General features: G+C 58.3%; 47 protein-coding genes and 6 tRNA genes (1 of these 53 cut by a window edge). 10 read left to right on the forward strand and 43 right to left on the reverse strand.

Going from position 1 to position 52567, the window contains the following annotated elements:
• The 12 genes from aroQ to aspS form a co-directional block, all read right to left on the reverse strand.
• Nucleotides 1–287: the 5' portion of a type II 3-dehydroquinate dehydratase gene (gene aroQ, locus QP971_RS02310; RefSeq protein ID WP_049378236.1), read on the reverse strand. Its footprint begins 142 nt before the window's first position; only the first 287 of its 429 coding nucleotides appear in the window; it begins with the start codon at nt 285–287; its stop codon lies off the left edge, out of view.
• A gap of 2 nt (nt 288–289) precedes the next feature.
• Nucleotides 290–1360 carry a 3-dehydroquinate synthase gene (gene aroB / locus QP971_RS02315; RefSeq protein ID WP_284787040.1) on the reverse strand — a complete coding sequence of 357 codons (1071 nt, stop codon included), beginning with the start codon at nt 1358–1360 and terminating at the stop codon, nt 290–292.
• A 65-nt stretch (nt 1361–1425) separates the two neighbouring features.
• Nucleotides 1426–1962: a shikimate kinase gene (locus QP971_RS02320; RefSeq protein WP_284787039.1), complete on the reverse strand. Its 537-nt coding sequence runs from the start codon at nt 1960–1962 to the stop codon at nt 1426–1428.
• Nucleotides 1963–1965: 3 nt separating this feature from the next.
• The gene (gene aroC / locus QP971_RS02325) at nt 1966–3177 is read right to left on the reverse strand and encodes a chorismate synthase (protein WP_284787038.1); all 1212 of its coding nucleotides are present in this window, start codon (nt 3175–3177) and stop codon (nt 1966–1968) included.
• A 68-nt stretch (nt 3178–3245) separates the two neighbouring features.
• The gene (locus QP971_RS02330; protein WP_349010345.1) at nt 3246–3647 is read right to left on the reverse strand and encodes an A24 family peptidase; all 402 of its coding nucleotides are present in this window, start codon (nt 3645–3647) and stop codon (nt 3246–3248) included.
• 103 nt (nt 3648–3750) lie between these two features.
• Nucleotides 3751–4578, reverse strand: a complete 828-nt coding sequence (locus QP971_RS02335; RefSeq protein WP_284810763.1) for a shikimate dehydrogenase — start codon at nt 4576–4578, stop codon at nt 3751–3753.
• A 31-nt stretch (nt 4579–4609) separates the two neighbouring features.
• Nucleotides 4610–5803 carry an endolytic transglycosylase MltG gene (gene mltG / locus QP971_RS02340; protein WP_284810798.1) on the reverse strand — a complete coding sequence of 398 codons (1194 nt, stop codon included), beginning with the start codon at nt 5801–5803 and terminating at the stop codon, nt 4610–4612.
• A gap of 38 nt (nt 5804–5841) precedes the next feature.
• Nucleotides 5842–6393 carry a Holliday junction resolvase RuvX gene (ruvX, locus tag QP971_RS02345; protein ID WP_284810765.1) on the reverse strand — a complete coding sequence of 184 codons (552 nt, stop codon included), beginning with the start codon at nt 6391–6393 and terminating at the stop codon, nt 5842–5844.
• 10 nt (nt 6394–6403) lie between these two features.
• Nucleotides 6404–9088, reverse strand: coding sequence for an alanine--tRNA ligase (gene alaS / locus QP971_RS02350; protein WP_284810767.1), 2685 nt, complete (start codon nt 9086–9088; stop codon nt 6404–6406).
• 101 nt (nt 9089–9189) lie between these two features.
• Nucleotides 9190–10581 carry a replication-associated recombination protein A gene (locus tag QP971_RS02355; protein ID WP_284810769.1) on the reverse strand — a complete coding sequence of 464 codons (1392 nt, stop codon included), beginning with the start codon at nt 10579–10581 and terminating at the stop codon, nt 9190–9192.
• Between the two features lie 43 nt (nt 10582–10624).
• The gene (locus tag QP971_RS02360) at nt 10625–11839 is read right to left on the reverse strand and encodes a protein kinase family protein (RefSeq protein WP_225746889.1); all 1215 of its coding nucleotides are present in this window, start codon (nt 11837–11839) and stop codon (nt 10625–10627) included.
• A gap of 123 nt (nt 11840–11962) precedes the next feature.
• Nucleotides 11963–13795 carry an aspartate--tRNA ligase gene (aspS, locus tag QP971_RS02365; RefSeq protein ID WP_239273224.1) on the reverse strand — a complete coding sequence of 611 codons (1833 nt, stop codon included), beginning with the start codon at nt 13793–13795 and terminating at the stop codon, nt 11963–11965.
• A 263-nt stretch (nt 13796–14058) separates the two neighbouring features.
• Here aspS and ypfJ point away from each other — a divergent pair, with 263 nt between their 5' ends.
• The 7 genes from ypfJ (at nt 14059) to QP971_RS02400 (ending at nt 21647) form a co-directional block, all read left to right on the forward strand.
• Complete coding sequence (ypfJ, locus tag QP971_RS02370) at nt 14059–14937, forward strand: KPN_02809 family neutral zinc metallopeptidase (protein ID WP_239273226.1); 879 nt, start codon at nt 14059–14061, stop codon at nt 14935–14937.
• A gap of 240 nt (nt 14938–15177) precedes the next feature.
• On the forward strand, nt 15178–16764 hold the full coding sequence (locus QP971_RS02375; RefSeq protein WP_269953208.1) for an inorganic phosphate transporter: 1587 nt from the start codon (nt 15178–15180) through the stop codon (nt 16762–16764).
• A gap of 142 nt (nt 16765–16906) precedes the next feature.
• Nucleotides 16907–17629 (forward strand): CBS domain-containing protein, encoded by a 723-nt coding sequence (locus QP971_RS02380; protein ID WP_284787031.1) that lies wholly within the window; start codon nt 16907–16909, stop codon nt 17627–17629.
• 76 nt (nt 17630–17705) lie between these two features.
• Nucleotides 17706–18818 (forward strand): LLM class flavin-dependent oxidoreductase, encoded by a 1113-nt coding sequence (locus tag QP971_RS02385; protein ID WP_269953019.1) that lies wholly within the window; start codon nt 17706–17708, stop codon nt 18816–18818.
• 2 nt (nt 18819–18820) lie between these two features.
• The gene (locus tag QP971_RS02390; protein ID WP_049378250.1) at nt 18821–19480 is read left to right on the forward strand and encodes an FMN reductase; all 660 of its coding nucleotides are present in this window, start codon (nt 18821–18823) and stop codon (nt 19478–19480) included.
• Between the two features lie 171 nt (nt 19481–19651).
• A complete protein-coding gene (locus QP971_RS02395; protein ID WP_049378251.1) occupies nt 19652–21061 on the forward strand; it encodes an L-serine ammonia-lyase in 1410 nt (469 codons plus the stop codon).
• Between the two features lie 10 nt (nt 21062–21071).
• Nucleotides 21072–21647, forward strand: coding sequence for a TetR/AcrR family transcriptional regulator (locus QP971_RS02400; protein ID WP_284787026.1), 576 nt, complete (start codon nt 21072–21074; stop codon nt 21645–21647).
• 26 nt (nt 21648–21673) lie between these two features.
• On the opposite strand, the gene hisS is transcribed toward QP971_RS02400, so the two are convergent.
• The 3 genes from hisS to tpx all read right to left on the reverse strand — a co-directional run bounded on the left by hisS (nt 21674) and on the right by tpx (nt 24186).
• Nucleotides 21674–22963: a histidine--tRNA ligase gene (hisS, locus tag QP971_RS02405; protein WP_049378253.1), complete on the reverse strand. Its 1290-nt coding sequence runs from the start codon at nt 22961–22963 to the stop codon at nt 21674–21676.
• 5 nt (nt 22964–22968) lie between these two features.
• The gene (locus tag QP971_RS02410) at nt 22969–23604 is read right to left on the reverse strand and encodes an MBL fold metallo-hydrolase (RefSeq protein WP_284810772.1); all 636 of its coding nucleotides are present in this window, start codon (nt 23602–23604) and stop codon (nt 22969–22971) included.
• A gap of 84 nt (nt 23605–23688) precedes the next feature.
• Nucleotides 23689–24186 (reverse strand): thiol peroxidase, encoded by a 498-nt coding sequence (gene tpx, locus QP971_RS02415; protein WP_284810774.1) that lies wholly within the window; start codon nt 24184–24186, stop codon nt 23689–23691.
• Nucleotides 24187–24328: 142 nt separating this feature from the next.
• Here tpx and QP971_RS02420 point away from each other — a divergent pair, with 142 nt between their 5' ends.
• Both QP971_RS02420 and QP971_RS02425 read left to right on the forward strand, forming a co-directional pair.
• A complete protein-coding gene (locus tag QP971_RS02420; protein WP_284810776.1) occupies nt 24329–25189 on the forward strand; it encodes a peptidylprolyl isomerase in 861 nt (286 codons plus the stop codon).
• Nucleotides 25190–25541: 352 nt separating this feature from the next.
• On the forward strand, nt 25542–25892 hold the full coding sequence (locus tag QP971_RS02425) for a hypothetical protein (protein WP_269953022.1): 351 nt from the start codon (nt 25542–25544) through the stop codon (nt 25890–25892).
• A 125-nt stretch (nt 25893–26017) separates the two neighbouring features.
• Here the strand turns inward: QP971_RS02425 and QP971_RS02430 are convergent, their stop codons facing one another.
• From QP971_RS02430 to QP971_RS02490, 13 genes are all read right to left on the reverse strand, one after another.
• A complete protein-coding gene (locus QP971_RS02430) occupies nt 26018–26590 on the reverse strand; it encodes a DUF421 domain-containing protein (RefSeq protein ID WP_284787019.1) in 573 nt (190 codons plus the stop codon).
• A gap of 97 nt (nt 26591–26687) precedes the next feature.
• Complete coding sequence (locus QP971_RS02435) at nt 26688–28760, reverse strand: bifunctional metallophosphatase/5'-nucleotidase (RefSeq protein ID WP_284787018.1); 2073 nt, start codon at nt 28758–28760, stop codon at nt 26688–26690.
• A gap of 188 nt (nt 28761–28948) precedes the next feature.
• Entirely contained in the window at nt 28949–31237 is a 2289-nt protein-coding gene (locus QP971_RS02440) for a RelA/SpoT family protein (protein WP_198493150.1), read from the reverse strand.
• An 86-nt stretch (nt 31238–31323) separates the two neighbouring features.
• Entirely contained in the window at nt 31324–31869 is a 546-nt protein-coding gene (locus tag QP971_RS02445; RefSeq protein WP_239273241.1) for an adenine phosphoribosyltransferase, read from the reverse strand.
• A 53-nt stretch (nt 31870–31922) separates the two neighbouring features.
• Nucleotides 31923–33461, reverse strand: coding sequence for an ABC transporter substrate-binding protein (locus tag QP971_RS02450; protein WP_284787017.1), 1539 nt, complete (start codon nt 33459–33461; stop codon nt 31923–31925).
• A gap of 182 nt (nt 33462–33643) precedes the next feature.
• A complete protein-coding gene (gene secF, locus QP971_RS02455; RefSeq protein ID WP_284787015.1) occupies nt 33644–34804 on the reverse strand; it encodes a protein translocase subunit SecF in 1161 nt (386 codons plus the stop codon).
• Between the two features lie 2 nt (nt 34805–34806).
• A complete protein-coding gene (gene secD / locus QP971_RS02460) occupies nt 34807–36699 on the reverse strand; it encodes a protein translocase subunit SecD (RefSeq protein ID WP_049378261.1) in 1893 nt (630 codons plus the stop codon).
• Nucleotides 36700–36937: 238 nt separating this feature from the next.
• Complete coding sequence (gene yajC, locus QP971_RS02465; protein WP_269953027.1) at nt 36938–37297, reverse strand: preprotein translocase subunit YajC; 360 nt, start codon at nt 37295–37297, stop codon at nt 36938–36940.
• 75 nt (nt 37298–37372) lie between these two features.
• A complete protein-coding gene (gene ruvB / locus QP971_RS02470; protein WP_049378263.1) occupies nt 37373–38452 on the reverse strand; it encodes a Holliday junction branch migration DNA helicase RuvB in 1080 nt (359 codons plus the stop codon).
• Nucleotides 38453–38473: 21 nt separating this feature from the next.
• A complete protein-coding gene (gene ruvA / locus QP971_RS02475; protein ID WP_284787013.1) occupies nt 38474–39091 on the reverse strand; it encodes a Holliday junction branch migration protein RuvA in 618 nt (205 codons plus the stop codon).
• A gap of 35 nt (nt 39092–39126) precedes the next feature.
• A complete protein-coding gene (gene ruvC / locus QP971_RS02480) occupies nt 39127–39693 on the reverse strand; it encodes a crossover junction endodeoxyribonuclease RuvC (RefSeq protein ID WP_040425252.1) in 567 nt (188 codons plus the stop codon).
• A gap of 180 nt (nt 39694–39873) precedes the next feature.
• On the reverse strand, nt 39874–40629 hold the full coding sequence (locus tag QP971_RS02485; protein WP_005324988.1) for a YebC/PmpR family DNA-binding transcriptional regulator: 756 nt from the start codon (nt 40627–40629) through the stop codon (nt 39874–39876).
• A gap of 93 nt (nt 40630–40722) precedes the next feature.
• Complete coding sequence (locus QP971_RS02490; protein WP_284810778.1) at nt 40723–41595, reverse strand: acyl-CoA thioesterase; 873 nt, start codon at nt 41593–41595, stop codon at nt 40723–40725.
• A gap of 180 nt (nt 41596–41775) precedes the next feature.
• Here QP971_RS02490 and QP971_RS02495 point away from each other — a divergent pair, with 180 nt between their 5' ends.
• Nucleotides 41776–43116: a glycosyltransferase family protein gene (locus QP971_RS02495; RefSeq protein WP_284810780.1), complete on the forward strand. Its 1341-nt coding sequence runs from the start codon at nt 41776–41778 to the stop codon at nt 43114–43116.
• A gap of 21 nt (nt 43117–43137) precedes the next feature.
• On the opposite strand, the gene QP971_RS02500 is transcribed toward QP971_RS02495, so the two are convergent.
• The 15 genes from QP971_RS02500 to QP971_RS02570 all read right to left on the reverse strand — a co-directional run bounded on the left by QP971_RS02500 (nt 43138) and on the right by QP971_RS02570 (nt 52566).
• A complete protein-coding gene (locus tag QP971_RS02500; RefSeq protein ID WP_284810781.1) occupies nt 43138–43599 on the reverse strand; it encodes a hypothetical protein in 462 nt (153 codons plus the stop codon).
• Complete coding sequence (locus QP971_RS02505) at nt 43599–44702, reverse strand: glycosyltransferase family 4 protein (protein WP_284810783.1); 1104 nt, start codon at nt 44700–44702, stop codon at nt 43599–43601. The genes QP971_RS02500 and QP971_RS02505 overlap by 1 nt, the downstream gene beginning before the upstream one ends.
• The gene (locus QP971_RS02510; RefSeq protein WP_284810785.1) at nt 44702–45646 is read right to left on the reverse strand and encodes a phosphatidylinositol mannoside acyltransferase; all 945 of its coding nucleotides are present in this window, start codon (nt 45644–45646) and stop codon (nt 44702–44704) included. Before QP971_RS02510 ends, QP971_RS02505 begins: the two co-directional genes overlap by 1 nt.
• Before the next feature lie 39 nt (nt 45647–45685).
• Nucleotides 45686–46291, reverse strand: a complete 606-nt coding sequence (pgsA, locus tag QP971_RS02515) for a phosphatidylinositol phosphate synthase (protein ID WP_198493162.1) — start codon at nt 46289–46291, stop codon at nt 45686–45688.
• Nucleotides 46284–46883 (reverse strand): HIT family protein, encoded by a 600-nt coding sequence (locus QP971_RS02520; RefSeq protein WP_049378270.1) that lies wholly within the window; start codon nt 46881–46883, stop codon nt 46284–46286. The genes pgsA and QP971_RS02520 overlap by 8 nt, the downstream gene beginning before the upstream one ends.
• Complete coding sequence (gene thrS, locus QP971_RS02525) at nt 46870–48933, reverse strand: threonine--tRNA ligase (protein ID WP_049378271.1); 2064 nt, start codon at nt 48931–48933, stop codon at nt 46870–46872. The genes QP971_RS02520 and thrS overlap by 14 nt, the downstream gene beginning before the upstream one ends.
• A gap of 77 nt (nt 48934–49010) precedes the next feature.
• Complete coding sequence (locus tag QP971_RS02530) at nt 49011–50237, reverse strand: Dyp-type peroxidase (RefSeq protein ID WP_284810787.1); 1227 nt, start codon at nt 50235–50237, stop codon at nt 49011–49013.
• Between the two features lie 2 nt (nt 50238–50239).
• Nucleotides 50240–50842: a copper chaperone PCu(A)C gene (locus QP971_RS02535; RefSeq protein WP_284810789.1), complete on the reverse strand. Its 603-nt coding sequence runs from the start codon at nt 50840–50842 to the stop codon at nt 50240–50242.
• Nucleotides 50842–51405 carry a copper resistance CopC family protein gene (locus tag QP971_RS02540; RefSeq protein ID WP_049378274.1) on the reverse strand — a complete coding sequence of 188 codons (564 nt, stop codon included), beginning with the start codon at nt 51403–51405 and terminating at the stop codon, nt 50842–50844. The genes QP971_RS02535 and QP971_RS02540 overlap by 1 nt, the downstream gene beginning before the upstream one ends.
• A 533-nt stretch (nt 51406–51938) precedes the next feature.
• Nucleotides 51939–52014 (reverse strand) — tRNA-Gly (locus QP971_RS02545).
• Nucleotides 52015–52057: 43 nt separating this feature from the next.
• Nucleotides 52058–52129: transfer RNA gene (locus QP971_RS02550), tRNA-Val, on the reverse strand.
• Nucleotides 52130–52156: 27 nt separating this feature from the next.
• Nucleotides 52157–52227, reverse strand: a tRNA-Cys gene (locus QP971_RS02555).
• 30 nt (nt 52228–52257) lie between these two features.
• Nucleotides 52258–52333, reverse strand: a tRNA-Gly gene (locus tag QP971_RS02560).
• Between the two features lie 38 nt (nt 52334–52371).
• A tRNA-Val gene (locus tag QP971_RS02565) sits at nt 52372–52443 on the reverse strand.
• A 47-nt stretch (nt 52444–52490) separates the two neighbouring features.
• Nucleotides 52491–52566 (reverse strand) — tRNA-Gly (locus QP971_RS02570).
• Nucleotide 52567: the final 1 nt, after the last annotated feature.

Genomic DNA, 52567 nt, shown 5'->3' on the forward strand with positions numbered 1-52567 from the left:
CCGGCGCCATCGGCTACCTCTGCCAGGGCATCCCGCAGGGCCACTGAGGTATGGGTAAAACCGCCGGGGTTGATAATCACCGGGTGGCCCGCATCCGCGGCGGCATGCACCTTCTCAATGAGCTCACCCTCATGGTTGGACTGGAAGCACTCTACTTCTGCACCGTGCGCGGCGGCGCGCGAGGAGACTATCTTCTCTACATCCGCCAGGGTGGTGGAGCCGTAGACATCCGGTTGCCGTTTTCCCAAGCGGTTCAAGTTCGGGCCATTGAGGACAATAATCTTCATTTCTACTCCGAAATCGCGGCGTAGGCCGCTTCTAGCTCTTCCGTACTGGGGCCTTCGAGACGGGTGGTCTCGCCCACCCCGGTCAAGGCTACAAACCGGATCTGTCCGTCGCGGTTCTTCTTATCGTGGGTCATTGCCTCATACAGGTCCGCGAACTGCCCTGGCCTATACGTAGTCGGCAGCCCAATGCTGTGCAGGATCCGGCGGTGCTTTTCCACCAGTTCCGCGTCAATGAGGCTCCGCGCATGCGCTAGGTGGGCGATAAACATCATACCCACCGCCACCGCGTGGCCATGGCGCCATTCATAATGTTCATGGCGCTCCACCGCATGGCCAAAGGTATGGCCGTAGTTGAGCGTTTCACGCAGGCCCGATTCCTTGAGATCCTCGCCCACCACCGCGGCCTTTACCGCGATGGAGCGCTCAATCAATTCTGGAAGGTAGCCCTGTGGGTCCACACATGCGGCGGGGTCGCTGTCATAGCGTTCAAGGATCACCGGGTCATGGATGAATCCGGTTTTGATGATTTCCGCCGAACCAGCAACAATTTCCGCCGCAGGCAGGGTTTCGAGGCGCTCGAGATCCACGAACACAGAATCCGGCTCATGAAAGGCGCCAACGAGGTTCTTGCCGGCTGCGGTATTGATGCCGGTTTTGCCGCCGACGGCCGCGTCAACCATGGCCAATAGCGTGGTGGGTACCTGAATGACCTTGATGCCGCGCATCCACCCGGCCGCGGCAAACCCAGCCAAATCGGTGGTAGCGCCACCGCCGAGGCCGATGATGACGTCACGGCGATTAAAGCCCTTCTCCCCCAGCTGATCCCACACGCCGCCGATGACGTTGAGCTGCTTGGCGGCCTCGGCATCGGGGACGTCGATAAGCGTAGGCTCCACCCCTTCAGCGGCAACGAGTTCTGCTAAGCGCTCGGCCGCAGCACGCAGCGGCGGCTGGCAGATAATGCCCGCCTGGACTGCACCAATCTGTGCACAGCGCTGCGCGATGTCCCGGTTGAGATCGGTGCCAATGCGAACTTCATAGGGCTGTGGTCCATTAACGGCAATGCTGGGCATGGTGGTCCTTTCCGTTCGTCGCCGAGGCACTGGGGCGAGGAACTAGTGTTAGCGCGGCGGGGAATCTACAGGGTATCGAGGAAGCCGAGGATATCGCCCACCACCTGCTGTGGGGTCCGAGCATCGGTGCGTACCCGGTAATCTGCCACCTCCTGGTAATACGGGCGCCGCACCTCCACGAGGTTGCGGTAGTGCTCGAGTGGATTGTCGGATGCAAGCACCGGCCGATTGCTATCCCCGGATGTACGCCGTGCGCCTTCTTCGGGGGAGATATCCAAAAAGATGACGGTATGGCGCTCCAGCAGCTCACGGGTGGAATCCGTCAACACTGCCCCGCCGCCGAGGCTGACTACTCCACCAGTGCGCAGTGCCGCAGCAACGTGTTCAGCTTCGAGCGCGCGAAAGTCAGGTTCACCTAGCTCGCTAAAAATTTCCCCGCACGGCTTATTCTTAGCCTGTTCAATAAGATGATCCGAATCCACCAGTTCGCAGCTCAAGGCGTGGGAAAGGCGACGGCCAATGGTGGATTTACCCGCACCTGGCGGGCCAACCAAAACAACGCGTGGACGGGGCAGTCCCGTAACGGCGGTTGGGGTGGTCATAACTTACTCCTGGTCAAAAGCAAGGCGGTCCGAAACGTATTTATCATACGCGGCGATGGCCGCAGAGGTTTCTTCGAGGCTATCGCCACCGAATTTTTCTAGCACGGCCCGCGCAAGAACGAGGGCAACCATTGCTTCTGCAACGACGCCTGCCGCCGGAACCGCGCACACATCTGAGCGCTGGTGAATGGCAGTAGCTTCAGCGCCGGACTCCATATCAATAGTGCGCAAGGCACGCGGAACCGTAGAAATCGGCTTCATTGCCGCCCGCACGCGCAGCTGCTGTCCGTTCGTCATGCCGCCTTCGAGTCCCCCTGCACGGTTGCTGAGGCGGGATACGCCTTCTTCGGTTAGCACCATCTCATCGTGGGCAGCGGAACCGCGACGACGGGCCTCGGCAAAACCATCGCCAATTTCCACTCCCTTGATGGCCTGAATGCCCATCAAGGCGCTGGCCAATTGTGCGTCCAAGCGGTCATCGCCGGAAATGTGCGAGCCTAGCCCGATAGGCAGGCCATCGACCACAACTTCAACGATGCCGCCCAAGGTATCACCCTGCTTCTTTGCGGCCTCAATTTCCGCAATCATGGAGGATTCAGCCGCCTTATCGCAGGCGCGGACCGGCGAATCATCAATAGCCTCGATGTCCGCGAACGCTGGTGCAGGCCCCTGATAAGGCTCGGAAGCACCAATAGATATCACGTGGGAGAGAACCTCGACGCCCAAGGTTTCGCGCAGAAAATTGCGCGCAACGGTAGCTGCGGCCACACGGGCCGCCGTCTCACGCGCCGAGGAGCGCTCCAGGATGGGGCGCGCTTCCCTGTGGCGATACTTCACCATTCCGGCAAAGTCAGCGTGCCCGGGGCGCGGCCTAGTCAAGGCGGCACCGCGGCCGGAGTTCATCGCTTTAATAGTGCCCTCATCGTCCATATCCAGAGGATCGGCCGACATGATGGTTGTCCACTTGGGCCACTCCGTATTGCCAATCATGATGGCGATGGGACTACCCAAGGTGAGCCCATGGCGGACTCCACCCAGCACGGTGACCTCATCAGCTTCAAACTTCATACGGGCACCGCGGCCATAACCTAGGCGGCGCCGGGAAAGCTGATGGGAAATATCGGCGCGGGTAATGGGGACCCCAGCGGGCATGTGCTCCAACATCGAAATAAGAGCTTGGCCGTGGGATTCACCTGCAGTAGTCCAACGAAGCATGCGGGTATTATCGCACGGCCTGGCCAATCCAGTACCAACTTGGCCCCGCAATAAATTCTTTTACCCCCTCAAAGAGGGTGCGCACATGCGATAACGACCGTTGCCGCTAGCAGCATTGCAGGACCATGCGGGCTCTCCTTCTGCCCGCTGCACGCCGACCACAAAAGCGTCAGAAGGGACGCGCTGCCGCTTGCTGCTACCACACCCATAAACCCAGCCACATGCCCCACCAGCATTCCCAGGGGCCAGGCGAGTTTGATGTCGCCTCCACCCACGCCTGCATGGGCCAGCCCCAGCACGAGGTAGATCCCCGGCCACCACAGCCCACTCCAATTGGCCACGACAAGCGACAGCACCGCAGCTGGAAGCGTCAGCCAATCTGGCAATCGGCGCTGCCGAACATCCCACCAGCACAGGGCTGCTGCCCACAAACAATAGATAATTCCTCCGACTATTAGCACGGGGATCACACTAAGGCACGCTGTGAGCAAACGCTGGGCGCCTTTGTCTACATGGCGAATTCTGCAGCTTCTACTGCACAGGAGTTGCAGGCCGCGCTTGCCGACGCCCCTCCTACTTAGTTGTCTGCGACCGCTTCTGCAGCTCCTGGTTCAATGCCTTCAGCATCTCTTCCCGCGGGGCCGCCACCCCGGTAAATTGCTCGAACTGGCTAAATGCTTGGTGCGCGAGCATGACATGCCCGCCGACGGTCTTGTACCCATTGGCCGCCGCCCACATGGTCAGCGGCGTGGGCCAAGGATCATAAATGACGTCCAGCACCGGTGCGTGGGCAATGGCAAAGACATAGTCTTCCACCGCCGCGGCTGGAACGGTGGACACAATGACATCGACAGTGCGAGCCAGCGCGGATAAGTCCCCGTCGAAACTGACAAAGGAAAGTTCCAGCCCTAGGTTCTGGGCGAGCGGCAAAAGTTCGGAGCTGCGGTCGGAACGGTTGAGGACCGTAACCTTTTTCACCCCGCGCTCAGCTAGCGCCCACAACGCGGGACGAGCGGTGCCCCCAGCACCAATGAGCAGCGCATGAGCTGCTGGATTATCCCCCAGAAGTTCGCCAAGCGCACCGCGTACGCCCTCGGTATCGGTATTGTCCGCATACCAACCGTCGGCCCTGCGCACCAAGGTATTTGCCGAGCCAATCAGTTGGGCCCGGTCACTTACATTGTCCGCGAAGCGGAGGGCGGCAAACTTGCCGGGCATGGTCACGGAGAAACCAACAAACTCTGAGTCGCTTGCCGCCACTAATTCCGGAAGCCCCTCCGCCGATGTCTCACAGCGGGTGTAGTCCCAACCGGCCAGCCCGGCGGCCTCGTAGCCAGCATTGTGAAGCACCGGAGACAAGGAGTGCTCGATGGGGCTACCAAGGACGGCCGCACGTGGCATGGTGTTCTACCTCTTTGTGGTCGTCGTGGCTCTACGGGGCGGGCTGCTCGGCAGCGGCGTCACCGTTGCCGGAACCAGCGCCCTCGCCTTCGCGCTTGGAGTCAAGCACGCCGGAGCGGATGGCGTCATCGACGCGGCCCAAGTGCTCATCGTAAGTATCGGAGAATACGGTGGTGCCCTCCTGGTCCACGGTGACGAAGAACTTCCAGTTGCCCTCAGCCGGCTCTTCCATGGCCTTGATTGCATCGTCCGAAGGAGAAGCAATCGGGGTATCCGGCAGGCCCTCCTTCGCGTAGGTATTCCACGGGGTCTTCTCCCCACGGGCCTCATCGGTGGTGGCCAGTTCAACGTCTTCCAAGCCGTAGTTCACGGTGGAGTCAAACTCCAGGCGCATTGGCTCGTCCAAGCGGTTGAGGATAACGCGGGCAACCTTGTCGAACTCGCCCGCTGGCGCCTCGCGCTCCACCAAGGAAGCGGAGGTGAGCAGCTCATAAGGGCTCAAGCCGATAGCCTGGGCGCGTTCCTCAATATTGGTTTCGTTGTAACGCTTGGTGGAGCGGGTGATGAGATCCTTGAGGATATCCTTGGCCTCCATATTGGGGTCCAAGACGTACTGGCCTGGCGCGATAAGGCCCTCAATGCGCTTGGGGTCATTGCCGCGCTTATTAATAGCGTCCAAAGCCCACTCCGGTACGCCCAGCTCGGCTGGGTCGGTTTCGGCGGCAACCTTTTCCAAGTCCTCCTTCTTCAGGCAGTTGCCATCGTTGCAGCTGACCTCAGAAATCAGGGAGTAAATGCCGTAGCGGACGTCTCCGCCCACAACCTTGACGTCTTCCAAGGTGGCACCACCTTGCACCTCGAGCATGTCCACGCGGTTATTCTCATCCAGCAATGCCTCGACCGCTGCGTCTGCGCTCATTTCTTCCTGCAGACGGTAGAAACCCGGCTGGATTTGGCTCGCACTGTGGTTCATCGACGCAGCAGAATCGAAAGCGTCTTTCGTCTTCACCACATTCTTTTCTACCAATGCAGGTCCGAGCTCGGACATGGACGAGCCTTCCGGCACCTCCACCAGCTGGGTGGTACCGTTGCCGGTTCCTTCATAATCGGCGGAGGTATTGCCGAGGCGGAATCCGATGTAGATAAGGGCGCCAAGGATAACGATGATGGACGCAATGACAACGGCAATGCCGCGCTGGCGGCGCTTGACGTATTTCGGCTCCATCGATCGGCCGAGGCGTTCTTGGTTACGGCTCACGTGTTTTAGTCTCCTGAGTCTGAAGGCTGGTCTATTGCATCATGGGATCGTAGCGCGCTCGCGCGCCCATCTAACCAAGTCTGCAATATCTCCACCGCTGCTGCTTGGTCGATGACTTTACGGCCCTTCTTCTCGGACACGCCGGACGCGCGCAGCGCGGTGGTTGCTGCCACGGTAGTCAGACGCTCATCAGCCAAACGTACTGGTGGTGGAACTTTATCTATATTTGCATCTCGATTCAACCGACGGCGGATGCGAAACGCAATTTCTTTAGCATGTTTTACGCTTTTGGACCCATTTCCCTGCAAGTCCCGCGGCAACCCTACGATGACCTCAACTGCATCGTAGGAATCAATGAGTTCCAAGATGCGGTCAATATCGCCCTTATCGCGATCCTTGAACCCGGTTTCCCGGTGCACGGTCTCCACTGGAGTGGCAAGCGTGGCTTCCCTATTGGACACTGCCACGCCAATACGCACCGTACCGACATCGAGTGCGATCCGGCGGCCCTGCCCCGGGTCATCAACTCCCGGGGTATCTGGTTCCACTTTTGCCACGGTCGAACTCCTATAGGGACTCGAGCATGTCCTTGACGGCTGCAAAGCCGCGCTCAGCACCGGCTGCAGTAGAACCAGAGCCCTGAGCCATATCCGGCTTACCGCCGCCACGACCGTCGACGTACTGGCCAAACTGCTTCACGATGTCCCCGGACTTCACGCCGCGTCCAACGGCCTTGTCCGTAGCCGCCGCGATGAACGGAAACTTGCCCTTATCCTCGGCGCCCAAGACGATAACGGCTTCTTCCTCGCGCAGGCGGTTGCGCAGGTCCGTAGCAACGGTGCGCAGGTCCCCGCCGGTGGTGCCTTCCGGCAAGGTCAGCGCAATGACCTTGAATCCATTGATGTCCTTGGCTGCGCTGACGAACTCGGTGGCACGGGCAGCCAGCTGTTGCTTGCGCAGGGTTTCAATTTCCTTCTCCGCTGCCTTGAGCTTTTCAGACAGCTGCGCGATGCGATCCGGCAAATCCTCGGTCTGCACCTTGAGCTCGCGGGACACGCCTTCTACCAAGGCAGTTTCCTTGGAGTAGTAACGGAAGGCATCCAAACCGGAGTAGGCCTCGATGCGGCGAGCACCAGAGCCAACGGAGGACTCACCCAGCACGGATACCGGTCCGATTTCAGCGGAGGAACCAACGTGGGTACCGCCGCAGAGCTCGATGGAGAACGGTCCGCCGATTTCTACTACGCGGACTTCCTTGCCGTAGTTCTCACCGAATAGTGCCATAGCTCCCATGGCCTTGGCCTCCTCCAGGGAGGTCTCAATGGTGTTGACCGCAAAATTGGAGTCGATTGCCTGGTTGGTAATCAAAGCGATCTCCTCCAGCTGTGCCTGGCTGAGCTGCTCGGTGTAGTTGAAGTCAAAGCGCAGGTAGCCCGGGCGGTTCATGGAGCCGGCCTGGACGGCGGTGGGGCCAAGCACCTGGCGCAATGCGGCGTGAATGAGGTGCGTAGCAGAGTGTGCCTGGGTAGCACCGTGGCGCCACTGCTCGTCGACGGCCGCTTCAACGGACATACCCAAGTCAAGGCCGCCAGCGGTAACCGTGGCCTTGTGTACCCACAGCTTCTTGCCAATCTTTTGAACGTCGTTGACCTCCAGCAAAGACTCACCGGCCATAATGCGGCCGCGGTCTGCCATCTGGCCGCCAGCTTCGGCGTACAGCGGGGTGTGGTCCAAGATGACCTCAACCTGCTCGCCCTCGTGCACCTGGTCGACCTTTTCGCCGCCGCGGACGAGGCCGATCACGCGGGCGTCGGAAGCAAGCTCCTCAAAACCGGTGAAGACGGTGGGGTTATTGTCTACCCAGTCGCGGTAGAGAGAAAGGTCGGTGTGGCCGTGCTTCTTGGCCTGGTTATCGGCCTTGGCGCGGCGGCGCTGCTCGCCCATGGCGTCGTTAAAGCCATCCATGTCGACCTCAAGGCCGGCTTCCTGGGCCATCTCCAAGGTCAAGTCGATGGGGAAACCGTAGGTATCGTGCAGCTCAAAGGCCTTCTCACCCGGTAGCACCTTTGCGGTCTTCGCGCGGGAAGTGGACTTGAGTTCCTGGACGGCATCATCGAAGAGGCGGGTGCCGGACTCGAGGGTCTTCAGGAAGGCCTTTTCCTCATTCACGGCAACGCGCAGGATGCGCTCGCGGTTGTCCGCAATCTCCGGGTAAGACGGGGTCATGGTGTCCATGACCGTATTCATGAAGCGCTCCATAGTCGCGCCCTTAGCACCCAGCAGCTTGGCGGAACGGATAATGCGACGCAGCAGGCGGCGCAGGATATACCCGCGGCCCTCATTGCCAGGGGTCACGCCATCCAGGATGAGCATCATGCCGGTACGGGAGTGGTCAGCTACCACGCGGAAGCGGATGTTGTCTTCGTGGGAGGCCTTATCGCCATAAGTGGCACCGGTAAGCTCTTCGGCTACATCAATAACTGGGCGCAGCAGGTCCGTTTCATAGACATTGTCTACGTCCTGCAAAATGCAGGCCACGCGCTCGATGCCCAGGCCGGTATCGATGTTCTTCTTGGGCAGCTCGCCGACGATCTCAAAGTTGCCCTTGCCAATGCCCTCGCCGCGCTCATTTTGCATGAAGACCAGGTTCCAGATCTCCATGTAACGGTTGTCATCGGCAATCGGGCCGCCGTCCTTGCCGTACTCCGGACCGCGGTCATAATAAATCTCGGAGCAGGGGCCACAGGGCCCGGGGATACCCATGGACCAGTAGTTGTCCTCCATGCCGAGGCGCTGAATGCGCTCTTCTGGAACACCGATCTTGTCGCGCCAAATTTCGGCGGCTTCATCATCATCCAGGTAAACCGTGACCCACAAGCGCTCTGGGTCTAGGCCAAAGCCGCCCTCATCAACGGAGCCGGTAAGCAAGGTCCACGCATTGGTGATGGCGCCTTCCTTGAAGTACTGGCCAAAGGAGAAGTTGCCGGCCATCTGAAAGAAGGTGTTGTGGCGGGTGGTAATACCCACCTCATCAATGTCTAAGGTACGTACGCACTTTTGGATGGAAGTGGCAAGGCCCTTGGCAAAGGGCGGGTTCTGCTGGCCCAAGAAATAGGGCTTAAACGGAACCATGCCGGCATTAACGAAAAGCAGGTTAGGGTCATCCAGGATCAGCGAGGCGCTTGGCACTGCCTCGTGACCAGAATTGACGAAGTGCTGGGTAAACCGTTCCCGGATCTCATGAGTCTTCACGAGCAACAATCCTAACTGTCTGAGCTTTCATCTTCTATCAAGAAGTTTCTAACCCGCCCAACTCTACCCTTCGCTGCACAGCGATTTCCCATCGGTGGGGATCAGCGAGGCCGGCGAGCGTTTTTGCCTGGGCCGCGCTTGCCACGAATAATGCTGCGCAAGCGGCCAATATAGTCATAAACTCGCTTCTCAGCCCCGTGATCGGTGGGTTCATAGTAAACCGAACCCTCCAGCTCATCGGGCAGGTACTGCTGCTCCACTACGCCGCGGGGATCATCGTGGGGATAGACATAGCCCACGGCATTTCCCATCCGCTTAGCGCCCTCATAGTGCCCATCGCGCAGATGCGGTGGCACGTGGCCCACCTTGCCAGCGGCTACATCGGCTTGCGCTTGCGTGATAGCAGAAATGACCGAGGGCGATTTTGGCGCGGTGGCCAGGTGGATGGTGGCTTGCGCGAGCGGGATTCGGGCTTCTGGCATGCCGATAAGCTGAGCGGCTTCAGCCGCCGCCACGGCCACCTGGAGCGCGGTCGGATCAGCCATGCCGATGTCCTCGGAGGCGTGCACAATGAGCCGCCGGGCAATAAAGCGCGGGTCCTCCCCGGCCTCTACCATGCGGGCGAGATAATGCAGCGCAGCGTCGACATCGGAGCCTCGGATGGACTTAATAAACGCGGAAACCACGTCATAGTGTTGGTCGCCGTCGCGGTCATAGCGCACCACTGCCTTATTGACGTTATCCGTGACCGTCTGTGGGGTAATCTCCCCGCCATCGTCAACCGCCTCGGCCGCGGCCTCGAGATAGGTCAGCGTGCGCCGCGCATCGCCACCGGCGAGGAGTACCAACTGATCCAAGGCTTCATCGGTAATCCGAATCTTGCGCTCGCCCAAGCCACGGTCGCTTTCGAGCGCGCGCTTGGCGACGCCCCTTAAGTCATCGTCGCTTAGCGAATGCAACTGCAATAGCAGCGAGCGAGACAAAAGCGGCGCGACGACGGAGAAGGAAGGGTTTTCCGTAGTTGCCGCAACGAGCAGCACCGTGCGATTTTCCACGGCTGCGAGGAGTGCGTCCTGCTGGGTTTTGGAAAAGCGGTGCACCTCATCAATAAAGAGCACGGTCCGCCGGCCTTGAATGAGCTCTTGCCGGGCGTGGGTGATGACCTCGCGGACCTGCTTGACGCCCGAATCGAGGGCGGAGAGGCCCACGAAGTTCTGCCCCATTTGGCTGGCGATGAGCGAGGCAATGGTGGTCTTGCCGGTGCCCGGCGGCCCGTACAAGATGACGGAGGCCTCCCCTGAGCCTTCCACGAGGCGACGCAATGGCTTTCCGGGGGCCAAGAGATGGTCTTGCCCGACCACTTCATCCAGGTTTTGCGGGCGCATGCGCGCCGCCAGTGGGGAGCCGGCGTGGGTGGCGAAAAGGTTCTTCCCGGGCAGCGGCGACGCGCTGCGCTCCGAAGTGGGCCCGCCAAATAATGAGTCTTGAGACACTGGAAAGCTACCTCCTATAAGGGTGCGGGCACATCGTGATTGTCTATTCGTCATCCAAGCGGCGCGCAATGGCGCTGCCAAATTCTGCGATGGGCGCGCAGGCGGGGCCATCGCAGCGCGCGGCATATCGGGATAGCGCCTCAAAGGTTTCATAGAGGTCGCGGCGCACAAGCAATTCATCTTCCGTAAACGGGCCGTGGTCGGCCGGACGCAAAATGGAGCGCTGCGGATCATGGACGACCTCCGCTTCTCCCCTGGCTAGGGCAACCAGCCCTTCGATGCCGCCGGCGTGCATCGTGGTCACGCTCGATAGCGCCCAGCCAATGAGCGACGCCACGATAAGGCCGTGGATTTCTTCCGCATTAGAAAATAGCGGCCACACCTCAGATACGGCACGAGACCAAGCAGAAATGAAGATATCTGCCTCTTCGTCCGTGATCGGCTTGGAGAACAGGAACTGTGGGAAGCCGGCGATAACGCAGGCTACGTCGAAGCCAACATTGCGGAATCCTGCCCATTCATAGTCCAAGAAGTGCAGGCGATGAGACACAATAATGTTATCCGGCGAAAGGTCGAAGGGAGTAAATGCCCGGTCTTTGCCGGATGCCAGAGATCGAGCGGCTTGCCCCGCTAGCTCTCGGAAGCTGGCCGGTGCCTCAAGCCCCGCTTTATCCAGCAAGTCGAGGCCGATGCCAATGGAGCGCTCCAGCGCCTCATCGCGCACGGACTGGTGCGGAGCCAAGTCCGGATTCTTGCGCAGCATCCTATTGAGTAGGGTTTCATAATCTTGCTCGTGGCCCGCGGTTCCAGCGTGCATGTGCCCCAACGCACTGCCTAGCGAGCGCAATACCCGCACGCGGTCATCATCGGTGGACTGTACAAGGACGTCGGCAAGCGTTTCGCCCTCACCCAAGTCCGTCAACACAATAATGCGCTGCTCCAGATCGTGGGCAAGAAGCACGGGGCCGGGCCGCACGTCCTCAGATAACGCGGTGGTGAATTGATAAGCCACAACCTCGCGCAGCATCGCAGCATCATCGACAGCATAGCCGGTAACCGGGTTGTACTTAATAACTACCGAGCGGTGCGGCAGGAAGGCTCCAGGGGCAATCCTGGCGCGCAGAACCATTGCATTGCCGGAACCGTCCAAGCGCTCCACGCTCGACATCTCCGGGGTGCCACCAAAACGGCGCGACAACATCTCCGAGGCGGCTTTGATGACATCCTCGGGTGATAGCACAGCTTCGTTATCAACCATAGTTCTATCCAGTATGCCCCCTCACACCAAAGCGGGGTCACAAGTTCGCCCGCAGCGAAATTGCCGCGACCAACGATGCGCCCCGCACGGTGTGTCTTAAAGGCTGAGGATTAAGCTACCCGCTTACTTCTCCTCAGCGGTCTCTGCCGCAGTGGAACCGGCCTTGTCCTGTTCCTTCTTCTTTTCTGGCTTGTAGTCTACGCCGGTCTCCTTACGCTGTGCGGCTGGGATTGCCGCTGGGGCGTCGGTAAGCGGATCCACGCCACCTCCGGACTTCGGGAACGCAATAACGTCGCGGATGGAGTCGAAGCCGCCCAGCAGGGAGACGATGCGGTCCCAGCCGAAGGCGATGCCGCCGTGTGGTGGGGCGCCGTACTGGAAAGCATCGAGCAGGAAGCCGAACTTCTCCTGAGCCTCCTTGTCACCGATTCCCATGACGTCGAAGACGCGCTTCTGCACGTCCTCCTGGTGGATACGGATGGAGCCGCCGCCAATCTCGTTGCCGTTGCAGACAATGTCATAGGCGTACGCCAGCGCCTCGCCCGGGTTCTGGTCAAAGTTGTCCAGGTACTCCGGCTTCGGGGAGGTAAAGGCGTGGTGAACCGCGGTCCACTTGGAGTGGCCCAGTGCGACGTCACCAGAAGCGGTCGCATCAGCGGAAGGTTCAAAAAGCGGAGCGTCGACAACCCAGGTAAAGGCCCAGTCGCCTTCCTTGATAAGGTCCAGCTTCTTTGCAATCTCGCCACGGGCAGCGCCCAAGAGCGCGCGGGAAGACTTGGTGTCACCGGCGGCAAAGAAGATGGCGTCGCCCGGCTTAGCGCCGACGTGTTCTGCAATGCCCTCGCGCTCGGCGTCGGTAATGTTCTTAGCCACCGGACCGCCCAAGGTGCCGTCCTCGCCCACGGTGATGTAGGCCAGACCCTTGGCGCCACGCTGCTTTGCCCAATCCTGCCAAGCATCGAACTGGCGGCGCGGCTGGGAGGCGCCGCCTTCCATAACCACGGCGCCGACGTATTCGTTCTGGAAGACGCGGAAGGTGGTGTCCTTGAAGAACTCGGTGCACTCCACAATCTTGATGTCAAAGCGCAGGTCCGGTTTATCGGAACCGTAGTACTTCATCGCATCGGCGTAGGTCATGCGCGGGATCGGAGTCTTGATCTCGTAGCCGATGAGCTTCCACAGCTCGGTGACGATTTCTTCCGCCAAGGCGATGACATCGTCCTGGTCTACGAAGGACATCTCCACGTCCAGCTGGGTAAACTCCGGCTGGCGGTCAGCGCGGAAGTCCTCATCGCGGTAGCAACGCGCGATCTGGTAATAGCGCTCCATACCGGAGACCATGAGCAGCTGCTTGAAAAGCTGCGGGGACTGCGGCAGTGCATACCAGGTGCCTGGCTTCAAACGCGCTGGAACCAGAAAGTCGCGTGCGCCCTCCGGGGTGGAACGAGTCAGGGTTGGAGTCTCGATCTCTGCAAAATCATGCGAATCCAGTACCTTGCGGGCCGCGCGGTTGGCAGCAGAACGAAGCCGCAGCGCCTGTGCCTGGCGCTCGCGGCGCAGGTCCAAGTAGCGGTACTTCAGACGAGTCTCCTCGCCTACCTCACCTGAGGTGGAAGGATCATCAATCTGGAATGGCAGCGCTGCGGACTTATTCAGAACCTCAAGATCCGCGACGTTGACCTCAATCTCACCGGACGGCAGGTTAGGGTTTTCCGAGCCTTCTGGGCGAGGCTCCACGGTACCAGTGACCTTAACGCAATATTCAGAACGCAGGTCGTGGGCGCGCTCCGCCACGTCAGATTCACGGAAGACAACCTGAGCGATGCCGGAGCGATCGCGCAGGTCAATGAAGATCACACCACCGTGATCGCGGCGGCGGGAAACCCAACCGGTTAGGGTGACGGTCTCTCCTGCGAGTTCTTTGCGGAGCTCACCTGCTAAGTGGGTACGCAGCACTGATGTTCAATCCCTTCTAAAAATTGTGTCACTTGCGGGTCCCGCCACGCGTAAACAGCGCGCGCCAAACCAAGCACAAGACTAGGAACGCGCACAATTCTACATCCCTACCGGTACGCGGAGCGCAGTAAGGTAGGCGCCAGCTAGCCTCTAAGACCCAAGCTAACCTCTAAGACCGCACAAGAGCCACCGTTTCCCTGCTTCAGTCTCTTTCCAGCAAGCTTCATCCTGTGTATGAGGGGGCCATGTGGCACTATTTAGGCATGACTTTTAGATCAGGTGCCGATTTCGGCGGCAAAGAAGCGCGTTCGGGTGGCGGTGGCGGTGGCATCGCCATTGGCGGTGGCGTCGGCTCAATTGTTCTAGTAGGCCTTTTCCTCCTGTTGGGTGGCAATCCCTCAGACTTGGGATCGATTCTGGGCAGCGAGCAGCCCCAATCTGACCGTGCTGCACAGGGCGAAAGCCCCGAATGCGAAACTGCAGAAGATGGCAACACCAAAGATGAATGCCTCGTAGAGTTCACCGGGCGCAGCGTGGATAATGTCTGGTCCAAGGTCTTGCCGGAACAGGCAGATATCCAATACACCGAACCGGAGCGCGTGGTCTTCCACGGCAGCGTTAATACCGGCTGTGGCGCCGCGACTTCATCTACTGGCCCCTTCTACTGCCCGCGCGACGAGTCCGCCTATTTCGACACCGCGTTCTTTGATTCCCTGCGCAACTTCGGCGCGGATAATGCTCCTTTGGCCCGCATGTACATCGTGGCGCACGAGTTCGGCCACCACATTCAAAACCTTGAGGGCACCCTCGGCCTGTCGGACTATAACGACCCAGGCGCCGATTCCAACGCGGTAAAGATCGAGTTGCAGGCTGACTGCTACGCAGGCCTGTGGGCTTCCTATGCCGATAAGGGTGATAACCCCTTGCTTGAGCCAATCACCAAAGAACAGGTCTCGGACGCCGTAGCGGCCGCCCAGGCGGTGGGCGATGACAATATCCAGCGCCGCTCCGGCGGCCAGGTCGAGCCTGATTCCTGGACGCATGGTTCTTCCGAACAGCGTGAGAAGGCATTCCTTGCTGGATATAACTCTGGCAAGATGTCCCAGTGCGACACCCTTGAGCGCGGCGCCTACCGCGGCTAATACTCACAACGTGGCCGTCACCAAGAGCGGCGACCACTATGTTCGCGAATAGCCACATTGCTTTCACGAACTCCACATCTTGAGTTCACTTTCCCGAAACCTAGGGCCTTTAGTCTGAGCGTGCATTCTCTACATAAGAATTTCTTTTGAGAATCCTATACGCCTCGCTGAGAAGCGCGGTCATACCTCTTGTGCACGCTTTCCCGAAAGGTTCCTCCTGTGTCTACCCCTACCACCCACATGACGGACATTGAGGCTGTCAACGGCAAGGGCAGCGACTGGATTTGGCACGCCATCTTTGGCGGCCTTACCGCCGTTACCCTCATCGGCTTTATGGTCTGGGGCCACGACTACGTCGACGGCTCCAAGCCCATTCTCCTTGGCACCGCCATTCTCTTCGCCCTTTTCATGGCCTTCAATATTGGCGGCAATGACGTCGCCAATTCCTTCGGTACCTCCGTAGGCGCCGGAACGCTGTCTATGAAGCAGGCCCTCGTTGTCGCCGCCATCTTTGAGGTCTCCGGCGCCATCCTCGCCGGCGGCGAAGTTACCGATACCGTGCGCTCTGGCATCGTCGACCTTGACGCCATCGATGGGCTAGACCCCATGGAATTCGTCTACATCATGATGGCGTCCCTCTTGGGTGCGGCCATCTGGCTCCTTGTTGCCACCCGTATGGGTTGGCCAGTATCTACCACCCACTCCATCGTCGGCGGCATCGTCGGCGCTGCGCTCACGGTCGGCTTTGTCACCGGCAAGGGCAGCTGGAACATGGTGCAGTGGGGCGAGATTGGCACCATTGCCATCTCGTGGGTGCTCTCCCCTGTCCTCGGCGGTCTCGCCGCGTTTATCCTGTTCAAATGGATTAAGACCTCAATCTTGGTTTACAACGAGGAAGCAGACCGAAAACTGCGCGAAATCAAGACCCGTCGCGCGGAGCTGCGCCAAGAGCACAAGTCTCGCTTTGCTCGCCTCAATGAGATCCAGCAGATTAGCTACACCAACGCCATGGCCCGGGACGCCGCCTTGGTGGCAGAAGAAGACTTCGATCCGGATCAGCTGGAATCTGAGTACTACCGCGATCTGTATAACCTCAACAAGGACATGGATGATGTCAAGGCTCACCGCGCCCTAGAGAGCTGGGTACCGGTACTAGCCGCCATTGGTGCCATCATCATTTCCGCCATGGTGATGTTCAAGGGTCTCAAGCACACCGGACTCGATTTCAGTGTTCTTCAGAACCTCTTGGTCATGGGCATGGTCGGCGCCGTGGTGTGGATGGCCGTCTTCATTTTCGCCCGCTCCCTGAAAAAGAAGTCGCTAGCTAAATCCACCTTCCTTCTCTTTTCTTGGATGCAGGTCTTTACCGCCTCCGCTTTCGCCTTCTCCCACGGTTCCAACGACATTGCCAATGCCATTGGCCCCTTCGCTGCGGTTATTGACGTCCTCAAGACCGGCCAAGTAAACGATGAGGCTGCCGTGCCGGTTGCCGTCATGATTGCCATGGGCGTTGCCCTGATTTCTGGCTTGTGGTTCATCGGCCGCTTCGTCATTCAGACCGTGGGCTCGGGCCTAACCCAAATGCACCCCTCCTCCGGCTTCGCTGCTGAGCTTGCCGCCGCCGCTGTGGTGATGGGTTCATCGATCTTGGGCCTTCCGGTATCTTCCACCCACATCCTCATCGGCGCCGTGTTGGGCGTGGGCATTGTCAACAAGGCAGCAAATTGGAACCTGATGAAGCCTATCGCCTTGGCGTGGGTTATTACGCTCCCAGCCGCCGCAGTCATCGCCGCCATTACCGTGTCTGTACTGCGCGTAGTCTTCTAACGGCAGTCCCTCTCGGTTCAGCCTCGGCAAGCTCACCACATCCGCTAGTCTCACCGACCATTGCGCCAGGCTAGCGGATTGCTCTTCGGTGGCCCAGGCAAACCCTCTGCTTGGCGACGCCCTCTTCTCTACACTGGCCCATATGACCGCGCACCGAGCTACTGCATTCCTGGCTGCATTCAACGACATAGAACAACACTTGCGCTCAGCTCTCAACGCTGAGAACTCAGATTCTTTCTGGTGGATAGTAGACAAGGCACGAGACAAGCACGTGCTTTCCAGTAAGCAAGCCGAGGCGCTCAAAGATTTTTCTAACCTACGCAATGCCATTGCCCACGGTCGCTACTACAAATCAGAGCCCATTGCAGAACCGAACGAGGCCGTGGTTAAGCAGATTTCCGCTCTCCGAAACATAGTGGTTTCCCCTCCCGACGCCCTCCACGTCTTGCAGCCACAAAAGGTATTCACCTTGACGTCTGCCACATCAATCATGGAGGCATTTAACGTCATAAAGGATAAGGACTTTTCCCAAATCCCTATCTACGATGAAGGCCGCTTCACCGCTTTGTTAACCACCAACACTATTGCGCGATGGGTAGCAAGAGACCTCAGCGATAACCACATGCTCGATGCCGCGGACATCGCAGACATTGTGGAATACAAAGAACCCAGTGATCGCGCTATCTTTCTTGCCCGCGCAGTAAGCGTGCAAGAGACGGTGGATGCTCTTTCAGAAACCGATAGCCAAGGGCACCGCCCTTGCGCAGCGGTCATCACAGAACACGTAAAAGTCAATGAGAGACCCCTGCGCCTCGTTGCACCGGCCGATCTACCAGCTCTTTTTGATGCCTTAGAATGGGAATAATTCTCCCGCAGCCGGCTTCTCTTGCAGCCGGCACTGCGTCTATCTTCACTCCTGTGCACCGCATAGAAAGGCAACCATGCAATTCGGCATCTTCACTATCGGGGATCTCACTACTGACCCTATCTCAGGAAAGACACCCACTGAGGCTGAGCGCATCCGCAATCTAACGGAAATTGCACTCAAAGCCGAAGAGGTTGGCCTTGACGTCTTTGCCACCGGTGAGCACCACAACCCACCCTTCGTACCGTCCTCTCCTACAACGCACCTAGCTTATATCGCCGCGCAGACGGAGCGCTTGCATCTATCTACTGCCACCACGCTGATTACTACCAATGACCCGGTAAAGATCGCGGAGGACTACGCCTTTCTGCAGCACCTTGCTAACGGCCGCGTAGACCTCATGCTCGGCCGCGGAAATACCGGCCCAGTCTATCCCTGGTTTGGCAAAGACATCCAGCAGGGCATTCCTTTGGCTATTGAGAACTATCACCTGCTGCGCAGGCTCTGGCGTGAGCCGGTTGTTAACTGGCAAGGAAAGTTCCGCGCGGGACTAGAAGGGTTTACCGCTACTCCGGCACCGCTGGATGGAATTCCGCCATTTGTCTGGCACGGCTCTATTCGTTCGCCGCAAATCGCTGAACAAGCCGCGTACTACGGCGATGGCTTCTTCCACAACAATATCTTCTGGAATAAGGAGCACACCGCTCAGTTGGTGGATCTCTACCGCCGTCGCTTTGCAAGCTATGGACATGGCCAAGCGGACCAAGCAATCGTCGGACTTGGTGGTCAAGTCTTCATTGGCGAAACCGAACAAGAAGCTAAAGACTTCTTCCGCCCCTACTTCGACAACGCCCCAGTCTATGGCCACGGGCCAAGCCTCGAGGACTACACGGCGCAGACTCCACTGACCGTTGGCACCGTGGAGCAGGTAATTGAAAAGACCCTCAGCTTTGCGGACTGGGCCGGTGACTACCAGCGTCAGCTATTCCTCATCGATCACGCGGGACTTCCACAAGAAGTAGTTCTCAAACAAATAGAAATCCTCGGCACGCAGGTTGTCCCCGAGCTGCGACGCCGCTTTGAGCAGCGCCGTCCGAGCCACGTGCCTTCTGACCCACCGACGCACGCAAGCTTGCTCTCTGCGCCTAATCCTTCGCACCTTCAGGTCAGCCCAGGAAAGGAGAACTAAATATGCGCTCCCTACTCGTTATCTCAGCTGGCCTTTCGCAGCCGTCTTCTTCTCGCAGGCTGGCTGACATGCTCGCAGAAGCCACGCGCGCCAAAATCTCTGCGCGCGGTGAAGGAGCCCAAATCGATGTCATTGAGGTTCGCGATCTCGCTTTCGAATTAGCCACCGCCATGACCGATCAGACTGCGCAAACGCCCCTTTTGGCTCGAGCCAAGCAGCAAGTTGCCGATGCCGATGGCCTGATCGCCGTCACCCCTGTATTCCAAGGCAGCTATTCGGGCCTTTTCAAGACGTTCTTTGACACCTTGGAGCCCCATGGCCTCGACAACCTACCCACCATCATCGCAGCTACGGCTGGTTCTTCACGCCATGCCCTCATTTTGGACTACGCACTGCGCCCGCTATTTAACCAGCTCCACGCAAACGTCGTGCCGACGGGCGTGTTTCAGGCCACAGAAGATCTAGGCACTCCGGAAGGTGAGCGCATTGCTGCCCGCATTGAGCGCTCTGCCATCCAGCTGGCTGACCAGATAGTTGCCCCGCAGGACAGGGTGTCCGGAATTGCCGGCGATCTCACCGGGCTGGGAGGCCGCTCCACCGTCCGGCTAGCAAAGGAGAACTTCATCCCCCTTGACAAGCTCCTGAATGGGTACGGCGAATAAGCGACAACGCTAGCAGTGCTACGCATAGACGGCGATTGATAGAAGGTGTGACTTTCGCTACCCTGGTCACATAAAATCTGCCTCTACCCTTTAGGTCCAGCTTTGACCGCAATAGCGGTACAGCAAGCACCCGATAGCTATCCTTTCAGAAAGGTTCGGCACAGCTTAACTATGACAATTAGCGTCACGGACATCTTCTCCATCGGCATTGGCCCTTCCTCTTCGCACACCGTTGGACCCATGCGCGCGGCTAGGCAATTCCTCGATTCCTTAGAGAAGCACCCAGCTAAGGTCTATACGGAGTTGCGCGGCTCACTTTCCGCCACTGGCCGTGGCCACGCTTCCGATCGCGCCGTCATCCTTGGGCTCGCCGGCTGGGATCCGCTGAGCGTGCCTATCGACGCCGAACCTCACGCGGGCGGCTTTATCCCGAGTGAGGGAACCATTTCTGGCCCCCGGGGCACGGTGGACTATGAAATCGTCTTTGATAACGAACCGCTGCCCCAGCACCCGAATGGCATGATTTTTAGCGCCTGGGATGACAGCGGCAACCTCCTCGCAGAGAAGGAGGAGTACTTCTCTGTCGGCGGCGGCTTTATTCTCTCCCGCGCCGAGCTCGATGCGGAAGTCGCCGAAAGCAATGAGGTTCCTGCCGGCGTAGCCGCCGCCCATGTAGATGACTCCATTCCCTATAAGTTCACCACGGGCGAAGAATTGCTCAACCTCTGCGAGGCTCATGACAAAGCAATTTGGGAGCTCGTCCTCGCCAACGAGGAGGCCTTGCACCGCGATGAAGGCGGAGCGGAATACGTTCTGCGCCACCTTGATTTGGTCTGGGACATCATGCGTGAGTGTGTGACCGAGGGTATTTCCACCAAGGGCCTTCTTCCAGGTGGCCTGCGTGTGGCACGCCGTGCCCCGAAGATGTATGCCCAGTTGCTAGAAAACCAAGACAATACCAGCTGCGGTTTCTCCGCCATGGAGTGGGTTAACCTGTACGCCTTGGCGGTTAATGAGCAAAACGCTGCCGGTGGCCGCGTCATTACCGCACCTACCAACGGCGCGTGCGGCATCATTCCAGCGGTACTGCATTATGCGCGCGATTTCCGCGCAGACTTCACCCGTTCCACTGCCCGTCGGTACCTATTGACCGCCGGTGCCATTGGCATGATTATCAAGGAAAATGCGTCCATCTCCGGAGCCGAGGTTGGCTGCCAAGGCGAGGTGGGGTCTGCCTCCGCTATGGCCGCCGCAGGCATGGCTGAGCTGCTGGGGGCAGCCCCAGCCCAGGTGGAAAACGCCGCGGAGATTGCTTTGGAGCATAATTTGGGCCTTACCTGCGACCCAGTGGGCGGATTGGTGCAAATTCCGTGTATTGAGCGCAATGCCATCGGCGCGGTAAAGTCCATCAACGCCGCGCGCATGGCCAAAATGGGCGAAGGCACTCACCACGTGACCTTGGATAATGCGGTGCAAACCATGGCTGAAACCGGCCGCGATATGCTCTCTAAGTACAAGGAGACCTCCCTGGGCGGATTGGCCAAGACCATGGGCTTTAGCGTTTCGCAGGTGGAGTGCTAAAAAAGACTCCATGCGCGCAGATGCCCTTCACCGCCGCACCGCCATTATCGCTGCGGCCTGCCAGCTCTTTCGTACCCACGGCGATGATGTCGCTTTGGAAAAAGTGGCTACACAGGCTGGCGTAAGTGTGGCTACGGTCTATCGCAACTTCCCCAACCGCGCGAGCCTTATCCGCGCGTGCGCGGAATATATGGGTGATGCCTTTGCCAAGTTTCAACAGCGCCTCATCGCGGACTTTGAAAACTCCACGCATTCTGGAGAAGACTACGTCCGGACCTACGCCACCCATATCCTGACCATGGGACTAAACACACTCATTCCTGCGTTCGTCCCTCAGGATTTGGACGCTCTTAGCCCTGAATTAACCGCCCAGCGCGACCTCCTAGAGCGCAACGGCCGACGGTTTATTGAGCTAGGCCAAGAGCAAGGCGATATTGGCCCCGGCGTCACCCACCTCGAATTCATTGTGGGACTGCTTAGCCTGGCGCGACCCCGCGAGGTTGATATTGAGACCTACCAGCCGGATATTCAGGAAAAGATAATTGACCTCTTTTTGGCGGGCATAAAAAGTGGGCACCGCGCCTAAGCGCGATGCCCACCGGCCAAAGAAATCTATGCCTCGACGTGCATTTCCCGAGCAAGTACGGATACTAGGTCAGAAACCTTTACGTCGTGCTGCTCATGGGCGGCAAGGTCCTTGAGCGCAACCGTGCCATTTTCTAGCTCCTGCTCACCCAAGACCAGCGCGAAGCGTGCACCGGCGCGGTCGGCGCCCTTCATCGCGCCCTTCAGGCCGCGGTCTCCAAAGGACATATCCGCAGAGATTCCGGCCTTGCGGAGGTCATTGATCAGAGTGGTCATGGTGCGCTTGGCGGCAGCACCCAGTGCAACGCCAAAGACGTCCACGCGGGACTCCACGCCATCCAGGGTAATGCCCTCAGCCTCCAGCGCCAGCAGGGCGCGGTCGACACCCAGACCGTAGCCGATACCAGACAGGTCTTGGCCTCCTAGCTGGGCCATCAGCCCGTCGTAGCGGCCACCGCCGCCGATGCCGGACTGCGCTCCAAGTCCGTCATGGACGAACTCGAAGCAGGTCTTGGTGTAGTAGTCCAAGCCACGGACCATGCGTGGATTAATCTCGTAAGCTACGCCCATATCGTCCAGCATGCCGGTAACGGTTTCAAAATGCTCACGGCATTCGTCATTGAGGTGGTCGAGCATCAAGGGGGCGTCGGCAAGCTGCTCCTGGACTTCCGGGCGCTTGTCATCCAGTACGCGCAAAGGATTGATCTCTGCGCGGTGGCGGGTTTCTTCATCCAAGTTGAGCTTAAAGAGGAATTCCTGCAGCTTCTCACGGTAAGCCGGGCGGCAATTGCGATCGCCCAAGCTGGTGAGCTCAAGGCGGAAGCCGCTAAGCCCCAGCGCGCGGAAGGAGCGATCCGCCAAAGCGATGACCTCGGCGTCTAGCGCAGGATCGTCCACGCCAATAGCTTCTACACCGACTTGCTGTAGCTGGCGGTAGCGGCCAGCCTGGGGACGCTCATAGCGGAAGAACGGACCAAAATAGTTGAGCTTCACGGGCAGCTGGCCGCGGTCCAGATTGTGCTCGATCACCGAGCGCATTACGCCGGCGGTACCTTCCGGACGCAAAGTTACGGAGCGGTCGCCGCGATCAGCAAAGGTGTACATCTCTTTTGACACCACGTCGGTGGACTCGCCCACGCCACGGGCAAAGAGCGCGGTGTCTTCGAAAATCGGCAGCTCGATGTGCTGGAAGCCGGAGAGATGTGCCTGCTCCACCATGGTCTGACGCACCTTATAAAATGCGGACGACTGCGGCGGGAAATAGTCTGGGACACCTTTGGGGGCGGACAGGGCTTGGAACTGCTTCTTATTACTCACGGGTATTACAGTACCTCCCTCAATGTTGCGAAGAAGGGATTGGTCGCCCTCTCCTTGCGCATGGTGGTGGTGGGACCGTGGCCGGGCAGAATGTCTAGGTTGTCTGCCAAACTCCACACCGGGCCGGCAAGAGATTTTTGCATGGCATTAGGGTCCGAGTGAGGTAAGTCGGTGCGTCCAATGGCCCCTGCAAAAAGCACGTCACCGGTGAGGGCAAAGTCCTCGGAGACGATCATCACGCATCCCGGCGAGTGCCCGGGCGCGTGTTTGAGCTCAAAGGTATGGCCGATAAGCTCCACGGTTTCGCCGTCATGGAGCTCGCGGAGGTCGGAGATGGGGGTCATATGGGCGGCGTCGAAAAGCTCTTGCGCCTGGGGTGAGACTCCTTCGCCGCTGTCGAGCATAAACTTGTCAGCGGGATGAATATAGACAGGGATGTCGAGCTCTGCCGCCAGGGTGCCGGCATCCCGGGTGTGGTCAATGTGGCCGTGGGTGAGCACGATGGCCTCATAGTCCAAGTCATGCTCAAGGACTTTTCCCGCTGCATCCATGCCGGGATCGACTATGAAGGCGCGGCGGCCTTCCGCAATTACATAGGTATTCGTCTGAAACGGACCACCAGTAAAACCGTAAGTTTCCATACCCACTACCCTAGCTGCCCACATGAAAAAGAGCCGGTCTCCCCCATCTTCTGGATGAGTAGAGGCCGGCAACCGCCTGAAGGCTTAGCGCATAATATCCCAAACCTTGTCGTAATCAAGCTGGGTTACCACGCCTGGAACCATTTGGGTGTGGATCACCTTGTGGTTTTCATCAGCCACCACCACGGAGCGGGCAAGCAGGCCTTCCAGGACGGAATCGCGCACAGTCACGCCGAACTTCTCACCAAAGTCAGAGCGAAATGCGGAGGCAGCGATGACATCATCAATACCGTCAGCCGCACAAAAGCGCTTGAGGGTAAAGGGCAAATCGAGAGAAACGGAAAGAAGCTTAGTGTTATCTAGCTGCGAAACCTGCTCATGAAAACGGCGCAGCTGATCTTGACAGGCAGGGGTTTCGATAGAGGGCAAGATGGAAATAATAAGGCGCGTGCCCGCAAAAGTCTCATTGGTAATCTGACGCAGGTCGGTACCGATAAGTTCAAATTCGGGCAGCGGGTCTCCCACTGCGGGAAGTTCACCAACGGTGGGCGTTGGCGGATCGGAGAAATCTGGTTCAACCATAGAAACCAGAGTACTTATGATTGGGCTTAAAAACTATTAACTTGTCCTATTTTCATGCCGACGCCCTCACGAGAGTATCCAACCGCTAGAATCGGTCAGGTTGAATCATGCCACCGATAATCGCTAGAAAGGTTGACTCCCGGTGCCAAATAATCAAAAGCGCGGCGAAGAGGCGCTGAGCAAGCTCGAGCGCGAGCTGAAATCCCGCGAACGCAAGCAAAAGGCACGCCCGCTCGGCGTTGTTGCCGCCTCCCTCGTAGTAATTCTCGCCCTCGTCGGCGGCATCTACTTCTTGTCCACCCGCGAAGGCGACGATGAAAACGTACAGGCTGAGGAGTCTTCCGCAGCTGAGACCTCGCAGGAAACCCCACAGGCGCAGCCCATCGCTGACAAGCGCGCTAAGGCCCTGCCGGATACTGTGACCTGTAAGTATGAGGACAACGGGCAAGAATCCAACGGCGCAAAGAAGCCCAACGGCAAGGATATTTCCACCAAGGGCACCGTCACCGTTTCCTTTGAAACCAACCAGGGCACCATTGAGATGGAAATGGACCGCGCCAAGGCGCCGTGTACCACCAACGCTATTTCTGAGCTGGCCAAGTCGGGCTACTACGATGACACCGTCTGCCACCGTATGACCTCAGGCGGACTCAACGTACTGCAGTGTGGCGACCCAACCGGTTCCGGTTCCGGCGGTCCTGGTTTCAGCTTCCCCGATGAGTACCCCACCGACGAGGTGGACGAGAAGGACGCACAGAACCCTGTTGTCTACCCGCGCGGCTCCGTCGCCATGGCCAACAGCGGCCCAGACACCAATGGTTCCCAGTTCTTCCTCAACTACGACGATTCTGAGCTGGCCCCGAGCTACACCTACTTCGCCACCATCACCGACAAAGGCATGAAGACGATGGATAAGATTGCCAAGAACGGCGTCGAAGGCGGCCAGCCAGATGGCAAGCCAGCAAAGGAAGTCAAGATTAAGAAGGCAACCGTCAAGGCTTAAGCGGCGGAAAAGCCCTGCTTGGCGACGCCTCCCCCTAGCCACCTCCCCACCCCCTAACGGGGGCGGGGATTAAGCCCCGCGCATTTGTCCCTTTCACAGCGAGCAAACGCGCCGGGGCTTTTAGTTTCCTTAATTTAACCTGAGCCTGGATATGAGCCTTCAGCTGCAGAAACACTAAGCCCCTAGAATTCCCCAATTTCACACTAGACCCATGAGTAAACATGCAGCACGCAGCAGACTTTCAAATATTTCAGCAAGTAAACAAAAACCTGCCAATACTGTTGCGGAAGCCTGTCAGCCTGTCTAGTATTTGAAACGTCTTTGAACACACCAAGCTTGTTAGGAATCAAAAATGAAGCTTTTCTCCCGCAAGGCACTCGTTGCCGGCGCAACCGCTCTGTCCGTCGCTTTCGCAGGCACGACCGTTGCTAACGCTGAGGACACCACCAACGGTTCCTCTTCCGAGGTCGCCGGCGTAGCTAAGGAACTGTTCAACTCCTCCTCCGCCGACAACAACTACGCTGGCGACAAGGAAGGCGAGTCCAAGGCTGACGACTCCAAGAAGGAAGACACCCGCACTTCCAAGGAGAAGGCAGACGACATCAAGGCTTGGATCGGCGTCTTCACCGCTGTCATCGGCGCGCTGGGCACCCTGTTCGCATTCGCAAACAAGTACTTCGACCTGCCTTTCGGCAACAAATAAGGTCACCGCTTCATAGCGACTCTTAAGCCGCTGCATTCCGATAGGGAGTGCAGCGGCTTTTTCATAGGCTTTTGAGCAATCGGAGGTATTGCCCGACGCTTGTTTTTCCAGGTCTAGAGATTCATCTAGGACTCTTTGGCGTCCTCAATGTACTCGGCCCCTACGAGATCCTTGAAAAGCTCTGGGTCGATTATTTGACCGACCCTGATGACAGAGATATGGCCCGTGGGCTCAAGGATCATAATCTGGACGTCCTGCATGCGGCTAATGCCTGCCTTGCGGGCAGCAGAATAAATATCTGACTTAGTAATATGTGCCAGGGTTAAGTTATCCTCAACCATCTTCCCGCGAAAGACTAGGAGAATTGGGCGCCGGTCAAGAAAGCGAGTCCACTTCACCACTTTGCGGATAGTACCAAACGCGGCCTCTAGAGCCATCAGGGTAGTCAAGCCGATGACGCCGGCGGCCAGGGTCGGTGGATTACCCACAATGACACGGCCTGCAACCGCGCCAAACATAATGATGATGATGGCATCTGAGGCCGTCATGGACGTAAGTACGCGAGAGCCAAATACCTTCACCAAAACCATGAAGGATAGGTAGATACCCAAAGTCGCCAGCACGACAACGGGAATACGGTGCCATTCAATACCCAGCTGATAAGTAATCTCGCGGAGGAAGAGTTCTAGAGTATCCACGACTGCTTAGGTTACCCGGCAGCCGCGAGACATACAGAAAAGGCGGAGCGTCACTCCCCCGTTCAGGAAGAGCCGCTCCGCCTTGCGTTGTGGTGTCCTAGATGTGGAACTGCTTGCGCAGGTCCTCAATCATCTTGCGAGCTGGGGCAGGAAGAATCTGCGGGTTCATGCCCACTACCGCAACGCCAGCTACCAGCGCTGCAACGATGGCAAATACTGCGCCGCCCACGGAAGAGCCGTTGGAGGACAAGGAAGAGCCCTTCGGCTCAGGCTTAGCTCCCAGCTCTTCGGAGCCCTCGCCGCTTACCTCGAGTGGCAAAGTTGCCTTAGTTCCAGCGTCGGTGGTGATTTCTAGGTTCTGGGTACCGCTCAGGTTCTCTGGAACGGTGAGCTTTACCGTTGCGCGACCGCGCTCACCAAATTGCGCATCGCCCTCTTGCGCAGCATTGTCGATGTCGACGGTCTCCTCAGCGTCGCCCAACTTCACGGTTGCCTTCTTGGCCATCGGTTCGCCCTCGGTGGAGTAATTAAGGCTAGATAGATTGACGGTGATTTCTTCACCCGGCTTCACGTCCCCCTCAATGTGTGCACCGATCTGGCCCTGGCCGGTGCGAACCTCAGACTCACCCGACTTGATGTAATCGATCATAGCCTGAGTGTCCATGTAGCCCACATCGTTCTTGTCCTTGATGGAACCAGCGTTGAAGTAACCGTCACCGCCTGCTTCTTCATCACTGGAAGCAAGGAAGGAAGACAGGGCAATGGAGTAATCCTTCTTCGGATCAATTGGCTCGCCGTTGATGGTCACGGACTTTACGCGCTCGCCCTGGTCGGCCTTCTGGTCGTAGACAACCTGAACATTATTAGAAAGGCCCATGGCCAGGCGTGGACGGCTGCCTTCCTGCCACTGGTTGTCCAAAGCATTGATGAACTCCTCGCCGGAAATCTTTGCGGTAATCACGGAGTTGCCAAACGGCTGCACCTCAAAGATGTCCTTGTAGGTAACGTCACCACCCTTCAAGTCGGCCCGCACACCACCGGCGTTCATCACACCGATCTCGATATCCTTGCCTACCTGCTTGCTCATGGCATAGCGTTGGCCTTCTGCGATGAAGTTATTGAGGGTGGATTCTACGCCACGGTTGGAGCCTGCCTCTGCGCCTTCGTCAGAGCCACGGAACAGGTCTTGCTTCACATTGCCGGCAGTCTTAGAACCTTCAACCTCGGCTTCCTTCTGTGCCTTCTCAACGACGGCCGCAATCTCGGCGTCCGGCTCAACAGCGGCAGCAGCCGTAGCATCGTACTGGCTGAGTTTGATGTCGGTTACCTTCTTGGCGGACTTGTCAAAGGTAATGTCGACGTCATTAAGCAGCTTGCCATACTCATGACCCTGCGCCCATTGCAATGGGAGTGCGCCTTCGCGCGGGACTTCGCCCTTGGTGCGCTGGTGAGTATCGCCGCCGAAGAGCACGTCTACGTCTTTATTGAAGCCCTCGGCATATTCTTGGGCATCCTCGTGGAAAAGGGCGACAACAACGTCTGCTTCGCCGGATTCCTTTAGCCGGGTGGCCTCTTCATTCGTTGCCTTTACTGGGTCCGTGAAGGTAACGCCCGGGATCTTCGCCGCGGATACCTTGTACTTGGTATTTTCCGTCACGGTTCCGACATAGCCCACCTTGACGCCGTCCACCTCTTCAACGTGAGAAGGCTTGAGCAAGGGTTGGCCATCCTTAAGCACGTTTGCACCCAGGATGGGGTACGTGGAGCTCGGCTGAATGCGCTCGGTGAGATCCTCGGTGCCCTTATCGAACTCGTGGTTGCCCACTGCTGACACCTTCATGCCCATCTGATTGAGAGCCTCAAGGGTGTACTTGTCATCAGAAATTGCAGAGACGAAGGCGGAGCCACCCACATTATCGCCCGAGGAGGTCAGGTTGAATTCCTGCCCCTCATTTACCTGTTTAATGAGGGTCTGCAGACGAGCTACGCCGATCTCATCGCCGGCCTTGGCTGGGTCACCAATCTTGTCTTCCAAGTGACCGTGAATATCGGTGATATTGGTGACGGAGATGGTGGTCTTAGTTTCCTGTGCTACCGCCTGCGCGCCGGAGAGAGCAACAGCGGAAACAGTAGTGGCGGCCACGAGCTGGCCGATGCGACGGAACTGCATTGAAGTACTCCTAGATAGTAGAAAGCGACAGGATAATTTATATCGCTTTGCTAACTACTTGGCAGGAGAAATTAAGCTTGCTTGCTGGAGTTTTACCTTGCAGCAGTCAAGAATTCACACACAGGTAACCTCCCCGATGCCTTCGCGTTGCTTGCCCCGCCCCTCCTTGAGGGTGGGGGCACAGCGCCTTAGGCGGTTACTCGGTAAACGTCAAAGACGCCTTCGGTATTGCGCAGTGTGGTCATCAAGGTTCCCAATTGCTTGGTATCCGAGACGGAGAATGTGAACCTTACCGTCGCGATATGGTCATCGCCACGATTAGAGTTCATGGTCAAAACGTTGATGTTCTCATCGCTCATTACCCGAGTGAGCTCCGAAAGGAGGCCCTGACGGTCGAGGGCTTCCAATTGCAGCGTCGCCGAGAAAGCGCCCGTTGCGGAGGTCCCAGAAGACCAGGCCACCTCTAGCATGCGCTCTGGTTCTGCCTTGAGCTTTTCCGCATTAGTGCAGTCGGCTCGGTGCACGGAGACTCCCCCGCCGCGGGTAACGAAACCGAAAATGGCATCGCCCGGCACGGGCTGGCAACACTTGGCAAGCTTTGCCATCACATCGGGGCTGCCTTCCACCAAGATGCCAGTGCCCGATGCCGAGTCTTCAGTGTGTTGGGCGCGGGAGTGCTCAATCTCAGACAGTGGCGTGCGCGAGGCCAGGGTGTCAATGGCATCGTCTTGGTCGCCGAACATGGCAACCAATTGGTTGGCCACGTGTTGAGCAGAAACGTGGCCCGCGCCGATGGCGGTATACAGCGAATCGACGTCGGCGTAGTGCAGCTGCTCGGCTACCTGCTTCATGGAGCTGGCGGTAAACAGGCGGTGCATAGGCAGGCCGCCGCGCTGGACTTCGGTCGCCAAGGCATCGCGGCCGGCTTCCAAGTGTTCTTCACGGCGTTCCTTGGCAAACCACTGCCGCACCTTGGTCTTGGCGCGAGCGGACACGAGGAAATCCTGCCAATCGCGGGACGGACCAGCATTGGGATCCTTGGAGGTAAAGATTTCCACCTTGTCGCCGGACTTTAGCTTCGATTCAAGCGCGACGAGCTTGCCATTGACCTTGGCGCCGATACACCTGTGCCCCACCTCAGTATGTACTGCGTAGGCAAAGTCCACCGGAGTTGAACCGGCAGGCAGGTTCACCACATCGCCTTTCGGGGTAAAGGCGAAGATTTGCTTGGCGGTCAGGTCGTAGCGCAGCGAGTCGAGGAACTCGTTCGGATCGGCAGCTTCCTTCTGCCAGTCCAGAAGTTGGCGCATCCAAGCCATCTGGTCCACTTCTTCTTGGTGGCCCGAGTTCTTGCCCTTGGTTTCTTTATAGCGCCAATGAGCGGCCACGCCGAATTCGGCGTTGTAGTGCATCTCGTGGGTGCGTACCTGGACCTCTAGCGTCGCGCCACCATTGCCCAGCACGGTGGTGTGCAGCGACTGATAGACGCCAAATCGCGGCGAAGAAATATAGTCCTTAAAGCGCCCGGGCAGAGCTTGGTAGATCGAGTGAACCACGCCAATTGCGGCATAACAGCTATTGACGTCTTCGACTAGGATGCGGATGCCCACTAGATCAAAAATCTCTGCAAAGTCGCGGCCGCGTACGATCATCTTTTGATAGATGGACCAGTAGTGCTTTGGGCGGCCCATAACTTCGGCTTCAATGCCGTTTTCCTTCAGCGCCCCACTGACCTGGCTAATGATCTCCTTGAGCGCGCGATCGCGCGAGGGGGCGCGATCTGCCACCATGCGCACGATCTCGTCGTACTTCTTTGGATACAAGATGGCAAAGGACAGATCTTCCAGCTCCCACTTCACGCTGGCCATGCCGAGTCGGTGAGCTAGCGGCGCGATAACCTCGAGGGTTTGCCGCGCCTTCTTAGCCTGTTTTTCGGGTGGAAGGAACCGCATCGTACGCATATTGTGCAGGCGGTCGCTGACCTTAATGACCAGGACTCGGGGGTCGGTGGCCATGGCGACAATCATCTTACGAATGGTCTCGGCCTCTGCGGCCGACCCCAGTGCCACCTTGTCCAGCTTGGTCACGCCATCGACCAAGCGAGCCACCTCCGGACCGAAGTCTCGGGTGAGGTCCTCTAGCGAATAGTCCGTATCCTCCACGGTGTCGTGCAGCAGTGCTGCCACGATGGTGGTGGTGTCCATACCGATCTCCGCCGCGATCGTCGCCACGGCGAGCGGGTGGGTGATATACGGCTCTCCGGATTTGCGAAAGACACCCTCATGGAGCCGCTCCGCGGTGTCATAGGCGCGATTGAGCAAATCAGCATCGGCCTTGGGATGAAACTTGCGGTGAATGGACATCAACGGGTCCAGCACCGGATTCACCTTCACTCGACCGCCGGTAAGCGAACGAGCGAGGCGAGCCGACATGCTGCGCATTCCGCCGCCGGACTGGCGCTTTACGGGTTTGTCCATGGCCAAATCTACCGCCCTTCACAGTGCCACGGGCCTTGTGGCCTCATGTCCATCTAGATCGTGGAATCTAGCTTAGGCATCCCATCTTAGTCTGTGGCATTCAACACAATGAGCGGCGGGCCGGATAAGCGCTCACGACCGTTGAGACCCTTGACTTCCAACACCACCACATTGCCAGCGACTTCGGCACCTGCGGACTCAAGCAAAAGCTTGGCACCGTGGAGGGTGCCACCGGTGGCCAAGACGTCGTCGACAAGCACTACGCGCTTGCCCTTGATGTCGACGCCGCTGGCTGGAATCTCCAGCGCCGCAGAGCCATACTCCAGCTCATATTCCTCGGTATATACCGGAGGGGGAAGCTTGCCCTTCTTGCGGATGGCCAGGATACCCAGGCCCATCTTGTAGGCAACGGCCGAGCCGAGGAGGAATCCACGGGCGTCTAGGCCGCCAATCATATCTGCGCCCAATTCCTCGCAGGCGGCCGCCAAGCCGTCCACTACGGTGCGAAATGCATCTGGGTCCGCCAAGACTGGGGTGAGGTCCTCAAAGAGGATGCCCTCCTCTGGGAAGTCTTGAACGAGGCGAACCTTGTCCTTGAGTGCCTGTGCTGCTGATTCGTAGTGCGAACTCATAATCTTCCTTGAGAAATAATTGCGAGAGGTCGTAAACGCCCGATATTCGGGGCCTATTCCTTGTCCGTTGGGACGGTGCTGTGCCAGCGGTCCATATTCCAACCCATACCCGAGACGCCAGTGTACGGCAGGACCCCCTCCACGTCGCGGCGGACGAGAAAGACGCGCGGCTGCGCGGAGAGCGGAATGGATGGCACATCCTTCCACAGAGCCTCTTCTGTTTTCTTCAGCTCCGCAGAGTTCTTCATGCTCGACTCCACCGTGGAATACTCCGTCTGGGGATCGACCGGGCCGAGGAAGACATCGACGGTAGGCGCCCAGGTTTCCGGATCCATTTCCAAGTAGTGCTGGGACATGAACTCCGCAGACGCGTCCTCGATGGTGATACCAGCCGGCTCACAGGATGCACGAAGTTGTTCCACCATGGCGGCGTAGCGTTTGTCTGGCCCTAAATAGCCGACCTTGATGGTCGTACCGTTGAGGTCGCCGGCCTTGGCTAAATCGGTGCCTTGGTGTTGCTTGCCCACCTTGTCTAGACCGCCGGCGACTGGGTTGGTCGCGGAAACGGTACGCAGGTAGGCCGGTGGCACCTCCACGCCTGAGGCCGCTGAGCTTGCTTGCGCAACGGCCTGCTGATCGACGCAAGCGGCAAAGCTCTCGCGTGCCCACGGCTCCGCGAATACTCCAGCTTCAGATAGCGTAAGCGTGTCCGTAAGCTCGCCAACCATTGGAGTGACCTCGTAGGGGGACTCCCCTGACTCATCCTTCGTGCTGTCCAGCCAGTCAGGGTTTTCACTTGCGGCGTCCACTACGCGCAACGCGCCTTTATCTGCGAGCTTTTGTGCATCAGCATCCGAAGGCCAGACCACAACATGTTCCTCGGCGGGGGCGTCTCCGAAGTACTTTTCGTTTGCTTTGAGAATGATCTCCCCTTCGTCGCCCACCTTGTCAATGACATAGGGTCCGAAGGAGACCTGCAGCTCGGGATCTAGTTGATCCTTAGCCACGGAGAAGCCATAGCGCCATTCCTTAGCAACCGGCGCAAGCGCCTGCATGTCTTCTACTGTTAGCGCCGCGTTAAGTTCCTTAACGCTCAACCCGGCCTTTTTGGCTAGGGCATGGGCCGGCATGATCGTGCCGGCGCCAAACATGTGGCGCCAGCGCTGCCCCTGATCCTTGTTAAAAGTCAAGGTGAACGTTTTACCTTGGGGCTCACAGCTAAAATCCGCGATGTCATTCATCAACGGCATATGTGAGGCAAATTCAGCTGGATGAGTACCGGCCACATACGCCAAAAAGTAGTCATCACAGGTAACGGGAGTGCCATCGGAAAAGACGGCATCCTCCTCCAAAGTGAGCTGGACGCTGCGCTGGTCACTGCCGGCTACAGGCGGAAGCTCTTCCGTCTCCACTAGATCCGCATTGGGGATCAGCTCGCCGGAGGGCCCGGGCACGAAAAGTCCTGGATAAAGCCGCGTAGACAACAGACCGGCGGAGGTGGCATCACCAAAAGACGTGCCGGCATTGGTCGTGGCCAAGCGGGAATTTACCTGGTAGCCAAAATATCCGTAGGATTCTGGCTCCTGCGGCACGCTAGCTGTGTCCTCCTCACTGCTCTGCCCGCTACAGGCAGAAGCAGCTAGGGCTATGGCCGAAACGCACGAGGTAATTACTTTCTTTCCCCAGTGACGTTCACTAGGACCGCTCTTTATTTTAAGCACCGTATTTTGCCCTCACTTCAGCTACCACTCCGCGAATATTTTACTACCGGAGGCTACCGGCCCGGGCGCCAAGTTGCGCCGGGTTGTCCAGTGGATTCGGCCGGATCATCATCGATCTCAGCCGGAGTGGCGGTTGCGCTCGCTGGTGAGACCACGGTGCGGGCGGGGGATGCTGCGCCAGATTCTGCCGCGGCATTCTCGTCCTTGCCGGCACGATAGTCCGTGACCCGCTTGTTGTGACGCTTGATCCTCTTGGACATGTTGGCAAAGGTCACAACCAAAGGCGTAGCAAAGAAAATGGAGGAGAAAATACCCTCGACCACACCGATGAGCTGGATGAGCGCCAAATCGCGGAGGGTACCGATACCCATAAGCCACACAGCTACCACGAAGAGCGCGATGATAGGCAGCGCAGAAATAACCGAGGTAGAAATCGAGCGCATAACGGTCTGGTTAATAGCCAAGTTTGTCAGCTCAGCATAGGTCTTCTTGCGTTGGCCCTCGAGGCCTTCCGTATTCTCGTTGATCTTGTCAAAGACGATGACCGAGTCATACATGGAGAAGGTCAGGACGGTGAGCAGACCAATGATGACAGCCGGGGAAACTTCGAAGCCAAAGAGGGCATAAATGCCGGCGATGATTACGCCGTCTGCAATCAGTGCGATGATCGCGGCGAAAGCCATGTTCTTCTGCAAGCGAATGGCCACGTAGACGGTCGCAGCTACCAGGAAGACCAGCATGGCAATGAGCATGCGCTGGGTAATAGAAGAACCCCAGGATTCGGATACCGTGGACGAGCCAATGGCGTCCGGGGTGGCCTTGCCGTTTTCATCCTTCGGCTGGAAGTTGTCATAGATAGCCGCGCGAGCCGCATTCACGTCCTCTTGGCTCAAGCGCTCAGAAACAATTTCCAAGGTCTCGGAATCGCCAGCGCCCACGATGTGAACCTGCTCGGGTTCTACACCGGTGGAGTCTTCAAAGACCTGGCTTACCTCATCTTCCTTGAGGTCGCCTGCCGGCATCGACAACGTGGTGCCGCCTTCGAAGTCAATAGAGAGCGAGAAACCACGAATGAGGATCGCAGCCACTGCGGCCACGATAAGTGCTGCAGTGATGCCATACCACAGCTTGGTGCGACCGATGAAGTCATAACCGCGCTCGTCCTCGTAGAGGCGGTCCATCCGGGAAATCTTATGCTTAGTCGAAACAGCCATGCTTATTTCTCCTCATCTTCCGCAGCATCTACGGGACGTGCGGTACTTGCGGCAGAATCTCCTGCCGTTGCTTTGGTGGCTGACTCCTTCGCGCTCGCGGACTCAGCAGCGTGTGCTTGACGACGTCCCGAGCCGAAGTAGCCGCGCTCACGGCGCTCTTCCACCAGTGCGTAGATACCACCGAGGCCGTTCATCGAAGGTTTAGCAGCAGCCGGACGGCGGCCGACCAGCTGCATCAGCGGCGCCATGACCAGGAAGGATACGACCAGGTCAAATACCGTGGTAAGGCCCAAGGTAAAGGCGAAGCCCTTCACCTCGCCGATGGCGAGGAAGTAGACCACAACAGAGCCAATCAAGGTCACCGCGTTACCGGTCACAATGGTGGCACGAGCGCGCTCCCACGCCTTTTGCGTAGCGGAGCGGAACGTGCGTCCCTCGAGGAGCTCATCCTTGATGCGCTCGTAGTAGACCACGAAGGAATCAGCAGTTGCGCCCACACCAATGACTAGGCCCGCGATGCCGGAAAGGTCCAGCGAGTAACCGATCCAGCGGCCCAGCAGAACCAGGGAGCCATAGGTCAGGAGGCCAGAGGCAATGAGGAAGATGAGGGATACGCCGGCAAGCGCGCGGAAGTAGTACAGCGAGTACGCCATCACTAGTACTAGGCCAACGAGGCCTGCAATGAGGCCGGCCTGCAGTGCGGCCTTGCCCAGTGTGGGCGGAATGGACTCGACGGTGCCGCCTGGTTCGCCATTTTCACCTGCGAAGGACAACGGCAGTGCGCCATACTTCAGGTTATTTGCCAGACTCTGTGCCTCTTCCTGGCTAAAGTCACCAGTAATGGAGGTGGCAGAGCCTACCGGGGTTGCACTCTGGATAACCGGTGCGGAAATAACCGCAGAGTCAAGCGTGATGGCAACTTGGTCCTTAAGGTGTTCCTGCGTCAGGTCTGCCCAAGTCTGAGAACCGTTCGGACCATCACCGGTCTTGAAGGAGAAGTTGATCTCCATCTGGCCAGACTGGCCATTGAGACCGCCTTCGATCGGAGAATTGGTATCGATCTCGTTACCGGTGAGGCGGGTACCGTCTTCATCCTTGACGCCATTGAGAAGCGGTGCTGGCTCCAGTACGTACGGGTTGCCGTTGGAATAGTCACAGGTAACAAATGGCTTGGCAGGATCGTCGGCTCCGGCCAAGGGATCGGTACTGCCCTGGCAGGTCATCAGCGCGGAAGCTGCAGCCTGGGTGGTCGGATCCTCGGACTGACGGTCCTTCAGCAGCATTTCCGTTACTTCATCGCGACGCTTAGTCTGCTCAATAGAGTTGCTTGGCTCCTCAAGCGGCTTGGCGCTGACCTTGGGAGCTTTCTGTTTCTTCGGCTCCTTACCAGTCATCTGCGCTTCTTGCTGGGCGATGGCCTGGGTCATCTGCTCCATCTGCTTGTTGGCCTCGTCTGCGCTGAGTACGTCGTACTTCACCCAGCGGTTGGCCATATCTTCAAGCTCCTTATTGAGCTTTTCCATATCCGGCATGGATGGCTTAGCCACCGGACGGAAGAACAGCTGCGAGGTTTGGCCGACGGCCTGCGCTTGGGAGGCATCTTCTCCCGGAACGGTAATGACCAGGGTGTTGCCGTTGATGACAACCTCAGAACCAGAAACACCCATGCCGTTGACACGCTGTTCCAAAATGTTGCGTGCTTGCTTGAGTTGGTCTTGGGTGGGTTCCTCGCCTTGCGGCGCCAGCGTTACGCGGGTGCCACCCTGCAAGTCGATGCCGAGCTTCGGGGTGCCTTGACGGTTACCAGTTAAAAAGATAAGCGCGTAGATAACAACCACAATGAGAACGAAGAGCGCGATCGCGCGCTTCGGCCATTGGCGTTTGCTATTTTTCATAGCGCCACGGGTTTTTGCGGACAACGATAATCTCCTGTGCTGCTTATAACAGGGTGTTTAAACATTAAATACGGCCCAGCCACATGGCGCAGGCACGTTAACAACGCACAATCGTACGTCATCAAGCGGAATTTTCCTTAACGAGGTCCGGAAAAGACTCAAAGTGTGATGGGGTCTACGCTCCCCGAAGGCCCCACCCGCCTAGCAAACGTTAAGGCAACTCTTAGGAAATAGCGAGCTATTTCTTCTCCTGGCCGTCAAACGGAGGATATTCCTCATCTGGCAGGTTATCTGCCGCATCATTCTTGGCGTCCCCAGCAGCAGGGTGCTCAAGGCTATTGGCTTCCTCCTCCGTGCGAATGACGGCCATCTTGTCAAAAGTAACCACCACCCCAGGGGCGATTTCTAGATCCACATCCTTGTCGCCAGTGCTGCGCACCACGCCGTGCACGCCGCCCGCCGTAACGATGGCGTCGCCCGGCTGCAGGGAATTCTGGAGGGCCTGCATCTCATTTTGGCGCTGGCGCTGCTTTCGCATGGCCATAAACGAGGGAACAACGAAGAGGATGCCAATAATGATGAGAATGATGATTTCCATAGCACCCTAGTGTGCCAGACGGCGGTGCGCACAGAAACCCCAAGGGGGGCATCGCCAAGCAGGCTAGCCCTTAAATTAAAACAGCCCGGCCGCGCCCTCCGGCGGGGTAAGCCCTAGGTGTCGCCATGCTGCAGCGGTAGCTACACGGCCGCGTCCCGTGCGCGCAACCATCCCAGCACGCACCAGGTAAGGCTCACACACTTCCTCTACCGTCGAGGGCTCCTCGCCCACTGCGATGGCCAGTGTGCTCACGCCAACCGGTCCGCCGCCGTGCCCCTTAATCAAGGCATTGAGCACCGCTCGGTCGAGGCGGTCAAGTCCCATGTCATCTACGTCAAAGACTTCGAGCGCTCCCTGGGCCGCGCTGAGATCAATCAGCCCGGTGCCATTGACCTCGGCATAGTCACGAACGCGGCGCAGCAAACGGTTAGCAATACGCGGGGTTCCGCGCGACCGAGAGCCAATTTCTACCGCCGCATCGTGGTCTATTTCCACATCCAAGATGTGGGCGGCGCGCTTGATCACCTGGGTGAGATCAGCCGTGTCGTAGTACTCCATCTGCGCGGTGAAACCGAAGCGGTCGCGCAATGGGCCCGTGAGCATGCCGGCGCGCGTAGTCGCGCCGACCAGGGTAAAAGGCGGGATCTCTAGCGGAATAGAAGTAGCACCGGGCCCCTTGCCCACGATGACGTCAATGCGGAAGTCCTCCATTGCCATGTACAGCATTTCTTCTGCTGGCCGGGCAATGCGGTGGATCTCATCGATGAACAGGACATCGCCTTCCATAAGGTTGGAAAGCATTGCGGCCAAATCACCGGCGCGCTCCAAAGCGGGTCCAGAAGTCATACGCAGCGAGGTGCCCAGCTCCTGGGAAATAATCATCGCCATTGTGGTCTTGCCTAAACCGGGCGGCCCCGAAAGCAAAACGTGGTCGGGCGTCACCCCACGGTTCTTTGCCCCCTTAAGCACAAGGGAGAGCTGCTCGCGTACCTTGGGTTGGCCGATAAACTCCTCGAGCGACTTTGGACGCAAGGAGCGTTCAATATCATGCTCCTCGGAGTGCGCGGTGGCATCCACATCGCTATTGCGCTGGGTGGCGTGTGCCGCGTCGACGCTCTCAGGGAGATTGAACTCGGTGCGCTCAATATCGGACATGATTGTCAGCCTTCCTGCCGGTTATTTCTTCTTGCCCAGCTGCGCCAGCGCCGCACGCAAGAGAGAGGACGTATCGGCATCGGGATTTTCCGCGTAGGCGGATTCCACCACGGGGCGCGCTGCCTTATCGCTAAACCCAAGGCCAACAAGTGCCTCAGTCACGCTTTCAACCACGGCACCACCGGCCGGCGCGATGGCGGTATCAACGGAGCCTGCGGCGGCGGGCTCGCTTGGCGCAAAGGCCGCTACCTTATCTTTCAGCTCCAGAGCCAAGCGTTGGGCCATACGCTTGCCGACGCCCGGGATAGACTGCAGCGCCTTCACATCTTCCGCGCCAATTGCCGCAGCAAGTTCCCCTGCCCCCATGACCGACAGCGCCGCCAGGGCCAGCTTAGGCCCTAGGCCAGACACGGATTGCAGCACTTGGAACATCTCGCGGTCCTCATCAGCGCTGAAGCCATAAAGAGTCAGAGAATCTTCCTTGACCACCAGGTTGGTAAGAACCGTAGCCTGTTCTCCGCGACGCAAGGTGCCCAGTGTTTTTGGGGTAGCCAGAAACTTGTACCCCACGCCTGCACAGTCGATAACCCCATGGTCGAGTCCAATATGGGTTACCTCTCCACGCAGTGCAGCAATCATTGGCTTCTTATTCCTTCCACTCTCAGTAAAAATCCCTAGCGCTTCTTGCCCTGGCCGCGCACGCCGCTGGTCTTAGCACCAAGCCCGAGCCCGGTATGGTCCATCCGCACAATGGCCGGGGCACGCCAGCAGTGGCACACTGCCAACGCAAGAGCGTCGGCGGCGTCGGCAGGCTTGGGCGGTTCAGTCAACCCCAGAATACGGGTAATCATGGTGGTCATCTGCTTCTTATCTGCGCGTCCGTTCCCTGAGATGGCCTTTTTCACCTCGGACGGGGTGTACATGTACACCGGAATATCGCGTTCAGCCGCAGCCAGCACCAGCACCCCTACGACGTGGGCCGTTTGCATGACTGTGGATACCTGGCCGCGTTCGAAGACGCGCTCGATCGCAACCACATCTGGCGAATAGTCATCCATCCACTCTTTCGCCGCCACCGAAAGGCGCAGGAGGCGCTCCGTCAAGTCCTTATCGCTCGGGGTGCGCACCACGCCGACAGAAACGGGAAGGATTGCTCGGCCACGACCAGCCTGAACCACCGAAAGCCCGCAGCGCGTCAAGCCTGGGTCAATTCCCATCACGCGCATTCCTTCTAGGTTCATCTCTCCCCCATTGTCATGTCGGCACCACCGTGCACTGCCTACCACCCCATTATGGACTACACACAAGTGTTCTACAAGCGTAGCATCCAGTCAACCCATGGAAAAGCGCCGGCAACGTCTCCTGCGGGCTATCCCCACGGAGCGCTACCGGCGCTAAGGTCCGTTCCTGCTACAAGAGGACTAGTCCTCGTTCAGCTCGGCTAGAACCTCATCGGAGAGATCCATATTGGTGTAGACGTTTTGCACATCGTCAGAGTCTTCCAAGGCATCAATGAGGCGGAAAATCTTCTTGGCGTCATTGGCCTCCAGCGGCACCTCGACAGACGCACGGAAGTCATTGTCGGAGTCATCGACCTCAATATCGGCGTCCTTGAGCGCGTCCTTGACTGCCTGCACATCTGTCGGTGCGCAAACAATCTCAAACTTCTCGCCCTGGTCCTTAACCTCTTCCGCGCCTGCTTCCAGCACGGCCATCAAGACGTCATCCTCCGTCAGCTCGCCTTTTTCTACCAAGACGTAGCCGGTACGGGTGAACATGTAGGCCACAGAGCCGGACTCACCCAGGTTGCCGCCGTTCTTGGACATCGCGGTACGCACGTCGGTCGCCGCACGGTTGCGGTTATCCGTCAGGCACTCGATAAGCATTGCTACGCCGTTCGGGCCATAGCCTTCGTACATGATGGTTTCCCAGTCGGCGCCGCCGGCTTCTTCACCGGAACCGCGCTTGCGAGCACGCTCAATATTGTCATTGGGGACGGAGGCCTTCTTGGCCTTCTTGATCATGTCATCAAGGGTTGGGTTAGCCGCTGGGTCACCACCGCCGGTACGAGCCGCCACTTCGATGTTCTTGATCAGCTTGGCAAATTCCTTGCCACGCTTGGCATCGTTGGCAGCCTTCTTATGCTTGGTAGTTGCCCATTTCGAGTGGCCTGACATGTAGTCCCTTTCTAATCGGGTGCTGAAACTGGTGGCAATTATACGTGTGCTGCACGAACGCGTGAAAGCGACCCCCTTATAAGCGGGACATTCTTATACATTGTGCCAATTGCCATGGGCAGAGCCGCTGCCCAAATTTTCATCTAAGTAACGTGTAAGGCCTTCTTGATTTACCAACGCCACCAATTCACCCTGCTCTGTAAAAATTTTGCCACGCGCAACCGCCGTTGCGTTCGACGCCGCGGGTGATACCTGCTCATACAACAACCACTCATCCACCCGGAATGGGCGCAGGAACCATATCGCATGGTCAAGGCTGGCCAATTGCACTTTTTCTCCCTGATGCGGAATAAGGGCCGAGCGAATCAGCGTCATATCTGACATATAAGTCAGCGCAGCGCAGTGAAAGGCAGAATCCACTGGGAGATGACCTGTGTTGCGGAACCAGATATACCGATAGCCTGCACCGGTGCGCTCTGCAGCCACCGGATCGCGGTCCTCCTCTGGCACGAGGCGAATATCCCATTCCTCCCACTCTTTGAGGATAATCCGGGTGGAGTACGGGGCCCCACCGCCCATCCGAGCTGCCTCCTCGGGCCCTAGTACCTTCGGCGCGGCGTCCTGATGCTGCGGACCGTAGTCGCCGTCGCGGTGGAAACTAGCCATGAGAGTAAAAAGGAGCACGTCACCTTGGTAGACACGCACCTGCCGATTAGCAAAGGATCTCCCCTCCCGAATGCGTTCGACCCGGATCTCAATTGGCTGGCTCGCATCGCCAGGGCCTACAAAGTAGCCATGCAGGGAGTGGATGTCTTTGCCGGACACAGTGCGCTGGGCTGCGGCCACTGCTTGAGCAGCAATCTGCCCGCCGAAGGTACGTTCAATCCGCGACTCCACAGCAGGGCCTTTAAAGACATCGGCCACTTTCGTTTCCTCGACGGCCAGAACCTCGCGAATAGATGCCATCTGCACACTCCCTATGTCCTACATCACTTTCTAGGCAATTACCGTCCACACTACTCACTGGACGAGCCGTCAGTTTGTTTTTCAATCCGTCCCCCACTTCTGGGAGCAAAAGTGGAGGAATTTTCTAGAAGAAACTATGTCCGCTACCGAAGTAGGCGCGCATTGAATAAAGTCTTTTGAGTGAAACGCATCGCTTCTGTTCCAGCAGTATGGATTGGGTGGGGCATCGCCCGCCTCGTCCTTATTTACCTACTCAAGATTAACCACAATCCCAGGGGCGATGTCGCATATTATTTTGCCGGGCTCTTTGGCGATGACCCGACACAGATGACCGAATACCCCCACTCGGGCACGTGGCCCACGGTGCTTTTGGGATGGCTCACCGGCGAGAATATCACCGCATTCTATATCGGCTTCACCATCATGACCCTGCTTGTTGACGCCGCCTTTTTAGCCCTCCTCCTGCGCCACCACCCGACTCAACCGCGCAGTTTCCAGGCCGCCTGGTTCTGGGTCCTCTTCGGCACCGCAGCTGGCCACACCTTTGTGTGGCGTCTCGATATTTTCCCCGCCTTAGCCGTGGCCGGGGCAGCTGCACTTCTAGCTACCCGTCCGCTCATCGCCTCAGCGGTACTGGGATTTGCCACCACGATGAAGCTATGGCCAGGAGTCCTCGCTGCCGGCTTGGTGGGCCGCTTCAACAGCTCCGCAACCTGGCAGCGCCTACTCGCGTTTTTCTGCACCATCGTCGCGGTCTGCACCGTCACGATTACTGGCTCTGGCACCGAGCGCCTGCTTTCACCGCTGAATTATCAGGGCGTGCGCGGTCTCCAGTTGGAGTCCATCCCAGCGACGTTCCTGCTGCTGCAGGCACATCGCTCTCCGGGGCGGTGGCACCTGGGCTACGCGCCGTCCAAGAGCTTTGAAATTTCCGGGCCTGGCGTAGATACCGCAATGACGTGGAGCACTATTGCCACCATTGCCATGCTCCTCTTCGCAGTGGGCTGGGCGCTGTACCGACTGTGCGCCGGCGGATGGACCACCCGCACGACCATGGCGTTTTTTACCGTTATGGTCCTGCTTCTTATCGCGACGAATAAGGTTTTCTCCCCGCAATACATCGTCTGGCTGGGCCCCTTGCTTGCCGTGGTGATCCGCCAGCGCCTGCCGCAAGGATTCGCCTCCCTGCGGAAATTTCAAGCCTTGTTAGCGTCCTGCACCATCATGGCCGCCGTGCTGGGCACCTTGGTCTACCCATTCAACTATGACTACATCTGGAACCACGTGGGCGAGAACATGTTCGCCGTCTACCTATTGGTAGCCCGCAATATCCTCATCGTTGTCATGGCCATCATCGGACTTATCTGGTTTGCAGTCGAGGTGGCCCTGGCTTCGAAGATCGAGCGGGCAGATGTGCAGCAGCGACAGCCTCCTTCCTCCCCGGCAGATGGCGCGGCTGCTAGCACCGAGGCACAGCCGGTATTCCGTCGCCGACGCGGCCGGCACGCACTTGCCTCCTGAAACTTGAGGTAGATCTGCTGGCTACTCGGCCAGCATATAGTCAAAATATTCCGGCAATTTTGCGGTGCCGCCCAGATGAAAGAGCCGTACCGCAGGGCGCAAGCGCAGCGCGCGAGTGTCGCTGACCGCCTCATTGTAGAAGCGATGGGCAAGTTGGATGCGGCCCTCGGCGTCGGCAAGCGCGGCAGGGCGACGGTCCGCTGGAAACTCCCTCACTATGGCGGCAGATAGTTCCCGCTCGGCCATTGTGCGTGGTTCGAAATGACCCTGATAGAGCTCGGTAGATTCCGCTCGCTGAGCTAGCGCCGCAAGCTTTGGTGCTACGGCCGCTGTCACCGCTGCCCTGCGGTCTAGAGCCGCCTGCAGCTGGGCCAGCGAGGCATCAGTGCGGATGTGCAGTGAGTTAAGCCGCTGGGCGGTAAAAAGCGCCCACAAACCGACGATGATAAGTAGGAAGAGGACTAGAGCAATTTCAATGGCCATCAACGCTTTACCCTCACCTTGGTACCGTCTTGGACAGTCTCATAGACCTGCATCACGGCCGCCGCTACATGGTCCCAGTCATAGGTGCTGGCACGTTGGACGCCATTGCGCACCAACTGGGCCCGATACTCGGCATCATCAAGTACCTCGTTGAGGACGCGAGCCAAATCCTCGCTGTCTTCATTGCGAAAAAGTACGCCGGCAACCTCGTCGGAATCGGCATTGCACACCGCACGGAAGGCTTCAAGATCGGAAGCAACGACAGCTGCGCCGGCGGCCATGGCCTCTACCAGCACGATGCCGAAGCTTTCGCCACCGGTATTTGGGGCCACGTAGACATCGGCACGGCCCAGGATTTCTGCCTTTTCGGCGTCGCTGACCCGGCCTACAAAATCCACACTCTCGACCTCGCGGGCGCGGCCACCGCCCATGATGGTCACGCGGATATCGTGGTGTACTTGGCGGAGCGCGCTCAGCAGGATATCGAGGCCCTTGCGCGGTTCATCCAAACGTCCCAAGAAGACAACTTCCAGGGGATCGCCAGAGGCTTTGGCCGGGCTGCGGCGCCGAGCCTGGGCGTAGACCGACGTATCCACGCCGTTGGGAATGAGGACCGGGTCTCCGCCCAATTGCTCCACCTGCCACCGCCGCGCCATGTCGGATACCGCGATGCCACCCCGGATCTTTTCCAAGAAGGGAACGAGGAAAGGTTTGGCCAGGGTCAGCACCAGGGAGCTAGACGCAGAAGCGTGATACGTCGCCACCAGTGGGCCTTGGGCCACAGCCAACGCGGTCATGGAAAAGCTCGGGGAGTTCGGCTCATGGATGTGCAAGACATCGAAGTCGCCCTCCTTGATGAATTGCTTTACCTTGCGTGTTACATGGGGCCCCACGGACAGGCGCGCCACCGACCCGTTGTACGCGATGGGGAAAGCCGGCCCTCCCTTGACTACGAAATCCGGGAGCTGGGTGGATTCCGCAGCGGGGCCAATGACCTGTACATGGTGCCCTTGCTCAATGAAGACAGTCGCTAGGTCAAGAATATGGGCTTGAACCCCGCCTGGTTCATCGAAAGAGTAGGGGCATACGATTCCTATGCGCACTAGCTCCCCCCTTCCCGCGATGGCCCAGTGTGGCGGGCATTGCGGGCATTTTCGGCCGCCCGCGCTTGCCGACGCCTCTCTATGTCCACATTCCACTGCGGCTGCAACATATGCCAATCCTCCGGGTGGCGGCGGATATTGGCGGCGAAGCCATCGGCCATGCGCTGCGTTGTCTCCTGCAAGTCCGTTACCTCGAGCTCAGGAGACACAGAGAGCCCCCAGCCCTCGCCTGCAAACCAGGAGTGCACCACGTGCAGGGCGGCGCCAGTCTCTAGGGCAAGCTGTGCGGGACCGGCGGCCATATTGGCCTTTTCCCCCATGAAATCCACAGTAACGCCGCTTCGAGTGAGGTCGCGCTCAGCCAGCAGGCAGACCACGCCACCGGCTTCCAGCACCTCTTTGAGGCGGGCGAAAGGCGAGGCTTCGCCGCCGGTGAGGGGGAGAACCTCAAAGCCAAGGGTTTCGCGGTAGTCCACAAAGGCGTCGAAAAGCACTGCGGGCTTAAGGCGCTCTGCAACGGTAGTGAACTGGCCATAATGACCGACGAGGAAGACGCCCGCCATATCCCAATTACCGGAATGCGGCAATGCCAAAATGGTGCCGCGGCCGGATTGAGCCGAAGCATCAAAATGCTCAAGGCCTTCCAAGCCGCTGAGCAAGCGCTCATGCAGCCCGGCATCACCGTGGATAGCTGGCAGGCGGAACGCCTCCATCCAATAGCGCATATAGGAGCGCATCGAATCCCGCACCAACCCGCGGGTGACGTTTTCCGGACCCACCACTCGCGCTAGGTTGCGGCGCAAGCCCTCCATTCCCCGACCGTTGCCGCTTGCGTAGTCCGCACCCCAGCGAAAAAGCGTGCGCGCAATGGGCTCGGGCAGACGGCGCACCACCTTCCACCCCGCGAGGTAACCCGCCGCGGAGAGGTCTTCTCTATCCCACATGGTGTCACAACCTCCTGATTGTAGGTGGTGCAGTACGAGCTACTGCTGCTCTTGGCGGGCAGCAATAACCAAACGCTGGCACACGGTGAAGACGGAGCCAACGGCCAAGATCCACAGCGCTACCTCAATGGCATGCGGTACTCCCAAGCCTTCGAGGCCGATGCCGCCCAAGCCCAAAATAAGCCGCTCGGGACGCTCGATCAGGCCGCCGACCATCTTGAATCCGGACGCTTCTCCCCTAGCCTTGATATAGGAAATGACCTGAGAACATACCAAGGTGACAAAGCACGCAATAACCGTGATGCGGGAAGAATCCGCAGAATAAATCAGCCACCATGCAATAGCACTGAACAAGGCACCGTCGGTGATGCGATCACAGGACGCATCCAAGGTCGCACCAAAGGCAGTAGCCTTGCCGGTCAAGCGCGCCATGGTGCCATCGAGCATGTCGAAAGCGGCGAAGAGGCCGGACAAAACGGCAGCGGAAAAAAGGTGGCCGGTAGGAATGAGGATCACCGAAATCGCAATGGTGACTATGGTACCCACAATCGTGACCACATTCGGGGTCAGGCCAAGCTTCAAAAAGGTCTTGGCTATAGGTTCCACCACCACGGCGGCGGGCTTTCGCCCATGCACGCTAAGCACGCGAATCCTCCTCTTCCATCTCGCGCCATCCTTCTGCCAGTACGCGGCGCGTATCCTGCAGAAGCTGCGGTAATACCTTAGTCCCATCGAGGACAGTCATAAAGTTACTATCCCCGGGCCACCTTGGCACCACATGCAGGTGCAGGTGATCTCCCACCGAGCCGCCCGAAGCGCGACCCAGGTTCAGGCCCACATTGATGGCTTCTGGGTGTGAAACCCGCTTGAGCACCCGGACGGCCTTTTGCGCGAAGGCCATCAACTCCTGAGATTCCTCTTGCGTGAGGTTCTCCAGCTGCGATTCCTTGCGATACGGCACCACCATGAGGTGCCCGGCGTTGTACGGAAACAGGTTCAGCAATGCATAGACGGACTTGCCTCGCGCAATGATGAGCCCGTCTTCGTCGCTACCCTGTGGCGCTTCTACGAAGGGGTCCTTAGAACGCTTGGCAATATAGGCCATGCGATAAGGCGCCCATAACCGCTCTAGGCGGTCCGGCTCGCCAGCGCCTGAGTCAACGAAGGTCTCCTCCGCAGCGTGGTTTTCAGCGACGGCGGAGCTGTCGGTTTCGTGTGTCTCTTTAGCGTCGGGCACTGATGAGCTCTTCGGTCGGCTGCTCGTTGTTGCGCTCTGCTACCCATGCGGCGATGAGCTCCACAGCTTCCTTTACCGGCACACCATTGACCTGAGTGCCGTCGAGGAAGCGGAAGGACACGGCATCAGCTTCTACGTCGCGCGCGCCAGCCACCAGCATGAACGGAACCTTACCGGTGGTGTGGTTGCGAATCTTCTTCTGCATGCGGTCATCAGAGGTATCCACATCGGCGCGGATACCCTTCTGACGCAGCTGGGCGGCAACCTCTTCGAGGTGCGGGGAGAATTCGTCAGCCACCGGAATGCCCACCACTTGGTGCGGTGCCAGCCATGCTGGGAAGGCGCCGGCGTAGTGCTCCAGCAGGACGCCAAAGAATCGCTCGATGGAGCCGAAGAGCGCACGGTGAATCATGATTGGGCGCTTCTTCGTGCCGTCCGACGCAGTGTATTCCAGCTCGAAGCGCTCCGGCAGGTTGAAGTCCAACTGCACGGTAGACATCTGCCAGGTACGGCCGATGGCGTCGCGAGCCTGCACAGAAATCTTCGGACCGTAGAAGGCTGCACCTGCGGGATCCGGAACCAGCTCCAAGCCGGACTTTTCTGCGACCGACTGCAGGATAGACGTAGAGCGATCCCAGATCTCATCAGAACCGACGAACTTATTCGGGTCCTTGGTAGAAAGCTCCAGGTAGAAGTCAGACAGTCCGTAGTCCTTCAGCAAAGAAATGATGAAGTCGAGGACCTTGGTCAGCTCCTCTTCCAGCTGCTCTTCGGTGCAGTAGATGTGGGCATCGTCCTGGGTAAAGCCGCGGGCACGGGTCAGGCCGTGGACCACGCCAGACTTTTCGTAACGGTAGACGGTACCGAACTCAAACAGACGCAGCGGGAGCTCGCGGTAGGAACGGCCACGGGATGCAAAAATTAGGTTGTGCATCGGGCAGTTCATGGGCTTGGCGTAGTAGTCCTGCGGTTCCTTGACGGTATTGCCCTCTTCGTCATATTCGCCATCGAGCTGCATCGGCGGGAACATGCCGTCGGCGTAGAAGTCCAGGTGGCCAGACTTCTTGAATAGGTCACCCTTGGTGATATGCGGGGTATTAACAAAGGAGTACCCAGCCTGTACGTGGCGGTTGCGAGAGTGGTTTTCCATCTCCATGCGAACGGTCGCACCATTCGGGTGGAATACCGGGAAGCCGGAGCCAATCTCATCTGGGAAGGAGAAGAGATCTAGTTCCTGCCCCAGGCGGCGGTGGTCGCGCTTTTCAGCCTCTTCCACCATGGTTTGGTAGGCCTCCAGCGCCTCCTTGGACTCAAAAGCGGTGCCGTAAATGCGCTGCAGGCCAGCCTTGGACTGGTCACCGCGCCAATAGGCAGCTGAAGAACGGGTCAGCGTGAAAGCCGGGATGTACTTGGTGGTCGGCACGTGCGGTCCGCGGCAGAGATCGAACCACTCTACTTCCCCGGTGCGCGGGTTGATGTTGTCATAGTGAGTGAGATCGCCGGAACCGACTTCTGCGGCCTCGTCGGAGTCAGGGTCAACGTTGCCCTTGTCTTGGACCAGCTCGAGCTTGAAAGGCTCCTCGGCGAGGGCCTTTTCCGCTTCCTCCGCGGATTCATAGACGTGGCGTTCGAAGCGCTGGCCGCCCTTGATGATCTTCTTCATACGCTTTTCAATCGCCTTGAGATCTTCCGGTGTGAAAGGCTCGGCGGTCTGGAAATCGAAGTAGAAGCCATTCTCAATGGCCGGGCCGATGCCCAGCTTGGTGCCGGGGAATTCGGCCTGCACGGCCTGGGCCATAACGTGGCCGCAGGAGTGGCGGATGACGGCACGGCCGTCTTCCTCGCTGGCGGCAACCGGGGTAAAGGTGGACTCCGTGTCTGGGGTGTGCGACAAATCAAAGAGAGTGCCGTCCTCACCGCGAACGACTACGACAGCCTCAGGGCCCTTATTAGGAAGGTTGAGCTCTCGCATTGCTGCGCCCACGGCCTGGCCGGCGGGCACGGTGAAGGAATCGTAATTGACCGGTACTGCGGGGATGAGTTCCGCCATAATCGCGCTCCTTTATGCGCTCGTGCGTCGGCGGCATACCTGGCCGCGTCCGCTATTTAAATTTACGGATAGCTATTCTACAACCCTGCATGCTCGCAGAGCGATTTTGCCCACCATGACTCGCGCCCGTCGGCATCGCGGGTGCCCGGCGGGCAGAAATACATAGCCGAACCAATATGAGTCAACCACTCGTTCAGCCGGTCCGATTTATCCAAACGGGCCTGGATAGGCTCGAATTGCTTGGTGGGATCCTGCTGATAGCAGATGAAAACCTGGCCAATATTGGAAAGCTGCCCATCCTTGCCATCGGGAGCTAACTCATAGTTATACGGCCGGCGCAGGATGCGCTGCTCTGGATGATCGGCCGGCGGGGCGGCGAGGGCCATGTGCGAGTTCTTATCAATCACCGGCAGTCCGTAGTCATCTACCGCGTCGAAATCCGCAGCATCGAATTCATCCTTACCGGTAAGTGGGGCGCCGGTGTCGAGCTTGCGGCCCACCGCATTTTCGCGGGAGGAGCGATCGAGTTTCTCCCACGTATCCACGTTCATGCGAATGCGACGCACTACCATCGCCGTTCCGCCTTGTGCCCACTTCGGCCCTTTATCGATCCATACTTGAGCTGCAAAATCCTCCTCGCTGCGCGGATTGACGGTGCCGTCCTTTTGCCCGAACATATTGCGCGCGGTAGCGCCCTTTTCGTGGCTGCCATAGGAATTAATAAATCCTTGCTGCAACCACTTCACGCTGGCATAGTGCTCACCTGCGCGCACCATGTGCCGCAGGGCGTAGGTATTCATCAGTGGGTCATCGCAGCAGATCTGCAAGACGATATCGCTTTGTCCCCACTTAGGCTCCAGCGCATCGCGTTTAAAGGAACGCACATCTCCCAACCAGCGTGGTTTCTCCACGCCGAGCAAGGAGAAAACCTTCTGACCTAGACCACAGGTGATGGTCAAGTTGGCGGGCTGTTGCACCATTTCCGGTTCCAGGGTGCCCAGCGGCGCCTCCCCCGTACACAGCGCGCGGGCGTCCTCAGTCCACAGCTTCATGAGGCTGGCGAACCCCCGCTTGTCGACGCCCCTTTTAAGATCAAACCCCACCAAATTCAGGTGGGCCTGCGCTGCGGTAGCGATACCCGCTTGATGTTTACCGTCGAAGGCCACGAGGGCGTCGGCAAGCGCAGGCCTATCCTGCGCCTGAGCATCCGGGGATGACCCCTGGTTATTGCAGCCTGCCAACGCGAAGGCGCTGGTCGATACCGCAGCGCCGGTGAGAAATCCCCTTCTACTGAATCCAGACATAACTAGTGGTCGTGGCCTTCCTTATTGTGGGACATATCTCCGTGCTCCATGTGGGACGTATCGTGGTCCTCCATATCGCCGTAATCCTCATCCCCAGCAGGCATGCTACGCGTTTGGATCTCGCCCAGATCGAGCTCTTCGCCGCCCTCTAGTTCCACTTTGAGGTCAAGGGATTCGCCGGGAGCAATGTGGTTTTCCATCTCCATGAGCATGAAGTGGTCACCACCAGGTGCCAGCTCGTGGGACTCGCCGGCTTTGACTACCAGTGGGCTCGACATTTCCTGCATCTTGCCATCGACAGTCTCATGCATCTGGTTCACCTTGGCTTTGAGGCTGGTGGAAAAACCGGTGATAGCGATGTCCTTATCGGTATGGTTCACCAAGGTGCCAAAAATGGCAGTCATGTCCTTGTCCTCATTGGCGCGCACGACAGCATCCTCAAAGGTCAGTTCTTTAGATTCCGCAGCGGAGGATGTTTCCCCGACACTAGTGGAAGCATCCACCTTCGACTCGGTGGAATCATTTTGGTTTTGCGGTGAGCAACCGGCCAGGGCGAGGCCGGCCACAGTCAAGCCCACAAGGGCGATGCTAGAAATCTTGGACATTATTTTTCACCTTCCGAATCAATGCGACGAGACTTGGCAATAAATAGGGCAACTACTGCGGCAATTGCCAAAACGCCGCCCACCCCCAGAATGATTTTCAACGGCATTGACAAACCCTCGGTCCCTTCCTGCTCTGCCGTGTCAGACTCTGGGGCCTTGGTTTCGGACCCGTCACCCTTGACAGAAAATTCCACACCGCCGCGGGTAGCGTGCCCATCCGAAGACGTGATCTGAAAGCCCACCTGGTAGTTACCCGGCCCAGGATGGACATCCGCAGGGGTCTCAATGGTGAGATCCCGCTCATGGAGCTTTGGTTCCTGGCTAAAGAGTTTTTCACCAGTATCCGCGTTGGTCACGGCAAAGGTATTGAAGTCCTCTTTGGGGATACCAGAAAACTCGAGGGTGATTTCCTTAGGAAACTCGTCGAGTTGGTCGCCGTCTTTGACCGAACCGCCAATAACGGAGTCGTGTGCGAATGCGGCAGGTATTGACCCGCCCAAAACCAGTGCGGCCGTGCCCACTGCTGCCGCCGTGCGGCGCAGCCAAGGTACGCGGTAGCCCATAGATAGCTCCTTTGCGATGTTGGAAAAGCACAAGTTGAATTGTCAGACATACTAGCCCCGCAACTTGCCAGAGCGGCAATCGCGAAAGGCAGCGCGTCGAGACATTTGTCGGTTTGAACTGGGATCGAGTTCCACCTTCGAAATAAAAAGAGGTATTTATCACTATTTAAGCCAAGTTGACTCAATTCGAACGGACCCTACCTTACGACCTCTCCATTTGTCGGGCATTAAAAAACGGACCAGAAGCCATCAAGGCAAAAATAACCGAGGCGGCGCCTACGCCGATAAGCGCCAAAGGCCACGCTGCGTCGCCGCTGCCGTTACCCGCATCTGCCGCAGTAAGGCCCGCAGAGAAAAGTACAATCCCCGAAACAAAAGACGCGAAGCCGCAAGCTCCAACCAATAGCGATACCACTAATGCGCGTAACATCTTTCCTCCTCCGCTGAGGGTTTTGACCTTGCAAAGGCAAGCGTATCGCACAAAGCGCAGAAGGAGACATAGAAAAAGCCACCCCGTGGCAGGGGTGGCTATATGGAGCGGATGACGAGACTCGAACTCGCGACCCTCACCTTGGCAAGGTGATGCGCTACCAACTGCGCTACATCCGCACAACAAACCGGAGTTTGTTACAGAGCCTCAAAAGGACTCTCGTGCGCGATACTGGGATTGAACCAGTGACCTCTTCCGTGTCAGGGAAGCGCTCTCCCACTGAGCTAATCGCGCTTAATGCCCGAAGGCATTAAGAAGTTGAGGTGGAAACGGGAATCGAACCCGTGTGCACGGTTTTGCAGACCGTTGCCTCACCACTCGGCCATTCCACCGTGGCGATACCGCCTCACACAATACAGTGCTGGAGCGGATGACGAGACTCGAACTCGCGACCCTCACCTTGGCAAGGTGATGCGCTACCAACTGCGCTACATCCGCATGCGAAACCAGGCCCGGTTTCTAGGACAAAGTCCTTGTGCGCGATACTGGGATTGAACCAGTGACCTCTTCCGTGTCAGGGAAGCGCTCTCCCACTGAGCTAATCGCGCGTTATTCATTTAGAATCACTCTTCACGGGAGAACCCTTAGAAAAGCGTGGAGCGGATGACGAGACTCGAACTCGCGACCCTCACCTTGGCAAGGTGATGCGCTACCAACTGCGCTACATCCGCA

This window comes from Corynebacterium marquesiae (assembly GCF_030229635.1).
Lineage (GTDB): Bacteria > Actinomycetota > Actinomycetes > Mycobacteriales > Mycobacteriaceae > Corynebacterium > Corynebacterium marquesiae.

Bases quoted from the DNA above. Each gene is read 5' to 3' on its own strand.
- aroB (WP_284787040.1), bottom strand. From the start codon at position 1,360: ATGCCCAGCATTGCCGTTAATGGACCACAGCCCTATGAAGTTCGCATT.
- QP971_RS02320 (WP_284787039.1), bottom strand. From the start codon at position 1,962: ATGACCACCCCAACCGCCGTTACGGGACTGCCCCGTCCACGCGTTGTT.
- aroC (WP_284787038.1), bottom strand. From the start codon at position 3,177: ATGCTTCGTTGGACTACTGCAGGTGAATCCCACGGCCAAGCTCTTATT.
- QP971_RS02335 (WP_284810763.1), bottom strand. From the start codon at position 4,578: ATGCCACGTGCGGCCGTCCTTGGTAGCCCCATCGAGCACTCCTTGTCT.
- mltG (WP_284810798.1), bottom strand. From the start codon at position 5,803: ATGGAGCCGAAATACGTCAAGCGCCGCCAGCGCGGCATTGCCGTTGTC.
- QP971_RS02360 (WP_225746889.1), bottom strand. From the start codon at position 11,839: ATGGTTGATAACGAAGCTGTGCTATCACCCGAGGATGTCATCAAAGCC.
- ypfJ (WP_239273226.1), top strand. From the start codon at position 14,059: ATGACTTTTAGATCAGGTGCCGATTTCGGCGGCAAAGAAGCGCGTTCG.
- QP971_RS02375 (WP_269953208.1), top strand. From the start codon at position 15,178: ATGACGGACATTGAGGCTGTCAACGGCAAGGGCAGCGACTGGATTTGG.
- QP971_RS02380 (WP_284787031.1), top strand. From the start codon at position 16,907: ATGACCGCGCACCGAGCTACTGCATTCCTGGCTGCATTCAACGACATA.
- QP971_RS02385 (WP_269953019.1), top strand. From the start codon at position 17,706: ATGCAATTCGGCATCTTCACTATCGGGGATCTCACTACTGACCCTATC.
- QP971_RS02390 (WP_049378250.1), top strand. From the start codon at position 18,821: ATGCGCTCCCTACTCGTTATCTCAGCTGGCCTTTCGCAGCCGTCTTCT.
- QP971_RS02395 (WP_049378251.1), top strand. From the start codon at position 19,652: ATGACAATTAGCGTCACGGACATCTTCTCCATCGGCATTGGCCCTTCC.
- QP971_RS02400 (WP_284787026.1), top strand. From the start codon at position 21,072: ATGCGCGCAGATGCCCTTCACCGCCGCACCGCCATTATCGCTGCGGCC.
- QP971_RS02410 (WP_284810772.1), bottom strand. From the start codon at position 23,604: ATGGAAACTTACGGTTTTACTGGTGGTCCGTTTCAGACGAATACCTAT.
- tpx (WP_284810774.1), bottom strand. From the start codon at position 24,186: ATGGTTGAACCAGATTTCTCCGATCCGCCAACGCCCACCGTTGGTGAA.
- QP971_RS02425 (WP_269953022.1), top strand. From the start codon at position 25,542: ATGAAGCTTTTCTCCCGCAAGGCACTCGTTGCCGGCGCAACCGCTCTG.
- QP971_RS02435 (WP_284787018.1), bottom strand. From the start codon at position 28,760: ATGCAGTTCCGTCGCATCGGCCAGCTCGTGGCCGCCACTACTGTTTCC.
- QP971_RS02440 (WP_198493150.1), bottom strand. From the start codon at position 31,237: ATGGACAAACCCGTAAAGCGCCAGTCCGGCGGCGGAATGCGCAGCATG.
- QP971_RS02445 (WP_239273241.1), bottom strand. From the start codon at position 31,869: ATGAGTTCGCACTACGAATCAGCAGCACAGGCACTCAAGGACAAGGTT.
- secF (WP_284787015.1), bottom strand. From the start codon at position 34,804: ATGGCTGTTTCGACTAAGCATAAGATTTCCCGGATGGACCGCCTCTAC.
- secD (WP_049378261.1), bottom strand. From the start codon at position 36,699: ATGAAAAATAGCAAACGCCAATGGCCGAAGCGCGCGATCGCGCTCTTC.
- yajC (WP_269953027.1), bottom strand. From the start codon at position 37,297: ATGGAAATCATCATTCTCATCATTATTGGCATCCTCTTCGTTGTTCCC.
- ruvB (WP_049378263.1), bottom strand. From the start codon at position 38,452: ATGTCCGATATTGAGCGCACCGAGTTCAATCTCCCTGAGAGCGTCGAC.
- ruvA (WP_284787013.1), bottom strand. From the start codon at position 39,091: ATGATTGCTGCACTGCGTGGAGAGGTAACCCATATTGGACTCGACCAT.
- ruvC (WP_040425252.1), bottom strand. From the start codon at position 39,693: ATGAACCTAGAAGGAATGCGCGTGATGGGAATTGACCCAGGCTTGACG.
- QP971_RS02485 (WP_005324988.1), bottom strand. From the start codon at position 40,629: ATGTCAGGCCACTCGAAATGGGCAACTACCAAGCATAAGAAGGCTGCC.
- QP971_RS02490 (WP_284810778.1), bottom strand. From the start codon at position 41,595: ATGGCATCTATTCGCGAGGTTCTGGCCGTCGAGGAAACGAAAGTGGCC.
- QP971_RS02500 (WP_284810781.1), bottom strand. From the start codon at position 43,599: ATGGCCATTGAAATTGCTCTAGTCCTCTTCCTACTTATCATCGTCGGT.
- QP971_RS02510 (WP_284810785.1), bottom strand. From the start codon at position 45,646: ATGTGGGATAGAGAAGACCTCTCCGCGGCGGGTTACCTCGCGGGGTGG.
- thrS (WP_049378271.1), bottom strand. From the start codon at position 48,933: ATGGCGGAACTCATCCCCGCAGTACCGGTCAATTACGATTCCTTCACC.
- QP971_RS02530 (WP_284810787.1), bottom strand. From the start codon at position 50,237: ATGTCTGGATTCAGTAGAAGGGGATTTCTCACCGGCGCTGCGGTATCG.
- QP971_RS02535 (WP_284810789.1), bottom strand. From the start codon at position 50,842: ATGTCCAAGATTTCTAGCATCGCCCTTGTGGGCTTGACTGTGGCCGGC.
- QP971_RS02540 (WP_049378274.1), bottom strand. From the start codon at position 51,405: ATGGGCTACCGCGTACCTTGGCTGCGCCGCACGGCGGCAGCAGTGGGC.